The 56,195-nt window shown below is 70.8% G+C and carries 52 protein-coding genes (1 of these 52 running past the window's edge); 23 read left to right on the top strand and 29 right to left on the bottom strand.

Going from position 1 to position 56,195, the window contains the following annotated elements:
- Positions 1 to 276: the beginning of a serine hydrolase domain-containing protein gene (locus ACIBVN_RS37170; RefSeq protein WP_397144657.1), read on the bottom strand. It extends 861 nt beyond the left edge of the window; 276 of the gene's 1,137 nt are visible here — the first part of the coding sequence; it begins with the start codon at positions 274 to 276; its stop codon lies off the left edge, out of view.
- Between the two features lie 278 nt (positions 277 to 554).
- Positions 555 to 1,454: an N-acetylmuramic acid 6-phosphate etherase gene (murQ, locus tag ACIBVN_RS37165; RefSeq protein ID WP_397144655.1), complete on the bottom strand. Its 900-nt coding sequence runs from the start codon at positions 1,452 to 1,454 to the stop codon at positions 555 to 557.
- A 58-nt stretch (positions 1,455 to 1,512) separates the two neighbouring features.
- On the opposite strand from murQ, the gene ACIBVN_RS37160 reads away from it, so the two are divergent.
- On the top strand, positions 1,513 to 2,634 hold the full coding sequence (locus tag ACIBVN_RS37160) for an exo-beta-N-acetylmuramidase NamZ domain-containing protein (RefSeq protein ID WP_397144653.1): 1,122 nt from the start codon (positions 1,513 to 1,515) through the stop codon (positions 2,632 to 2,634).
- A gap of 35 nt (positions 2,635 to 2,669) precedes the next feature.
- On the opposite strand, the gene ACIBVN_RS37155 is transcribed toward ACIBVN_RS37160, so the two are convergent.
- The 8 genes from ACIBVN_RS37155 to ACIBVN_RS37120 all read right to left on the bottom strand — a co-directional run bounded on the left by ACIBVN_RS37155 (position 2,670) and on the right by ACIBVN_RS37120 (position 11,593).
- Positions 2,670 to 3,536 (bottom strand): GNAT family N-acetyltransferase, encoded by an 867-nt coding sequence (locus ACIBVN_RS37155; protein ID WP_397144651.1) that lies wholly within the window; start codon positions 3,534 to 3,536, stop codon positions 2,670 to 2,672.
- On the bottom strand, positions 3,536 to 4,543 hold the full coding sequence (locus ACIBVN_RS37150) for an ABC transporter ATP-binding protein (RefSeq protein WP_397144649.1): 1,008 nt from the start codon (positions 4,541 to 4,543) through the stop codon (positions 3,536 to 3,538). Before ACIBVN_RS37150 ends, ACIBVN_RS37155 begins: the two co-directional genes overlap by 1 nt.
- A complete protein-coding gene (locus tag ACIBVN_RS37145; protein ID WP_397144647.1) occupies positions 4,540 to 5,532 on the bottom strand; it encodes an ABC transporter ATP-binding protein in 993 nt (330 codons plus the stop codon). Before ACIBVN_RS37145 ends, ACIBVN_RS37150 begins: the two co-directional genes overlap by 4 nt.
- A gap of 3 nt (positions 5,533 to 5,535) precedes the next feature.
- On the bottom strand, positions 5,536 to 6,435 hold the full coding sequence (locus ACIBVN_RS37140; protein ID WP_349450298.1) for an ABC transporter permease: 900 nt from the start codon (positions 6,433 to 6,435) through the stop codon (positions 5,536 to 5,538).
- Positions 6,432 to 7,442 carry an ABC transporter permease gene (locus ACIBVN_RS37135; protein ID WP_397144645.1) on the bottom strand — a complete coding sequence of 337 codons (1,011 nt, stop codon included), beginning with the start codon at positions 7,440 to 7,442 and terminating at the stop codon, positions 6,432 to 6,434. Before ACIBVN_RS37135 ends, ACIBVN_RS37140 begins: the two co-directional genes overlap by 4 nt.
- A gap of 11 nt (positions 7,443 to 7,453) precedes the next feature.
- The gene (locus tag ACIBVN_RS37130) at positions 7,454 to 9,274 is read right to left on the bottom strand and encodes an ABC transporter substrate-binding protein (RefSeq protein WP_397144643.1); all 1,821 of its coding nucleotides are present in this window, start codon (positions 9,272 to 9,274) and stop codon (positions 7,454 to 7,456) included.
- Between the two features lie 163 nt (positions 9,275 to 9,437).
- The gene (locus tag ACIBVN_RS37125) at positions 9,438 to 10,403 is read right to left on the bottom strand and encodes a zinc-dependent alcohol dehydrogenase family protein (RefSeq protein WP_397144641.1); all 966 of its coding nucleotides are present in this window, start codon (positions 10,401 to 10,403) and stop codon (positions 9,438 to 9,440) included.
- Between the two features lie 2 nt (positions 10,404 to 10,405).
- Entirely contained in the window at positions 10,406 to 11,593 is a 1,188-nt protein-coding gene (locus tag ACIBVN_RS37120; RefSeq protein WP_397144639.1) for a M20 family metallopeptidase, read from the bottom strand.
- Between the two features lie 61 nt (positions 11,594 to 11,654).
- Here ACIBVN_RS37120 and ACIBVN_RS37115 point away from each other — a divergent pair, with 61 nt between their 5' ends.
- From ACIBVN_RS37115 to ACIBVN_RS37105, 3 genes are all read left to right on the top strand, one after another.
- Positions 11,655 to 12,434 (top strand): HAD-IIA family hydrolase, encoded by a 780-nt coding sequence (locus ACIBVN_RS37115; RefSeq protein WP_397144637.1) that lies wholly within the window; start codon positions 11,655 to 11,657, stop codon positions 12,432 to 12,434.
- A 43-nt stretch (positions 12,435 to 12,477) separates the two neighbouring features.
- A complete protein-coding gene (locus tag ACIBVN_RS37110) occupies positions 12,478 to 13,101 on the top strand; it encodes a hypothetical protein (RefSeq protein WP_397144635.1) in 624 nt (207 codons plus the stop codon).
- 144 nt (positions 13,102 to 13,245) lie between these two features.
- The gene (locus ACIBVN_RS37105) at positions 13,246 to 13,653 is read left to right on the top strand and encodes a hypothetical protein (protein ID WP_397144633.1); all 408 of its coding nucleotides are present in this window, start codon (positions 13,246 to 13,248) and stop codon (positions 13,651 to 13,653) included.
- 14 nt (positions 13,654 to 13,667) lie between these two features.
- On the opposite strand, the gene ACIBVN_RS37100 is transcribed toward ACIBVN_RS37105, so the two are convergent.
- From ACIBVN_RS37100 to ACIBVN_RS37065, 8 genes are all read right to left on the bottom strand, one after another.
- Positions 13,668 to 14,129 (bottom strand): S26 family signal peptidase, encoded by a 462-nt coding sequence (locus ACIBVN_RS37100; RefSeq protein WP_397144631.1) that lies wholly within the window; start codon positions 14,127 to 14,129, stop codon positions 13,668 to 13,670.
- Positions 14,126 to 15,967, bottom strand: a complete 1,842-nt coding sequence (locus ACIBVN_RS37095) for an ABC transporter ATP-binding protein (RefSeq protein ID WP_397144629.1) — start codon at positions 15,965 to 15,967, stop codon at positions 14,126 to 14,128. The genes ACIBVN_RS37100 and ACIBVN_RS37095 overlap by 4 nt, the downstream gene beginning before the upstream one ends.
- On the bottom strand, positions 15,964 to 16,512 hold the full coding sequence (locus ACIBVN_RS37090) for a TlpA family protein disulfide reductase (RefSeq protein WP_397144627.1): 549 nt from the start codon (positions 16,510 to 16,512) through the stop codon (positions 15,964 to 15,966). Before ACIBVN_RS37090 ends, ACIBVN_RS37095 begins: the two co-directional genes overlap by 4 nt.
- A gap of 61 nt (positions 16,513 to 16,573) precedes the next feature.
- Positions 16,574 to 16,759: a hypothetical protein gene (locus ACIBVN_RS37085; protein ID WP_397144625.1), complete on the bottom strand. Its 186-nt coding sequence runs from the start codon at positions 16,757 to 16,759 to the stop codon at positions 16,574 to 16,576.
- Between the two features lie 150 nt (positions 16,760 to 16,909).
- Positions 16,910 to 19,639: a BTAD domain-containing putative transcriptional regulator gene (locus tag ACIBVN_RS37080; RefSeq protein WP_397144623.1), complete on the bottom strand. Its 2,730-nt coding sequence runs from the start codon at positions 19,637 to 19,639 to the stop codon at positions 16,910 to 16,912.
- Positions 19,640 to 19,716: 77 nt separating this feature from the next.
- Entirely contained in the window at positions 19,717 to 20,250 is a 534-nt protein-coding gene (locus ACIBVN_RS37075; RefSeq protein ID WP_397144621.1) for an NADPH-dependent FMN reductase, read from the bottom strand.
- 119 nt (positions 20,251 to 20,369) lie between these two features.
- Positions 20,370 to 22,340, bottom strand: a complete 1,971-nt coding sequence (locus ACIBVN_RS37070) for an ABC1 kinase family protein (protein ID WP_397144619.1) — start codon at positions 22,338 to 22,340, stop codon at positions 20,370 to 20,372.
- A gap of 64 nt (positions 22,341 to 22,404) precedes the next feature.
- On the bottom strand, positions 22,405 to 23,334 hold the full coding sequence (locus ACIBVN_RS37065) for an acyl-ACP desaturase (protein ID WP_397144617.1): 930 nt from the start codon (positions 23,332 to 23,334) through the stop codon (positions 22,405 to 22,407).
- 77 nt (positions 23,335 to 23,411) lie between these two features.
- Here ACIBVN_RS37065 and ACIBVN_RS37060 point away from each other — a divergent pair, with 77 nt between their 5' ends.
- Positions 23,412 to 23,852 carry an NUDIX domain-containing protein gene (locus ACIBVN_RS37060; RefSeq protein ID WP_397144615.1) on the top strand — a complete coding sequence of 147 codons (441 nt, stop codon included), beginning with the start codon at positions 23,412 to 23,414 and terminating at the stop codon, positions 23,850 to 23,852.
- 101 nt (positions 23,853 to 23,953) lie between these two features.
- Here ACIBVN_RS37060 and arfB read toward each other — a convergent pair whose 3' ends face one another.
- Entirely contained in the window at positions 23,954 to 24,361 is a 408-nt protein-coding gene (gene arfB, locus ACIBVN_RS37055) for an alternative ribosome rescue aminoacyl-tRNA hydrolase ArfB (protein WP_397144613.1), read from the bottom strand.
- Positions 24,362 to 24,495: 134 nt separating this feature from the next.
- Between arfB and ACIBVN_RS37050 the strand changes: the two genes are divergently transcribed.
- The gene (locus tag ACIBVN_RS37050) at positions 24,496 to 25,272 is read left to right on the top strand and encodes a hypothetical protein (RefSeq protein ID WP_397144611.1); all 777 of its coding nucleotides are present in this window, start codon (positions 24,496 to 24,498) and stop codon (positions 25,270 to 25,272) included.
- A 17-nt stretch (positions 25,273 to 25,289) separates the two neighbouring features.
- Here the strand turns inward: ACIBVN_RS37050 and ACIBVN_RS37045 are convergent, their stop codons facing one another.
- Positions 25,290 to 25,565 (bottom strand): helix-turn-helix transcriptional regulator, encoded by a 276-nt coding sequence (locus tag ACIBVN_RS37045; protein ID WP_349450281.1) that lies wholly within the window; start codon positions 25,563 to 25,565, stop codon positions 25,290 to 25,292.
- A gap of 166 nt (positions 25,566 to 25,731) precedes the next feature.
- Here ACIBVN_RS37045 and ACIBVN_RS37040 point away from each other — a divergent pair, with 166 nt between their 5' ends.
- The 3 genes from ACIBVN_RS37040 (at position 25,732) to ACIBVN_RS37030 (ending at position 28,784) form a co-directional block, all read left to right on the top strand.
- On the top strand, positions 25,732 to 26,553 hold the full coding sequence (locus ACIBVN_RS37040; protein WP_397144609.1) for a hypothetical protein: 822 nt from the start codon (positions 25,732 to 25,734) through the stop codon (positions 26,551 to 26,553).
- A complete protein-coding gene (locus ACIBVN_RS37035) occupies positions 26,550 to 27,137 on the top strand; it encodes an HAD family hydrolase (RefSeq protein WP_397144607.1) in 588 nt (195 codons plus the stop codon). Before ACIBVN_RS37040 ends, ACIBVN_RS37035 begins: the two co-directional genes overlap by 4 nt.
- Before the next feature lie 102 nt (positions 27,138 to 27,239).
- Positions 27,240 to 28,784: an alkaline phosphatase D family protein gene (locus ACIBVN_RS37030; RefSeq protein ID WP_397144605.1), complete on the top strand. Its 1,545-nt coding sequence runs from the start codon at positions 27,240 to 27,242 to the stop codon at positions 28,782 to 28,784.
- Between the two features lie 65 nt (positions 28,785 to 28,849).
- On the opposite strand, the gene ACIBVN_RS37025 is transcribed toward ACIBVN_RS37030, so the two are convergent.
- On the bottom strand, positions 28,850 to 30,469 hold the full coding sequence (locus tag ACIBVN_RS37025) for an efflux RND transporter periplasmic adaptor subunit (RefSeq protein ID WP_397144603.1): 1,620 nt from the start codon (positions 30,467 to 30,469) through the stop codon (positions 28,850 to 28,852).
- A 176-nt stretch (positions 30,470 to 30,645) separates the two neighbouring features.
- Here ACIBVN_RS37025 and ACIBVN_RS37020 point away from each other — a divergent pair, with 176 nt between their 5' ends.
- The 6 genes from ACIBVN_RS37020 to ACIBVN_RS36995 are packed head-to-tail and all read left to right on the top strand — an operon-like array spanning position 30,646 to position 36,540.
- Positions 30,646 to 31,773 carry an efflux RND transporter periplasmic adaptor subunit gene (locus ACIBVN_RS37020; RefSeq protein WP_397144601.1) on the top strand — a complete coding sequence of 376 codons (1,128 nt, stop codon included), beginning with the start codon at positions 30,646 to 30,648 and terminating at the stop codon, positions 31,771 to 31,773.
- Entirely contained in the window at positions 31,770 to 32,558 is a 789-nt protein-coding gene (locus ACIBVN_RS37015) for an ABC transporter ATP-binding protein (RefSeq protein ID WP_397144599.1), read from the top strand. The genes ACIBVN_RS37020 and ACIBVN_RS37015 overlap by 4 nt, the downstream gene beginning before the upstream one ends.
- A complete protein-coding gene (locus ACIBVN_RS37010) occupies positions 32,555 to 33,799 on the top strand; it encodes an ABC transporter permease (protein WP_397144597.1) in 1,245 nt (414 codons plus the stop codon). Before ACIBVN_RS37015 ends, ACIBVN_RS37010 begins: the two co-directional genes overlap by 4 nt.
- A gap of 10 nt (positions 33,800 to 33,809) precedes the next feature.
- Entirely contained in the window at positions 33,810 to 34,349 is a 540-nt protein-coding gene (locus tag ACIBVN_RS37005) for a hypothetical protein (RefSeq protein ID WP_397144595.1), read from the top strand.
- The gene (locus ACIBVN_RS37000) at positions 34,346 to 35,038 is read left to right on the top strand and encodes a response regulator transcription factor (protein WP_397144593.1); all 693 of its coding nucleotides are present in this window, start codon (positions 34,346 to 34,348) and stop codon (positions 35,036 to 35,038) included. Before ACIBVN_RS37005 ends, ACIBVN_RS37000 begins: the two co-directional genes overlap by 4 nt.
- On the top strand, positions 35,035 to 36,540 hold the full coding sequence (locus ACIBVN_RS36995; RefSeq protein WP_397144591.1) for a sensor histidine kinase: 1,506 nt from the start codon (positions 35,035 to 35,037) through the stop codon (positions 36,538 to 36,540). Before ACIBVN_RS37000 ends, ACIBVN_RS36995 begins: the two co-directional genes overlap by 4 nt.
- A 47-nt stretch (positions 36,541 to 36,587) precedes the next feature.
- On the opposite strand, the gene ACIBVN_RS36990 is transcribed toward ACIBVN_RS36995, so the two are convergent.
- The gene (locus ACIBVN_RS36990) at positions 36,588 to 37,964 is read right to left on the bottom strand and encodes an FG-GAP and VCBS repeat-containing protein (protein ID WP_397144589.1); all 1,377 of its coding nucleotides are present in this window, start codon (positions 37,962 to 37,964) and stop codon (positions 36,588 to 36,590) included.
- Positions 37,965 to 38,084: 120 nt separating this feature from the next.
- Between ACIBVN_RS36990 and ACIBVN_RS36985 the strand changes: the two genes are divergently transcribed.
- The gene (locus tag ACIBVN_RS36985) at positions 38,085 to 39,314 is read left to right on the top strand and encodes a cytochrome P450 (RefSeq protein ID WP_397144587.1); all 1,230 of its coding nucleotides are present in this window, start codon (positions 38,085 to 38,087) and stop codon (positions 39,312 to 39,314) included.
- Between the two features lie 20 nt (positions 39,315 to 39,334).
- On the opposite strand, the gene ACIBVN_RS36980 is transcribed toward ACIBVN_RS36985, so the two are convergent.
- Entirely contained in the window at positions 39,335 to 39,832 is a 498-nt protein-coding gene (locus tag ACIBVN_RS36980; RefSeq protein WP_397144585.1) for an Lrp/AsnC family transcriptional regulator, read from the bottom strand.
- A 100-nt stretch (positions 39,833 to 39,932) separates the two neighbouring features.
- Between ACIBVN_RS36980 and ACIBVN_RS36975 the strand changes: the two genes are divergently transcribed.
- Positions 39,933 to 41,144 carry a trans-sulfuration enzyme family protein gene (locus ACIBVN_RS36975; protein ID WP_397144583.1) on the top strand — a complete coding sequence of 404 codons (1,212 nt, stop codon included), beginning with the start codon at positions 39,933 to 39,935 and terminating at the stop codon, positions 41,142 to 41,144.
- Between the two features lie 9 nt (positions 41,145 to 41,153).
- Here the strand turns inward: ACIBVN_RS36975 and ACIBVN_RS36970 are convergent, their stop codons facing one another.
- The 6 genes from ACIBVN_RS36970 to ACIBVN_RS36945 all read right to left on the bottom strand — a co-directional run bounded on the left by ACIBVN_RS36970 (position 41,154) and on the right by ACIBVN_RS36945 (position 47,836).
- A complete protein-coding gene (locus ACIBVN_RS36970; protein ID WP_397144581.1) occupies positions 41,154 to 42,563 on the bottom strand; it encodes an MFS transporter in 1,410 nt (469 codons plus the stop codon).
- Entirely contained in the window at positions 42,560 to 43,165 is a 606-nt protein-coding gene (locus tag ACIBVN_RS36965) for a TetR/AcrR family transcriptional regulator (protein WP_397144579.1), read from the bottom strand. The genes ACIBVN_RS36970 and ACIBVN_RS36965 overlap by 4 nt, the downstream gene beginning before the upstream one ends.
- A 67-nt stretch (positions 43,166 to 43,232) precedes the next feature.
- The gene (locus ACIBVN_RS36960) at positions 43,233 to 43,874 is read right to left on the bottom strand and encodes a heme oxygenase (biliverdin-producing) (protein ID WP_397144577.1); all 642 of its coding nucleotides are present in this window, start codon (positions 43,872 to 43,874) and stop codon (positions 43,233 to 43,235) included.
- A 174-nt stretch (positions 43,875 to 44,048) separates the two neighbouring features.
- Positions 44,049 to 45,410, bottom strand: coding sequence for a phenylacetate--CoA ligase family protein (locus ACIBVN_RS36955; protein ID WP_397144575.1), 1,362 nt, complete (start codon positions 45,408 to 45,410; stop codon positions 44,049 to 44,051).
- Positions 45,411 to 45,519: 109 nt separating this feature from the next.
- Positions 45,520 to 46,176, bottom strand: coding sequence for a response regulator (locus ACIBVN_RS36950; RefSeq protein WP_397144798.1), 657 nt, complete (start codon positions 46,174 to 46,176; stop codon positions 45,520 to 45,522).
- A gap of 133 nt (positions 46,177 to 46,309) precedes the next feature.
- Positions 46,310 to 47,836, bottom strand: coding sequence for a sensor histidine kinase (locus ACIBVN_RS36945; protein WP_397144573.1), 1,527 nt, complete (start codon positions 47,834 to 47,836; stop codon positions 46,310 to 46,312).
- 177 nt (positions 47,837 to 48,013) lie between these two features.
- On the opposite strand from ACIBVN_RS36945, the gene lon reads away from it, so the two are divergent.
- The 6 genes from lon (at position 48,014) to ACIBVN_RS36915 (ending at position 56,012) form a co-directional block, all read left to right on the top strand.
- Entirely contained in the window at positions 48,014 to 50,371 is a 2,358-nt protein-coding gene (lon, locus tag ACIBVN_RS36940; protein WP_397144571.1) for an endopeptidase La, read from the top strand.
- Positions 50,372 to 50,437: 66 nt separating this feature from the next.
- Positions 50,438 to 51,565: a Fic family protein gene (locus ACIBVN_RS36935; protein WP_397144570.1), complete on the top strand. Its 1,128-nt coding sequence runs from the start codon at positions 50,438 to 50,440 to the stop codon at positions 51,563 to 51,565.
- A 340-nt stretch (positions 51,566 to 51,905) separates the two neighbouring features.
- A complete protein-coding gene (locus ACIBVN_RS36930; RefSeq protein ID WP_397144568.1) occupies positions 51,906 to 52,862 on the top strand; it encodes a methionine ABC transporter ATP-binding protein in 957 nt (318 codons plus the stop codon).
- Positions 52,859 to 53,515 carry a methionine ABC transporter permease gene (locus ACIBVN_RS36925; protein WP_397144565.1) on the top strand — a complete coding sequence of 219 codons (657 nt, stop codon included), beginning with the start codon at positions 52,859 to 52,861 and terminating at the stop codon, positions 53,513 to 53,515. Before ACIBVN_RS36930 ends, ACIBVN_RS36925 begins: the two co-directional genes overlap by 4 nt.
- A gap of 9 nt (positions 53,516 to 53,524) precedes the next feature.
- Positions 53,525 to 54,346, top strand: coding sequence for a MetQ/NlpA family ABC transporter substrate-binding protein (locus ACIBVN_RS36920; RefSeq protein ID WP_397144563.1), 822 nt, complete (start codon positions 53,525 to 53,527; stop codon positions 54,344 to 54,346).
- A 130-nt stretch (positions 54,347 to 54,476) separates the two neighbouring features.
- Complete coding sequence (locus ACIBVN_RS36915; RefSeq protein ID WP_397144561.1) at positions 54,477 to 56,012, top strand: AMP-binding protein; 1,536 nt, start codon at positions 54,477 to 54,479, stop codon at positions 56,010 to 56,012.
- Positions 56,013 to 56,195 lie beyond the last annotated feature (183 nt).

Here is a 56,195-nt window from a genome sequence, read left to right as displayed (position 1 = left end):
GGCCACCGGCTCGTCCAGGCCGAGCCGGCCCTCCTCGGCCAGCGAGAGCAGCACGGTCGTGGTGAAGAGCTTGCTGATCGAGGCCAGGTCGAAGATCGAGTCCCGACCCGCGGGCGGGCGCTCCGGGGCCAGGCTCCCTTCGGCGTCGGCGTAGCGTACGAGCTCGCCGGTCGCGGCTGCGGCGGCCACGCGGCCGTCCACGGCGATCAGCGCGACCGCCGCCGAGCACACGCGCGGCACCCCGTCCGCCAGGATCTCCCCCAGCCGATCAGCCACCCCGTCCCCCTCATCCCCTCGTGCCGGCCCCGGTCGTCTCAGCCCTGGCCGTCGGAGCACCCCGTCGCCCTGAGCACCCCCTGCGCCCGGAGCCGCCGTCGTCTGACGCACTCGTCGTCCGAGGCGCCCGTCGTCCGGGGCGCCCGTCGTGCGGCGAGCGTCCGTGCGGGGCGCCCGTCGTCCAAGACGCCCCCCGTGGGCGTGAGGCGCGTCCTGTGGGCGGCCGTGGTGCGTGGTGGGCCGCCCGTCGCGCGCCGTCCCCGTCGCGCCGGGCCCGGTCAGCCGCTCAGCGCGTCGCTGAGGCGCTCCCCGTGTGACTCCAGCAGCGCGCGTGCCCCATCGGCGTCGAGCCCGTGCTGGATCATCAGCACGGCGATCTTCGCCTGCCCGCCGGCCGCGTCCAGCGCCGCCTCGGCCGTCGCGTGGTCGGCGCCGGTGATGTCGCTGACCATGCGCAGCGCGCGCCCGGCCAGCTTGTTGTTCATCGCCGACATCTCGATCATCTTGTTGCCGTACGTACGGCCGAGCTTGACCATCGAGATCGTGGAGATCATGTTCAGCACGAGCTTCTGAGCCGTGCCCGCCTTGAGTCTCGTCGAGCCGGTCACCACCTCGGGACCCACGACGACCTCGATCGCGTGCTCCGCGGCGGCCGACAGCGGCGCGCCGTCGTTGCACGACAGGCCGACGGTGAGCGCGCCGCGGGCGGACGCCTCAGCGAGCGCGCCGAGCACGAAAGGGGCCCGCCCGCTGGCGGACACGCCGACCACCGAGTCGAGCGGCCCCACCGCCAGGTCCTTCAACGCGGCGGCGCCGGCGTCGGCATCGTCCTCCGCACCCTCGACGGACCGGGTGAGCGCATCCGGCCCCCCGGCGATGACGCCCTGCACCAGCGACGGATCGGTGCCGAACGTGGGCGGGCACTCGCTGGCGTCGAGCACGGCCAGCCGGCCCGACGTGCCGGCGCCGACGTACAGCAGCCGGCCGCCGTCGGCCATCCGCGCGGAGATCGCGTCGATGGCCGCCGAGATCGCCGGGATGGCCACCGCGACGGCGGCGGGCACGGCGGCGTCGGCCTGGTTCATGAGCCTGGCGATCTGCTCGGTCGGCAGCCGGTCGATCTGGCTGTAGCGGGGATCGCTCTGCTCAGTGGACAGCTCGGGTAGCGGATCAGTCATGACGCTAATTTCCACCCTCTCCTTCACACTTGTAAATATCTTTCAGACAATGGCTTTCATGGCACATGTACGAACCGGAGCCGAACGGCTGGCCGCGGATCCCGCTCTCGCGGGCGGCACCCGCCTCGGCCTGATCACGAACCCCACCGGAGTCCTGCCCGATCTGACCCCGACCCCGGACGCGCTGCTGGCCGCAGGGGTGAACCTGACGGCGCTGTTCGGTCCCGAGCACGGCATGCGCGGCACCGCCCAGGCGGCCGGCAGCGAGGCCGACACCGTGGACGAGAAGACCGGGCTGCCGGTGTTCGACACGCACAAGCTCGAGGGCGAGGCGCTGGACCGGGTGGTCGCGGGGTCTGGCGTGGACACGCTGGTCTTCGACATCGCCGACGTGGGCACCCGGTTCTACACCTACGTCTGGACGATGTACGACCTGCTGGCCTCGGCCGCCCGGCTCGGGCTGCGGTTCGTGGTCCTGGACCGGCCCAACCCGCTCGGCGGGACCGTCCAGGAGGGGCCGCTGCTCGACCCGGCGTTCGCCAGTTTCGTGGGCCGCTTCCCGCTCCCGGTCCGGCACGGCAGGACGGCGGGGGAGCTGGCCACGCTGTTCGGGTTCGACGTGGACCTGCGCGTGGTCGAGATGGAGGGCTGGCGGCGCGACATGACGTTCGCCGAGACGGGGCTGCCCTGGGTGATGCCGTCGGTCAACATGCCCACCCTGGACACCGCGCTGGTCTACCCGGGCACCGGGCTGTTCGAGGGCACGAACTTCTCCGAGGGACGCGGCACGACCAGGCCCTTCGAGCTGGTCGGCGCCCCGTACGCGGATGCCCGGTTGGCCGCCGCGCTGGCCGAGCTGGGCCTGCCGGGCGTGCGGTTCAGGGAGACGTGGTTCACGCCCACCTTCCACAAACACGCGGGCGTCCCCGTGCGCGGCGTCCAGCTCCACGTGCACGACCGCGAGGCGTTCAGGCCGGTGCTGACGGGCCTGTCCATGCTGTACGTGGCCCGCACCCTCTATCCGGACGATCTGCGCTGGTGGGGCCCCGACCTGTTCATGGACCACCTGTGGGGCTCCGACACGCTCACCCGCTGCCTGGACGCGGGCGAGGACCCCCGCGGCCTCTGCCCGCCACCGGGAACCCCTGAAGGACCACTGCTCTACGGCCGACGCGTTTAGCGTCGTGCCGCAGGCAGTGGAGTCTGCGCCTACGATCACGCCAGTTCGCGCCGGTAGAGCCAGAAGACGCGTTCCGCTCGCGCGCCGACGGCGTGCGAGTAGAACCGCAACGGCCCTACCCACCCGATCTGGGCGCTGGCCTGCCCGGCGGCCCGCTGGTCCGCCAGGCACCTGCGCAGCAGCACGCGTCCCACGCCCAGCCCGCGGGCGTCCGGCGAGGTCCCCATCGGCCCGAACCAGCCGGGCCGGGCGCCCCAGGCGGCGAAGCCCAGGACGCGCCCGTCGCGCTCGGCGTAGTGCAGCCCGGCCGCGTGCGTGGCCTCCCAGGCCCAGCGCTCGTTCCACTGCTCCTCGACGAACGCGGCGACCCGCTCCCGGTCCGCACCGGCCGCGAGCACCCGCACCCCGGCCTTCTCCAGACGCCGCAGGTCGTCCTCGACGGACAGGTCGGTGCTCAGGTCGGCCGTCATGTTCCAGGCGACCTGGTAGCGCTCGTAGCCGAGGCTCTCGGCCAGGCAGGCGGCGGCGGTGTAGCGTACGTCGATGCCCGGCCAGGCATAGCACGGCGCGTTGCCGGCGAAGCGCGCCTGCCGCGCGCCCTGGCCCCGCAGCCACTCCTCGGCCGCCCGCACCAGCGCCCGCCCACGCCCCTGCCCCTGCACGGAGGGGTGCACGGCCAGCAGGTCGATGTGCCCGGCCGCCGGATCGCCGGCCGACAGGGACGCCATCACGACGCCGCCGTCGGTGGCCAGCGCCGTCCAGCGCCGCTCCGCGGGAGGACGCGAGAGATAGCCGACCAGGCCGGCGGCCTCCGCGGCGTCCAGCGTGAGCGCGGCGGTGGCGACCTCGGCCGCCTCCGTCAGATCCGCGGCCAGATCGGTGACCCGCACAACGTGGGACATCACACCTCGCTCATCGGGCGGGCGATCACGCTGCGGCGCTCGGGGTAGAAGCACGCGTGCTCCTGCGGCACCCCTTCCGTCAGCTGCAGCAGCGGCCGCTCGCTGCACCGCTCGCCCCTGAACGGGCAGCGGCGGGCGAACAGGCAGCCCTCGTCCGACTGGCTCTCGTCCAGCGACTCCAGCGGCGTCACCGGGTGCTCGCCGGGCTCCTCCAGGCCGTGCAGCACCGGGATCGCCGACAGCAGCGACTGCGTGTACGGGTGCACGGGGTCGGCGATGACCGTGTCCACGGGGCCGCGCTCGACGACCTGGCCGCGGTAGATGACGTACAGCTCGCCGTCGTCGCCGATGTAGCGGGCCGTGGCCACGTCGTGGGTGATGAACAGCACGCTCACGCCGAGCCGCTCGCGCAGGTCCTTCAGCAGCGCCAGGATGCCCAGCCGGAGCGACACGTCGATCATCGAGACGGCCTCGTCCGCGACGAGCATCTCCGGGTCGACGGTCAGCGCGCGGGCGATGACCACGCGCTGCCGCATGCCGCCGGACAGCTGGTGCGGGTAGCGCGACAGCACCGTGCCGGGGTCGAGACCCACCAGCGACAGCACCTCGGCCGCCCGCTCGTCGATCCACGACCCTGACCGCCCGGTCTGCCTGGCCCGCAGGCTCAGCGGGGCGTACAGCGTCTGGTGGATGGTCCTGGTCGGGTTCAGGGCGGAATACGGGTCCTGGTGGATCATCTGGATCTTGCGGAAGTGCGGCTGGCGCTGCTTGTGCTTGAGCGACGACATGGAGACGCCGTCGATGAGGATCTCGCCCTCGTCGTACGTCTCCAGCCCGGCGATGATCCGGCCCAGCGTGGTCTTGCCGCACCCGGACTCGCCGATGAACGAGGCCGCGCCCCCCTTGGGGATCGAGAAGTCGACCCCGCGCAGCGCGCGCACCTCACGGGCGCCCAGCATCTTGCCGCGCTGCTTGAACGTCTTGACGACGCCGGTCCCAGTGATCATGCGTGCTCCTTCACGTTCACGGTCACGGCGTGGCAGGCCACGACCCTGGACCCGTCGGCGACCGCGTCGGGGTCGACGGTGTCGCAGACGTCCATGCGCAGCGGGCAGCGCTCCCTGAACACGCAGCCCTCCTTCGGCACGGTCGCCAGCGTCGGCGGCCTGCCGGGCAGCGCCCGCGCCTCGTCGATGTCGCCGACGAGCCGCGGGATGGCCTTGATCAGGCCCCTGGTGTAGGGGTGCTTCGGCGAGCCGAGCACCTCCCTGGTGGGGCCCTGCTCGACCAGCCGCCCGCCGTACATGACGGCCAGCCGGTCGGCCACCTCGGCCACCACGCCGATGTCGTGGGTGATGACGAGGGTGGTGAGGCCGCGCTCCGCGTGCACCTCGCGGACGATCTTCAGGATGTTCGCCTGGGTGATCATGTCGAGCGCGGTCGTCGGCTCGTCCAGCACCACCAGGTGGGCGTTGAGCACCAGCGCCAGCATGATGCCGACCCGCTGGCGCATGCCGCCGGACAGCTCGTGCTGGTGCGAGTCGAGCACCCTGGCCCCGTCCAGCCCCATCCGGCCGAGCAGCTCCTTGGCCTCGCGCACCAGCGCGCGCAGGTCCTCGACGCCGTGCGAGCGGCCCAGGTCGAGCAGCTGCTTGCCGACTGTCTTGAGCGGGTTCAGGGAGTTCTGGGCGGCCTGGAAGACGTACCCGATGTGCTTGCCCCTGGCCTTGCGCAGCTGCTCGCCCCGCAGGCCCACCACGTCGCCGAGCCCGTCGATCTCGACGCTGCCCGCCGCGATCCTGCCCGGCGGCTGGACGGCGTTGAGCAGCGACAGGGCCATCGTGGACTTGCCGGACCCCGACTCGCCGACGATGCCGGTGATCGAGCCGGGCTCCAGGGTCAGGCTGATGTCCCTGACGGCGGGCAGCTCGCCCGCGGGGGTCTTGTAGACGACCGTGAGGCCGTCGATGCGCACTCCCGGCGCTTGCTTCGTCACCCTTTACTCCTCGCGCAGCCGGGGGTTGAAGATCTCGTCCATGGCGTCCACCACGAGCACGATGGCCAGCGTCAACAACAGGATCGCCAGCAGCGGCCCGATGAGGAAGCCCAGCGCGCTCGGCACGGTGAGCGCGCCCGAGCGGAACACGGCGGTGTTGAGCATCTGCCCCCAGTTGTTCGACTCGTACGGCAGCACTCCCAGGAAGAACAGGCCGACCTGGGCGTACACGCCGCCGGTGACCGCGATGAGCATGTTCATCGCGATGTACGGCGCCATGCTGGGCAGCAGCTCCTTGCCCACGATGTGCGTCGTGGAAAGGCCGAGCCCGCGCGCCGCCTCGATGAAGCCCCGCTCGCGCAGCGACAGCGTCTGCGAGCGCACCGCCCGCGCCACGCCGCCCCAGCTGAGCAGCCCCAGCACCAGGCCCATCTGGATCGCGCTGTTGAACTTCCACACGGTGGAGAGCACCAGCAGCAGCGGCAGCCCGGGGATGGTCAGCTTCATGTCGGTGAGCCGCATGAGCACGTTGTCCCAGCGGCCCCGCTTGAAGCCGGAGAACAGCCCGATGCCGGCGCCCACGACCACGGTGATGACCGCGGTCACCAGCGCGGCCAGCAGCACGTACCGCGACCCGGTGACCACCAGGGCGATCACGTCCCTGCCCTGGTCGTCGGTGCCGAGCCAGTGCTCCCAGCTCGGTGGCCTGGTGATCTGGCTCGGGTCGCGGGGCAGCTGGGCGGGGTAGAACATGGGCCCGAAGACGCCCATGAACACGAAACCGAGCATGAGCACGACGCCCACCATGCGGCTGGGCTTGCGCTTCATCACCCGCCACACGCCCGCCCAGAAGTTGCGGCGCATCGTGGCGCTCGTCGACGAGCTCTCCAGGAGCACGCTCATGACGACACCTCCTCCCCGCTGCGGACCCGCGGGTCGATCACGGAGTAGAACAGGTCGGCGAGGATGTTCGCCACGATGATGGACACCGTGATCAGCAGGAACGCCCCGCCCATCAGCGCGTAGTCACGCATGGTGATGCTGTCGAGGAGCAGCAGGCCCAGTCCCGGATAGTTGAAGATCCGCTCGATGAACACCGCGCCGCCGAGCAGCACGCCGAGTGAGAGCGCGAGGATCGTGAAGAGCGGCAGGATCGCGTTGCGCGCGATGTACCTGAAGATGATCGACCGCTTCATCCCGCGCAGCTCCGCCGCCAGGATGAAGTCGTCGCCGAGCACGGTCACCACGCTCGACTTCATCGCCAGGATCCACCCGCCGTAGGCCGCCAGCGCGTACGTCAGCACCGGCAGCACCGCGTGCTCGACCAGCGAGCCGATGTAGCCGGCGTTGAACCCGGGCTCGAACAGGATGTCCACGGGCCCGTCGGCCGGCAGGATCGGGATCAGCGTCGCGAAGATCGCGCTGAGCAGCAGGCCCAGCACGTACTGCGGCACGCCGTGCAGCAGCGACCCCGAGATGGCCAGGATGTCGCCGAGCTTGCCCGAGCGCTTGATGGCCGCGTAGACGCCCATGACGATGCCCACCAGGAAGCTCAGCAGCGTTCCCGCCAGCACCGGCAGGACGGTCCACTTGGCCGCCTCACCGAGCACCTGGGTGACCGGCGCGCCCGCGTGGGTGACCGACTGCCCCAGGTCGAAGCGGAGCAGGCCGGACATGTACTGGACGTACTGCTCCCAGAGCGAGCCCTTGGGCTGGAACCCGTACAGCACGCGCGTCGCCTGCTCGGCCGTCTGGGGATCCATGCCCTGCTGGATCAGCTTCTGCACGTTGGCGGCGACCGGGTCGCCGGGGATGCTCCTCACGATGAAGAAGCTGATCGTGGCTACGACGAGGATCATGACGATCCCGCGGGCCAGGTGGCCCGCGAGTCGTCGTGCGATGACTACCATAGGCTCTTTCTCTATTGCTTGGCCTTGATGAGGCCCAGCTGGATCCAGACCCCGGCGGGCAGGCGCAGCAGGTCGCTGTCCTGCTCGGGCCAGCCGGTGAACCGGCCGGTGTTGGTGAACTGCGTGTTCACGTAGTCCCAGAGCTGGATGGCGGGCAGGTCCTGGTTGGCCGTCTTGGCGAGCTGGAGCATGATCGGCTTGGCCTGCTCGGCGGTGGCCGCGTTCAGCTTGGCCGTGAGCTCACCCGGGTTGACCTTGCCGACGCCCTGGACGTCGAGCTCCTCCGCGCTGCCCATCCAGTTGCCGCCCTTGCCGGGCGCGCTGTGCGCGACCTTGCCGGCGACGTTGGTCCAGCCGTTGGAGGCACCGTAGAGGCGCTGGAAGATGTCGTACGGCGCCGGGCCGAGCGCCATCAGCCAGAAGCCGGCGTCGTACTTGCCGGCGGCGATCTCCTCGAGGTAGACGGGGAAGTCGGCGACGGTCACGACCTCGGCGTCCACGCCGTTCTCGATGAGCTGGCTCTTGATGTTCTCCTGCGCGGAGATCCAGTCGGAGAAGCCGGACGGCGCGTGCATCGTGACCTTCCACGGCGAGCCGTCGGCCAGCGCCCACTTGCCGCCCTTCTTCTGCAGGCCGGCCTGCTTGAATTCGGCCTCGGCCTTGGCCACGTCGTGCTTGTACGGCTCAAGGCTCGCCAGCTCGGAGCCGAGCCACTCCTGCGCGGGCTTCTGGTGGATGCCGGAGGTCGTCACAGCCGCGGTGCCGCCCTCGGGCGAGGCCACCTTGGTCACCTGGTCGCGGTCGATCAGGTAGGCCAGGCCGCGCCGCACGTGGACGTTGTCGTACGGCTTCTTCGACTGGTTGAACGCCAGGCCGACGGCCACCGGCGAGAAGCCCTTGATCAGCTGCGAGCCGGGGGCGTTCTTGATCCGGGTCATCACGTCCGTCGGAGCGGCGACGAAGCCGGAGTGGTCGAGCTTGCCGGCGGTCAGGTAGTTCCAGATCTGCTCGTTGCCGCTGTAGTTGAGGAACTTCACCTGCGCGGGCGCGACCTGCGCGGCGTTGTAGAAGTTCTTGTTCTTCACCAGCAGGGCCTCGCCGGGGTTCACCCGCTCGAGCGTGAAGGGACCGGCCGAGACGTCCTTGGGCGGCGCGAAGGCGAGCACCTTCTGGCCGATGGCGAGGATCTCCTCACGCGCCTTGTCCGCGTCGGCGCCGGTGCCCCTGGAGGTCTTGAGCTTGTCCCAGAAGTCGGCGGGCAGCAGGCTGCTCCAGACGTGCGCGGGCACGACCCAGCTGTCCATGACGCCCCGGGCGAACTTCGAGCTCGGGTTCTTCATGTCCTGGGTGACCTTGACGGTCTTGTCGTCGACGACCTGGATGTCGGCCGCCACGCCCGCCGCGCCCGGCGTGGTCGCGAACGCGGTGCTGCCGGTGGTGGAGGCCAGCCCGAGGGAGAGCTTCACGTCCTCGGCGGTCACCGGCTTGCCGTCGGACCACTTGCCGTTCGGCTGGATGTGGATGGTGACCGAGGAGTTGTCGGGAGCGATCTCCCAACTGGCGGCGATGCCGGGGTAGAACTGGTTCGGGTCGGTCAGGTGGTTCTTGACCCAGCCCAGCTTCATCGCGTTGTAGCCGATGAAGGAGTTGCCCTTCGGCGCCCAGGGGTTCGCCGGGCCGCTGGCGTCGATGCCGGGCCTGTTCACGTCGATCGTCGTGAAGAGCCCGCCGCCGCCGCCCGAGCCACTGGAATTGTTGGTGGAACCACCGCTGCACGCCGCTGTCGCGGTGGCAAGACCCAGCAACGCGACTACCGCTGCCAGTCGTTTCATTTGCCGCTCCGGGGAGATGTCGGGACCTGTCGAAGATCTGTAGGGATTGACCGGACACTACGATCGCGCCTGACCCGCGTCAATAATCTCCAGTGGTTGTGAGGCTAATGTAACTTTCCTTCATCAGTGTGCGGATTGGAGCTAAGCGCCGTCAAGTAATCGGTCAGCTGTTTACCAAGACGGCCGCCCCGTTGACCTGGTCATTCGCCAGATCGGTGAGTGCGCGGTCCGCCTCTTCGAACGGGTAGAGACTCGTCGTCACGCGTGGCGGATGCGCCAGCGCCAGCTCCAGATAGGCCCGCCCGTCGGCCCTGGTGTTGGCCGTCACGCTGCGTAGCGTGCGCTCCTGGAAGAGATGCCGCTCGTAGTCCAGAACGGGCACATCGGTCAGATGAATTCCCGCGATGGCCAAAGTGCCGCCCCGGTCGAGCGCTTCGAGCGCCGCTGGGACCAGGGTACCTACCGGCGCAAACAGGATGGCCGAGTCCAGCGGCTCGGGCGGTATGTCGCCCGCCGACGCGGCGCCCAGCTCGAGCGCGAGCGCCCTGGAGGCCGCCGATCTGGTCACCGCGTGCACGACCGCGCCCTGCGCGATGGCTGCCTGCGCCGTCAGGTGGGCCGAGGCCCCGAACCCGTAGATCCCCAGCCGCCCGCCCGGCGGCAGATCGCAGCGGAGCAGCGCCCGGTAGCCGATGATCCCGGCGCACAGCAGCGGCGCCAGCCGCTCGGCGGGCACGTCGCCGGGCAGGGGATAGACGTAGTCGCGGGGCGCGACGAGATATTCGGCGTAACCGCCGTCGGCGTCCCACCCCGTATAAGCGGAACGAGGGCAGAGGTTCTCCATCCCCCGCACGCAGTAGCGGCACGTGCCGCAGGTGGAGCGGAGCCAGGCCACGCCCACCCGCTCGTCCGTGCCCGCCACTCTGCCCACCGCCTGGTGACCGGGCGTGGTCCGCGGCCGCCGCGGCTGGAGATCGCCCTCCGCCAGATGCAGGTCCGTACGGCACACGCCGCACGCCTCGACCCGGACCAGCACCTCGCCGGGCCCAGGCTCGGGCAGGTCCCGCTCGACGAGCTCCAGCGGCCGGGTCGCCATCGGCCCCGGCTCGGCCACGACCCACGCCCGCATGGTCACGACAGCCTGGAGTGGGCGAGCGAGGCGTAGAGCGCGGCGCCGTCGGGCAGCACGGCGTCATCGAAGATCGCCTCGGGAGAGTGGTTGTAGGGCGCGGTGGCCGGATCCCGGTCGGGCGGGCACGCCCCCAGGAACACGAACGCGCCCGGCACCTCCTCCAGCACGTACGAGAAGTCCTCTGAGCCCATGACCGGCTGCGGCGACACGAAATACCGTCCAGGACCGAACAGCTCGTCCGCCGTCCTGCCCACGAACGCGGCCTCGCTGTCGTTGTTCACCGTCACCGGGTACCCCATCCCGAACGACGCCTCGACCTCCAGCCCGTGCGCCGCCGCGATGCCCTGCACGACCTCCACCAGCCGCCGCTTGACCTTCGCCCGGTTGTCCTTGCTGAACGTGCGCACCGTGGCCTCGAACCTGGCCTCGTCGGGGATCACGTTGTCCGCCGACCCGCCGTGGAAGCTGCCCACCGTCACCACCACGGGGTCGAACGGGTCGAACCCCCTGGTCACCATGGTCTGCAGCGCCGTCACCATCTCGCAGCCCGCCTGGATCGGGTCCAGCGACCGGTGCGGGCTGGAGCCGTGCCCGCCGCGCCCCTTGACCGTCACGAGGAACGTGTCCGCCGCCGCCATGATCGGCCCCGGCCGCGACGCGAACAGCCCAGGCGGCAACATCGCGGACACGACGTGCATCCCGTACGCCGCCACCGGCCGCGCGCCCGCCGCCTCGAGCACGCCCTCGCCGATCATGTGCTTGGCGCCCTCGTGCCCCTCCTCACCCGGCTGGAACATGAAGATGACGTCACCCGCCAGCTCCTCGCGCCGCGCGCTCAGCAGCCGCGCCGCCCCGGCCAGCATCGCGGTGTGCAGGTCGTGCCCGCACGCGTGCATCTGGCCGGGAAGCTGCGAGGTGTACGGCAGATCGTTCTTCTCGGCCACGGGCAGCGCGTCCATGTCCCCGCGCAGCAGCACGGCGGGCCCCGGCCGGCCGCCCCTCAGCACCGCCGTGACCGAGCTGAGCGAGGTGCCGGTCTTGATCTCCAGCGGCAAGCCCTCCAACGCGGCCAGGACCTTCTCCTGCGTGCGCGGCAGGTGCAGGCCGAGCTCCGGCGTGGTGTGCAACGAGTGACGGAGCTCGACGAGCTCGTCACGGATATCAAGGGCTTCATCGGTGAATGTCATGAAGAACATTGTTCATGGAGGGGCCAGGAAGTCGACAAGGCGCGCTCGCTACGATGAGCGTGTGACTGAGCGCAAGCGGATCGACTCGTGGTTGTCAGACATGGACGGCGTCCTCGTCCACGAGGGGCGGCCGGTCCCCGGTGCGGACGAATTCATCAAGCGGCTCAGCGAGTCCGGCAAGCGGTTCCGGGTCCTGACGAACAACTCGATCTACACTCCGCGCGACCTGTCGGTGCGCCTGGCCGGGGCGGGCCTCGAGGTGCCCCCCGACTCCATCTGGACCTCCGCGCAGGCCACCGCCCAGTTCCTCGACGACCAGCGCTCGGGCGGCTCGGCGTACGTGATCGGCGAGGCGGGCCTGACCACGGCGCTGCACCAGGTCGGCTACGTGCTCACCGACCTCGACCCCGACTACGTCGTGCTCGGCGAGACCCGCACCTACAGCTTCACCCAGATCACCAGGGCCATCCGCCTCATCGAGGGCGGCGCCCGCTTCATCGCCACCAACCCCGACCCCATCGGCCCCTCCACCGAGGGCTCGCTGCCGGCGTGCGGCGCCGTGGCCGCCCTCATCACCAAGGCCACCGGCGTGGCCCCCTACTTCGTCGGCAAGCCCAACCCCCGCATGATGCGCAGCGCCCTCAACGACATCGAGGGCCACAGCGAGACGACCGCCATGATCGGCGACCGCATGGACACCGACATCGTGTCGGGCATGGAGGCGGGCCTGTTCACGATCCTGGTCCTCACCGGCGTCACCCAGCGTGCGGAGATCGACCGCTTCCCCTACCGCCCCTCGCTGGTGGTCGACTCGGTGGCCGACCTCATCGACCTCATCTGAACCTGACCCGTTCTGACAGGTACGGGTGGCACGCTTGGCCGTCATGACCCGCGTTTACCTGGAGATCGGCCCGAAGAAAGTGTTCGCCTGCTCGCTCGACTGGCCCGGCTGGTGCCGCGTCGCCAAGGGCGAGGAGGCCGCTCTGGACCTGCTCATGGAGTACGTCCCCCGCTACGGCGTGGTGGCCGCGCGCGCCGGCCTGGAGTTCTCGCCGGGCGACCCGGTGGTGGTGGCACGGGTTCCCGGCAGTGAGATGACGGACTTCGGCGCGCCGTACGCGGTCCCCGACCTGGACCAGGAGCCCCTGTCGGCCGCGGCGGCGGAACGCGGCGTCGCCCTGCTGCGGGCGGCGTGGGCCCTCTTCGACGAGACCGCCGCCACCTCGCCGGAGGACCTGCGCAAGGGGCCCCGCGGTGGCGGGCGCGACCTGTCGCGCATCGTCGATCACGTGTTGAACGCCGAGCGCGCCTACGCCAGGAAAGTGGACGTCCGCCACAAGCCGTACAAGTCGCCCGCGGATCGGGACGCGATGCGGGCGGAGCTGGCCGACGTGCTGTCCCGGCCATGGGAGCCGCCTCAGAAGACCGGCTGGCCGCCGCGCTACGCGCTGCGCCGGATCGCCTGGCACGTCCTCGACCATCTCTGGGAGATCGAGGACCGCCGGTAGCGGCGGCCAAGGCAAAGAATCGACCCCGATTTCATCGACTTACGGCCAAGGCTGCTCACTGACTGCAACCATATGGTGACCGAAAGCGGGGGCGGGTCCAAGGGGATGGCCGCGTCCCGTCCAGCAAGCGCAAAGGTATGACGGGTGGACGTACAAGCGGAGATTCTCGACTTGAAGCTCCGTGTCGAAGGCCTCGAGACGTGCGGCCGGGTCACCGGCGCCGACGGCGAGCAGCACCTCCTACACGAGATCAACGAACGCGCCAAGCGCCTGGAAGCGGAGATCGCCGCCATCAAGACGGAGATGGCGATGGCCCGCACCGAGACGATCGAGCAGTTCGCGGCCGTCGACGTGGAGGTCGCGGCCATCCGGCGGGAGGTCAACGCCCGCTTCGCCGCCTCGCCCGGTGCGGACGACTTCATCCCGACGCAGATAGCCGACGAGTTCGCGACCGTGCGCTCGGAGATCGCGCAGGAGTTCGACTCGGTGCGGTCGGAGCTGCTCGACCTGGGCATCAAGGTCGATCGGCTGCTGAAGAAGGACTGCATGTGACGGTGCCCCGGCGGCTATCCCACCTTGCGCAGCACCACGCCGAACAGGCGATCCGCCGCCAGATATCCGGCATGGCGGGAGTCGTGCGAGCGGTCCGGATTGTCGCCCAGCACGACCAGCCGCCCGTCCGGCACCCGCGTACCCGGCGCCGTCCGCAAAGCGGGGACGGTGTCGCGCGGTATCGGGTCACCCGGCACGGCCGCGACGCGCTTGATGATCCAGCGCGAGCTCACGCTCGGGTGCGGTTCCCCTGAGCGCCCGCCTGGCGGGGTGTTGGCGAGCACGACGACCTGCCCGGCCTGCACTGATCCGGGCGGCGTCCGGCGGACGAGCACGCGCTCGCCGGGCCGGTACGCCGGCAGCATGCTCTCCCCTTCGACCGTCACCACCAGGTAGCGGCGGCGCAGCCAGACGAGCGTGAGAGCGAGACCGGCGACGGCGAGCGCGGCCACCGCGCCGGTCACCGCGCCGGTCACCGTGCCGCTCCCGTCGGTTCGGCGTCGTCCAGGTAGCCGGCCGCCTGCCGGGTGAACAGCTGGGCGTACGTGCCGTCCTCGGCCAGCAGCGCGGCATGCGTGCCCGCCTCGGCGACGACGCCGTCGGCCAGCACCACGATCCGGTCGGCGTCACGGACCGCGCCGAGGCGATGGGAGATGACCACGCTGGTGCGTCCGGACCGCAGCCTCGCGAGGTGGCTGTGCACCTCGTACTCGGCCTCCGGGTCCAGGCCGGCGCTGGGCTCGTCGAGGATCATCAGGTCCTGGTCGCGGCGCAGGAACGCCCTGGCGAGCGCCAGCCGCTGCCACTGCCCGCCGGACAGCAGCACACCGTCGTTCTGCTCCTCTTCCTGGTCGGCGGGGAAGCCGCGGCTCAGCATCGTGCGGTAGCCGTTCCGCAGGGTCGCGACGGCGTCGTGGACACCGGCGTCCCGTGCCGCCCGTTCGAGCCGCGCCTGGTCCTGGGCGGCGGAGAGATCACCCACCGCTATGTTGTCGGCCGCCGTCAGCTCGTACGACACGAAGTCCTGGAAGACGGCGCCGATCCGGGCACGCAGCGCCTCCGGCGGCACGTCGCGGATGTCCACGCCGTCCCACAGGATCGCTCCGCGCGTCGGGTCATAGAAGCGGCACAACAGCTTCACGAGCGTGCTCTTGCCGGTGCCGTTCCGCCCGACCAGCGCGACCGTGTCCCCATTCGGGATGAACAGGTTGACGCCGCGCAGGATCCACGGATGATCCTCGCTGTAGCGGAACCAGACGTCGCGCAGCTCGATGCCCCGGCGCAGGGGCGGCAGCGACCGGCCCGGGGACGGCGCCGGCAGGCCGGACCCGGCTGTCACGATCGTGACGTGGTGGTGGAACATCAACAACTGCTCGTACGCCATCACACCGGCCGACACCATGACGTTCAGCGCCGCCTGCACACCGGCGACCGCCGCCACGAACATCGACACGTCGCCCACGCCGAGCTGCCCGCGGCCCGCCGCGAGGATCGTCCAGACCAGTCCCACGCCGGCCACGATCGCCGACGCGCCCGACAGGCCCGCCTGCACGGCGAACTCCCGCCGGTCCATCCGGCGGCGAGCGGCGTTGGCGGTCCGCAGCTCGGCCAGCATGCGAAGACGCAGGAAGGCGCCGAGGTCGAAGAGCCGGATCTCCTTGGCGGCATCCGTGGTCGACATCAGGTGCGCGTAGAACAGCTCCCGGCGCTCGGCGGGCCCGATCCGCCACAGCATCGCGACCCGCTGCCGCGACATCCGCAGCTCGATGAGCAGAGCCGGTACGGCCGACAGCAGCACCACGACGGTGAACGCGGTGTTGATCAGCGCCAGGGAGCCGACGAACCCGGCGACGGTCACCGTGCCGCGCGCGGCGGAGAGCGCGGTGTCCACCAGCCTGCCCGGGTTGCCCGCGCTCTGCTCGGCCAGGCGCAGCCGGTCAAGGAAGGCGGGGCTCTCGAACTCGGCCAGTCCCGTGACGCGGCATACCGCCGCGAACAGCTCGTCCTTGGCGCGCAGCGCGGCGCGGCGGTCCACCTCGGCGCGCAGGTAATGTCCGGCGTGCGCCGCCGCCGTGGCGACCGCGGTGACGACGGCGATCGTCACCGCCAGGGTGAGCAGCGCGCCCGTCTGCCCGCTCGCCACCCCGTCCAGCACGGCCTTGGTCAGCCAGGCCACGGCGACCGGGGTGGCCGAGCCCACCAGCGTGACCGCCAGGTATCCGAGGACATGGACCGGCGCCGACCGCCACACCAGCGCGGCGGCGCGTACCACGCTCCGTGCCAGCTCCCGCCGCGTCGGCGCCGGCTCGCTCACGCGGGCGAACCGGCCGGCAGCCGGGAGATCTCGGGCGCCACCGCGAGCAGCTTGCCGCCCGTGGCCACCTGGAGGAAGGTCGGGAACGACTGCACGCCGAACGCGTTGCTCACCACGCTGTCCACGACCACCTGCGCCACGGGCGTCAAAGTGGTGACCATCTCCGCGGCGTCACCCGATCGGTTGTCGACCACCGCCAGCACCCGGGACCGGTCCTGGCCGGCGGCCCACGAGGCGAAGGCGGGCAGCTTCTCATGGCAGCCGCTGCAATCGGGCGACAGGAATGCGACCACCGTCCCGTCCGGCAGGAGATCCCGGGTGAGACGGGTCCCGTCCACGGTCGTCGCCTCGAAATCGCGGGCGACGTCGCCAGGGGACAGCTGCCCGCCTGCGCTGAGCGGGCCGCCCATCAGGTCGACGGCTTCGTACAGCGCGTCCAGCAGCTTGGTGTGCTCCCGGAGCCGCCGGACCACGCCGAGCGTCAACACCAGAAGCACGAGGCACAATGCGCCGACGAGGGCTACGACGGCGATCAGATAGGACATGGGGAACCTCCATGCGAGGGGCCCGGCCGGCCCTCCAGCCGGGCACCCGATGAATGAGCGGTTACGAGCAGTAGACGTATGACTTGCAACCGCCGCAGGAGACACGACCGTCGGGGTAGTAGCAGCAGTACTTCGCGGTGAACGCCGGGAAGTTGCAGCACTGGTAGCCGCAGTCGGCCGCCCTGGCCACGGTGTGCGGCGCGATCAGCTCGAGGAGCCGGTCGGCCATTCTGGTCACGACGCGCATAGAACTTTTCCTTTCGGTCGTTCCGGCGGGCCCGCGCCCGCCCAGGCGAGGCGGTACGCCGGCCTGTGCCGCCGTCCCGCCGCACGTCGCAGCCTGCGCCAGGGCGCTGGGCGATTTCTCAACGATTTCTCAACGGCCTGTCCCAGCAGGTCAGGCCGGATGATGAAACGCGGCGAGGCGGTCGCGGACCTTCGACGCCTTCCCGTCGTCGAAGGCGTCGAAGAACTCCGCCGCCTGCTTCCACGCGTCGAGCGCGGCCGCGACGTCACCCGCCCGCACGTGCGTCTCGCCCAGGCGGACCAGCGTCTCGGCGGCCGCGTGCCGGTCGTCGCAGTCGCGCAGCAGCTCCACCGCCCGCTCGAAGCAGGTCACCGCCGCCGCGAAGTCGCCCTTGAGGTGCAGCACGTGGGCGACGCTGTCCCAGGCGTGGCCCTCGCCCTGGGTGTACCCGTGGTCGGCCAGGAGCCGCTGGGCGCGCCGGCAGTCGGCCAGCGCCTCGTCGTACTCGCCGGTACCGGCTCGCAACCAGCCGGAGTTGTTCAGCGCCCGCGCCTCTCCGACGACGTCGCCTGCCTGCCGGAACAGCTCCAGCGCGTGCAGCGTCTGGCCCAGCGACTCGCCGGGCCGCACCCGGCTCAGCACGACGCTCAGGCCCAGGTGGATGTGGGCGAGCAGGACCGGTTCGCCGAGGTCCCGGTGCAGCTCCACCGCCTGCTCGAAGTGCTCGACGGCCTCGAGGTCGCGGTCGAGCCTGACGTGGGCGCGGGCGATGCTGTTGTGGCAGCGGGCCTGGGCCAGCCGGTCGCCGAGCCGCCCGGCCGCGTCCAACGCCACCGCATGCGTGCGCAGGATCTCCTCCCAGAGGCCGCGGCGCTGCATGAACTCCGCGAACGCCCACGGCAACTGCCACGCGTGCCGGTCGAACCCGGCCGCGGTCGCCTCCGCCAGCAACGCCGGCAGCGCCACCGACTCGTCCGCGTACCAGCGCAGGGCCTCCGCCTGCCCGGCGAACCGCTCCACCACGGCACCTCGCGCCGGCGGGTCCAGCGGCAGGCTGTCGCGGTGCGGGTAACACAAATCGTTGGCGGCGCACGCCGAGTGCAGGTAGTGGTCCAGCAGCCGGCGCGTCGCCGCCCGCCGTACCGCCCGGCTGTCGGCGGCGCGCCCCTGCTCCGCCGCGTACACGCGCAGCAGGTCATGCAGGTGCAGGCGGCCGGGCGCGCGGAGCTCGATCAGGTTCGCGCGGTCGAGGTGCGTGGCCGGCTCCCGCGTGCGGTCCACCGGCAGAGCGGCCAGGCTCGCCGCCGCCGGCAGCGACAGATGCGGCCCGGGATGTTGCCCGAGGCGCCGGAACAGCCTGGCCGCGGGCGCGGGCAGGTCCCGGTACGAGCGCCCGAACACGCCGCGCAGGTCGATCGCGGGGTCGCTGTGGGCGAACGGCTCCAGATCCGCGCCGGCCCGCTCGAGGTCCGCGGCGGCCTCGCCCAGCGGCAGATCGGCGCGCTGGGCCAGCTGCGCCGCGACGATCGCCAGCGCCAGCGGCAGCCGCCCGCACCGCCGGATGATCCGCGCGGTGGCCGTCGGCTCCGCCGCCAGCCGTGCCTCGCCCAGCCACGCCACCAAGAGGCGGTAGGCGTCGTCTCCCGGCAGGACGTCCAGATTCAGCAGGTACGCCCCCGCCGTGACCGCGAGGCCGGACAACTCGGAGCGGCTGGTGACCAGCGTCAGGCACCCCGGCGCGGTGGCCAGCAGCGGCCGCACCTGGGCGGCGCCGTGGGCGTCGTCGAGCACGACGAGGACCCGCCGGCAGGCCAGCATGCTGCGGTAGAGCCCGAGCTGGGCCTCGAAGCCCGAAGGCACCTGGGCTTCGGGCACGCCGAGCGCGCCGAGGAAGCGGGGCAGGACCACGGCCGCGTCGGCCGGGCCGACCGTGCCGAGATCGGCATACAGCTGCCCGTCGGGAAAGCGGTCGCGGTGCAGGTGAGCCCAGCGCAGCGCCAGCGACGACTTGCCCACCCCGGGCGGCCCGGAGATCGCGCAGACCGTCGCGGTAGCCGGACGTTCGCCGGGTGCGATCGCGGCCAGCTTCTCCAGTTCCGGCGCCCGCCCGACGAAGTGCCTCAGGCCGACCGGCAGCTGTGCCGGGACCAGGCGTGCCGGCTCGGTCGCCTGGCCGGGGCGCAGCAGCATGCGATGGACGCGCTGCAGCGCCGTACCCGGCTCGACACCCAGCTCCTCGGCGAGCGTCCGGCGTACCCGGGCGAAGTGCGTCAACGCCTCCGCGGTGCGCCCCCACGCGTGCAGCGCCTCGATCAGCGCGCCCGCCACCAGCTCGTCCAGCGGATACTCCTCGGCCAGCGGCGACAGCGCCGCCACCGCCGCCGCGGCGTCGCGGCCGGTCACCACCCGTGCCCAGCGCAGCACGGTCTCCTTGCGCGCGTCACGCAGGCGGTGGCGGGCCCGTTCGGCCCATTCGCCGGGCAGCCCGGTCAGCGGATCCCCGCGCCACAGCGCCAGGGCCTCGCTCAGCGGCGGCACCGGATCAGGCGCCGCCATCGCCTGGTCGGCGAGGCGGCGGAACCGCGGCACGTCCACCGCGGACTCGTCCACATCGAGCAGATAGCCCCCGAGCCGGTGGACGACGGCGCCGTCATCGGCTAGCACGTCGCGCCGGATGCGGGTGATGACGGTGTGCAGGGTGCGCCGGGCGCCGGGCGGAACCTGTTCGCCCCAGATCCGGAAGAGGAGCGACTCGACGGACACGACCCGGCCGACCTCCCACGCGAGCGCGGCGAGCGCGAGCGCGACCTGCGGCGGACGCACGGGCCGGCTCTGCCCCGAGCGCTCCACCTCCACCGGTCCGAGTAACCGAATCAGCACGACGCCCCACCTCCCTGCCCGTGGATCTTCGAGCGTAACGAGACGCGCCGAGTTCGGCAGGAAGATCGTGAACCGGATCAGAGCGACAGCGCGGGCTCCATGACCTCGGCGGGGCAGAGCCGGCCGATCACCGCGCGCATCTGGGCGCGCAGGGTGGGATCCGCGAGGTGGCCGTCCTCGTCGAAGTGGGGGCAGGCCGGGGAGATCACCAGCTCGTCGCCCATCACCACGGCGCCCGCCGCCTGGAGGTGCTTGTACAGCTCCGCCTGCGCCCACATCGCGCCGCACGCCCGGGCGCTCGCGCTGATCACCGCCACGTGCTTGCCCGACAGCCCGTTGCGCGCCGACATCCACTCCAGCGCGTACGTCAGCTCCACCGGCAGCAGGCTGTGCTCGGGAGCGGTCAGCAGCACCGCGTCGGACGCGGCCACCAACCGGATGAGCTGCCGCGCGGCAGCCGGCACCGGACCGCGCGTGTATGGCGGGATCTCGCCCAGCCCCGACCACACCGCGAAGTCGACGCCCACGGGCATCTCCCCGCCCGCCGCGTCCAGCATTCTGTTGATAAACGACCCCGCGTGGAGACTGGCGGCGATCCCGATAATTTTCACCCTCTGCTCCAAACAGGTTACGGATAGTACCCACAACCTGCCCGATGCCGGGGATGTCCAAGACCAGCTCCAGGTCAAGAGGCGCACACGCTTCGACGGCACCTGGAGCTGGAGGTGCCTTACCGGCCTGGCGAGTGGTCGTCCGATGGACGCGGGCGGCGGAAGATCACGGCGAGGACTCGCAGCACCAGAATGGCGGAGATCACCAGCAGGTTGTAGCCGATGAGCTGGAACAACGAGGTGTTCGACAACACCGGCGGGCCGCCTTCCGTCCCGAGGAGGATGACCCCCATCACCCCGGACGTGGCGCCGAGCACCGTCAGGAGCACCTGGTGGAGCAGGCCCGTCACGTAGCTGCGGTCGCGCTCGTCGGCGAGCAGCCGGACGTTCATGCTGAACCTGCCGTGCTCCGCGGCGCTCGCGATGCGCTCGACGCGGCGCGGCAGGCGGCGCAGCATCGGCAGCAGCGCGGCCAGCTCCTGGGTGACGGTCTCCTTGATCGTCTCGGGGCCGACCTGGTCGGCGAGGTAGCGGCCCGCGAACGCGCGTGCCTCGCCGATCAGGTCGAACCCGGGGGAGAGGCGTACGAGCGTGCCCTCCAGCGTGGCCAGCGCGCGGAAGACGGCGGCTACCTCGGGCGGGATCGACAGACCGTAAACCGAGACGATCCTGAACAGGTCGGTGAACAGCTGCACGCTGTCCATGCCGGGCGTCAGATGCCTGGCCATGAACTGGCCGAGCGCCCGCTCGAGGCCGGCCTCGTCGATGTCCTCCGGCCTGGGCACCACCTCCAGCAGCGCGTCCGTGACCCCGAGCGGATCCTGCCGGTTCATGGCGAGCAGGAAGCGCTGCAGCGCCGAGCGCACGGAGCCGTCGAGCCGGCCGACGGAGCCGAAGTCGAGCAGCCCCAGCGTGCCGTCCTCGAGCAGCATCAGGTTGCCGGGATGCGGGTCGGCGTGGAAGACGCCCTCGACGAGGATCTGCCTGAGCAGGCAGTCGAGCAGGTCTCGGGCCAGCCGCGGCCCTTGCTCGGGGGCGGCCGTGGTGATCGGCCTGCCCGACAGGCGGCGCATGACGAGCACGCGTTCGGTGCACATGGCGCTGATCGGGGCGGGGTAGGTGACGCCGCCGCTGGAGGCCGCGACGGCGGCCATGTTGGCCGCCTCGACGCGGAAGTCGAGCTCCTCGCGGATCGCCGTGGCGAACCCTTCGGCCAGGTCGCGCAGGCCGAGCGAGCGGCCCCAGCGGGTGCGCGACTCCAGCGTGGCCGCCAGCCGCCTGACGATGTCGAGGTCCTTCGCGACGACCGACCCGATCCCCGGCCGCAGCACCTTGACCACGACGCTCTCGCCGGTGTGCAGCCGGGCGGTGTGGACCTGCCCGATGGAGGCGGCGGCCAGCGGCTCCCTGCCGAACTCGGCGAACACCTCCGCCACCGGCCCGCCCAGCTCGGCCGTGAGCACCGGCTCGATCTGCTCCCAGGGCGCCGGGGCGACCTGGTCCTGCAGCCGGCCCAGCTCCTCGACGAACTCGGCGGGCAGCAGGTCACGCCGGGTGGACAGGACCTGGCCGAGCTTGACGAAGGTGACCCCACCGTCGTCGAGTGCCTCGCGCAGGGACCTGGCCAGCCGTACCTTGCCCGGGCGGTCCTCCAGCCGCTCGCCGCGGCCGCGCAGGTACGGGCCGAGGCCGTGCCTGATCGCGATCCTGGTGATCTGCGAGTAGCGCCTGGACCGGGAGAGGCGGCCGCGTACGGACCTGATCAGCTCCAGCGGCCCCGGCAGCGAACCGGGCGGCACCAGCGCCTCGGCCAGCACCAGGATCACCATCGGGATGAGCACCACGCACATGACGATGAGCAGCAGGAGCCCCAGAGCCGCCGCGGGGGGCGGCTGCCGCGCATCGACCGCGCCGAGCGAGCCCAGGATCGGCTCCAGCACCGGTCGCGCCAGCCCGAAGGCGGCCAGCGCGGCCAGGAACGTGCGCAGCCTGCCGAACCTGACGTTCAGCAGGCGCTGCGCCGCCGCGGCCAGCGCGATGATCGTCAAGAGTGTGAAGACGCCGACAAGCAGCTGGGTGGGGAGATCCATAGGTGAGGATCATTCCACGGCGGCGCGGTCCCCTCGCTCGCGTGGCCGCAGCCCTCTGGAAGGGTCAGCGTGCCGCCGCGGCGCGTGCCCGGCGCTCCTCCCGGCGCTCGACGAACCTGGCGGCCGTCGCCTCGGTCCTGGCCAGGAACGCGGCCAGCTCCTCGCGGGCCTTCTCGCCCTCGGTGCCCAGCCCGGTCTTGTCGAACACCGACCACTGCCGCAGCACCGGCATCAGCACGTCGTCCAGGTGGAGGCGCAGGTCGTAGATGCCCTCGTTGGCGATGATCATGGCCTTGCGGGCGAAGCCGTCGATGCCCGTGCCCGGCATCTGGAAGGTCGTGACGACGTCCGTCACCGCGCGCATGGTCTGGCCGGGGTCGAGCTCGAAGGCCGCCTTGAGCAGGTTGCGGTAGAAGAGCATGTGCAGGTTCTCGTCGGCGGCGATCCTGGCGAGCAGCCGCTCGCAGCCCTCGTCGCCGGAGGCCCTGCCGGTGTTGCGGTGCGCGATGCGGGTGGCCAGCTCCTGGAAGGAGACGTACGCGAGCTGCTGGAGCATGGTGTCGTACTCGGAGGTGAAGCCGTTCGCCATGTGGTGCATGCGGGCCCGCTCGAGCGCCACGGGGTCGACGGCGCGGGTGACCGTGAGATAGTCGCGGATGGCGGTGCCGTGACGGTCCTCCTCGGCCGTCCACCGGTGCACCCAGGTGCCCCAGGCGCCGTCGCGGCCGAACGTGCTGGCGATCTCGTGGTGGTAGCTGGGCAGGTTGTCCTCGGTCAGGAGATTGACGATGAGCGAGACGCGGGCCGCCTCGGGGATCTTCGAGTCGCCTTCCTGCCACGCCTCGCCCCCGTAGACGCCGTCGAAGTCGCGGCCCTCGCTCCACGGGATGTACTCGTGCGGGAACCACTCTTTGGCCATCTTCTCGTGGCGGTCGAGCTCCACAGCCACGACGGGCTCCAGCTCGTGCAGCAGCTCCGTCTGAGTCATCGCCATAAAAGATCTTCTCCTTCAGGTTACGGTACCGTAGGTTAGGCTACCGGAAGGACATACCGGTCAAATAGGGTGGCCGTATGCGACCCAGTGTCCGCGGTGTCCTACTCGACCATAATGAACGGCTGGTGCTCTTCCGGCGTACGGTGCCGGGACGTGACGTCTACTGGAGCATCCCCGGCGGGCACGTCGAGCCCGGGGACGACACGCTGGAGCACACTCTGCACAGGGAAATGCTCGAGGAACTGGGCGCGACGGTGTCGTCGGTGACGCCTCTGACCACCGTGTCGTACCCGTGGCAAGGCGAAATCAAGACGCAGCACGTTTACGGCTGCCGCCTGGTGTCCATGGATCCGGGGCTGCGGCACGGGCCCGAGTTCGAGGATCCGTCGAGCGGTCTGTACGAGGTGGAGCGGGTGCGGCTGGACCGGTCTGAGATCACTTCGCGCCATCTGGTCCCCGAGGCGGTGGCGGCCTACCTGTCCGAGCACATCGCCGCGCTTCCCCGCCTGATCACCTAGGGACTCTCGCCTCGATGATTCTCGAGCCCAAGTGTGGGTGGCACCCGCCTTCCTCCCGCAAGGAGAGGACTTGGAGCAGGGCCGGTGACAGAGGAATCGGGTCAGGGGTCGCGGCGCAGGCGCTTCACGTCGGAGCGGTGCTTCTTGGCGGCGATGCGGCGCTCGACGGCGCCGCGGCTGGGCTTGGTCGGGCGGCGGCGCCTCGGCGGCGGGGCGATGGCCTCGCGCAGGCGCTGCGCCAGCCGGTGCGCCGCGGCCTCCCTGTTGCGCAGCTGGGAGCGGTATTCGGAGGCGGCGATCGTGATCGTGGCGGCGCCCAGCCGGTCGAGCGCCCTGGCCTTCAGCGCGGGCGGCAGCGCGGTGGTCGCGGCCACGTCGAAGGTGAGCTCCACACGGCTGTCGGTGGTGTTGACGCCCTGGCCGCCGGGGCCCGACGAGCGTGAGAAACGCCAGACGAGCTCGGCGTCGGGAATGACGACCGAGTCGTTGACGATCAGCGGGCCGGGCATGACTGGGCTCCTGTTCTCCTTCTGTAAACGGATGTCACCGTATATGAGCGACATATACCGCCCGCAACGGCATTTTCAATCACTGCCGTCACTGCGAATATGGAGGGAACGTTCCGCAGGAGAGGCGAAATTCCATGCAGCCACCCTCGGCCGCGCAGATTGGCCTGACCGTGGTGCTGGCCATTGTTTCCGCTGTCGGATTCCTGCTCCTGCGGTGCCAGGGCAAGGGGCGTCCGTTCGGGCCGGCGGGGCGGTGGCTCGCGATCGCCGTCACCACGCTGACGGGGTGCATGTCCGCCGCGGTCGCGCTCCTGAGCGGCATGGTCCTGAGCGAGAACCTCGCCACGGTGCTGGGCGCCGTCGCGCCGAGCGGGCTCTGGCTGAGCCAGATGCGGGGCCAGGAGGACGAGCGGCGCTCGCTGGCGCGTCAGGCGGCGACGATCTGGCTGGTGTCGCTGCTGGCCAGGCTCGACCAGGCGATGGCCGAGGACCAGCGGATCTGGTGCGAGAAGCGGGTGGACGACTCGTGGAACGTCTACGAGCTCAGCCTGGCCGCCAACCGCTACCACGCCCGGATCGCCGAGCGGCTCTCACCGGAGGAGCGCAGGCGGGAGCGCATACACGCCAGGCTCGACGCGATCGAGCGGCGGCTGGACGTGGCGGCGCTGGTCGAGGACGGGGCTTCGCGCTTGAAGGTCGTCACGGCGCTGAACGGGTCGCGGCATACGCGGCTGGCCAGGTATGAGCGGTATCTGAACGACCTGACGCGGCTGCACGGCGTGCTCAGGCACGACGCGGAGGCCGACCTGCTGCGACTGCTGGCGTCGGCGTACCGCGCGGGGTACCGGTCGCTGCCCGCGTTCGTGCCGCACGGCATCGCCCAGCACGACGCCGAGGTGCGTACGAGATGACGCTGGCGCGGCGCCGGTCAGGCGGGGTCGTGGAGGAGGATCTCCGAGCCCTCGGCGTCGCCGAGCGTGAACTCCAGGCGGGCGCCGAGCGCGGCGACGACGGTTTCGAGCGTGCGGAGCGTCAGGTTCTCGTCGCCGGACAGGATCTGGCTCACCCGGCCCGCGGAGACGCCCATCGACGCGGCCAGGTCGGCGCGGGAGATCTTGTGCTCCCGCATGTACCAGGTGATCTCGTCCACGACATTCTGGGCGAGACCGCCCACCTCGTCGCGGGTGCTCCGGCGGAAGGCCATCACGGTCTCGCTCTCGACGCTCGTCTACAGGCTCATCTACCAATGTCCCCACTTTAGCTCTACCTAAATCTTTAGGCAAGCCTAAAGTGTCGGCCCCTGGGCGATGGCGGACTGCAAGCGGCGTGTGCCAGCATCGCGCGTAAAGATCAGGGGGTGGGGAGGCGCTGTGGCCGGGATCGTCGGCGTGCACGGGATCGGCAAGTACAACTACTACCTCGAGGCCGGGCGGTCCGCGGGCGGGGCGGCCGAGGCGATGCGGGTCAAGTGGGACCGCTATCTGCACGCGGCGCTCGGGGGCGAGACGCGGGCGTACTTCAGCGAGATCGCCTACTTCGCGCACCATCTGCACGGCGCCCGGCGCGGCGACGAGGCCGCCAGGTCCTCCGCGGGCATGGAACGTCCGGCCCAGCAGGTGCTCGTGGACTGGGCGAAGCACCTGGGCGTGGGCGAGCACGTCACGGGGGCGCTCAAGTCGTTCACCGGCTGGCTGCTGGACAGGCTGGACGGCAGGTCGGCGGCGTTCGCCAAGCTGTTCGCGCCGGAGGTGGCGGCGTACCTCACCGATGAGGCCAAGCGGGAGAAGTGCCGTCAGGTCGTCGCCGACGTGATCCGGAAGAACCGCCCCACGGTGGTGATCGCCCACTCGCTCGGCAGCGTCGTCACGTACGAGACCCTCTGGGCGCACCCCGACCTTCAGATCGACCTGCTGATCACCCTCGGCAGCCCGCTCGGCATGCGCAACGTCGTCTTCGAGCGCCTCCTGCCCGCCCCCATCAACGGCCGCGGCGAGCGCCCCAAGGGTGTCGGGCGCTGGGTGAACATCGCCGACAAGGACGACATCGCCGCCATCCCGCCCAACCTGGCCGTCAGCTTCACCGGCGTGGACGCCGAAGAGCTGGTCAACCTGGACTGGATCGACTTCCACACCGCCGAGAAGTATCTAGGCTGCCCGGCACTGGACCCGCATCTGCGACCATTCCTGGCATGACGTGGATTGTGTTCGACTACGGCGGTGTCCTGTCCCTTCCCCAGTCCGAGTCCGACGCCGAGGCCATGGCGCGGGCGGTGGACGCGGACCCCGAGGACTTCAAGCGGGGCTACTGGGAGCACCGGCTCGAGTTCGACCGGGCCAGCCTGAGCCCGCCGGCCTACTGGTCGGCGGTGCTGGGCCGGCCCGTGACCCAGACCGAGGTCGCCCGCCTGGTCGCCATGGACGTCGCGAGCTGGGCGTACCCCAACGAGGGCACGGTCGGCCTGCTCGGCGAGCTGATCGAGGCGGGACGGGACGTGGCGCTGCTGTCCAACGCGCCCGTCTGCATAGGCGACGGCCTGGACGAGCTGCCCTGGATCGCGGAGATCGGCCGGCGCTTCTACAGCGGCAGGATGGGCCTGGTCAAGCCCGATCGGGAGATCTACGACGAGGTCGTCCGGGCGCTGGACGCCGACCCGTCCGAGATCGTCTTCATCGACGACCGCAAGGAGAACATCGAGGGCGCCGAGCGCGTGGGCATGACGGGCGTGCACTTCACGGACGCCACCGCGCTCCGTGGCGCGCTCTCGGGAGCCTGGTGACATAGCGCTGTGAAACCCCGCGAACAGGACGACTGATGCTGTTCACCCGCGCTTGACTCGGCGGTCACGGCTGAGTCAGCGCGGGCGGACATACCTGTGGACGTGGACCGCAGAGCCTTCCTGACAGCGGCGACAGCCGGACTCCTCCTCCCTCAGCCGGCCACCCCGGCGGCGGCCAGGACCCTCAGATCCGACCCCTTCACGCTGGGCGTGGCCTCCGGCGACCCCTCGGCCGACGGCTTCGTCCTGTGGACCAGGCTGGCCGCCGACCCGCTGGGCGGCGACGGCCGCGGCGGCATGCCCGCCCGCGACATCGACGTGGACTGGCAGGTCTCGTCCGACGAGCGCTTCTCCAAGATCGTCAAGTCCGGCACGGCCACGGCCAGGGCGCGCGACGCCCACAGCGTCCATGTCGAGCTGGCGGGGCTGGAGCCGGGGCGCGACTACTTCTACCGGTTCAGGAGCGAGGGCCGGCTCTCGCCGGCGGGCCGCACCAGGACCACGCCCACAGGGGAGACGCCGCTCACGTTCGCGGTCGCGGCGTGCGCGCACTACGAGCACGGCTACTACACCGCCTACCGCCGCCTGGCCGAGCAGGAGCCGGACCTGGTGGTGTTCCTCGGCGACTACATGTACGAGTACGGCCCCAGCGGCTACACGGCGCTGGCCGGTCGCGTACGCAACCACACGCCGGGCAAGTGCGAGACGCTCGCCGACTACCGGCTGCGGCACGCCCAGTACAAGAGCGACCGCGACCTGCAGGCCGCGCACCGGGTGGCGCCCTGGCTGATGGCGTTCGACGACCACGAGATCGAGAACAACTGGGCCGGTTCGGTCTCCAGCACGGGGGCGCCCGGCTTCACCCGGCGCAGGGCGCAGGCGTTCAGGGCGTACTACGAGAACATGCCGCTGCGGCGCGCCAGCCTCCAGGGGGCGGTGCTCAGGGTGAACCGGCGCATTTCCTGGGGCACGCTCGCGCGCTTCCACCTGCTGGACACGCGCCAGTTCCGCGACGACCAGGCCTGCCTGGACGGGGTGCGGGCCGGGTGCGACGACCGGCTGGCGTCGAAGCGTACGCTGCTCGGCGCCGACCAGTGGCGCTGGCTGGAGAGCGGGCTGCGCGGCTCGGACACCCGCTGGAACCTGCTCGGGCAGCAGATCATGATGGCGCAGCGCGACTACAAGGTCGGGCCGGGACGCGAGGTGAACCTGGACTCGTGGGACGGGTACGCGGCCGAGCGCACGCGCCTGCTCGGGTCGCTGGCGGGGACCTCCAACCCGGTGGTGCTGACCGGGGACGCGCACATGCACCACCTGGCCGAGCTCAAGACCGACTTCGACGACCCGGACTCGCCGGTGGTGGCCAGGGAACTGGTGGCCTCGTCGATCGCGAGCGACGGTGACGGGTACCGGGACCGTACGTGGATCGCGGAGGCGCTCCAGGAGAACCCGCACATCTCCTTCATCGACCAGCGGCGCGGGTACCTGATGGCGCGGCTGACCCGTGACGAGCTATCCGTCGATTTCCGGACATTGGACTACATCTCGCGCCGCGGTGCCCGCGCCAAGACCTCCCACCGCCTCACCCTCCCCGCGATGACCGGCGCCGCGGCAGCCGGGCAGGCGGGCGCCCCGCGCGTTGGCTGAACGTTCGCTGGGAGCGGGCTGAGGATCCGCTCAACCGCGGGGCTTGGCTGAACCGCGGACGCGGCTCAGGCGCCGGGCCAGCTCGCGTCCGGGAACTCGCCGGACGTGGTGCCCGACATGACGACCTCCTCGCTCTCCCGCAACCCCGAGGTGACCTGCACGTACTGGTCGCCGCGCACCCCCGTCCGCACCACCTTCGCCGAGTCGCGGCCGCCGGAGCGCACCGTGACCACCTGCGTGCCGTCCGACCGGCTGCGTACCGCGGCGGCGGGCACGTAGATCGCGTCCTCGGCCTCGCCCGTGGTGACCGTCACCGAGGCGGTCTGCCCGAGCATGAGGCCGGTGGGCGGCTCGTCGAAGGCGAGGGTGACCGAGTAGCGGACGAGCTGGCCGTCCACCGTCGCGGTCGGCGCGATCGCCGTCACCGTGCCCTGGTGGCGCTCGCCGTTCCGGGTGGCCAGGGTGATCTGGGCCTTCTGGCCGAGCTTGAGCCGGTTCACGTCGGACTCGGTGACCATGGCCTGGACCTGCAGCTCGTTGAGGTTGCCGAGGCTGATGAAGGTGCCGGTGCCCGCCGTGTCGCCGGCCGCGCCCGCCACCGACAGGACCGTGCCCGCCGCCGGGGCCACGATGCGGGTGGCCCGTACGCCGTCGGCCGCCTGCTCGAGCGCGGCCTCGGCGCGGTCCACGTTCGCGGCGGCCTGCTCCTCGCTGATCCCGCCCTGGCCCGCCGTGCCCTGGCCTGCCATGTCCGTGCCCTGGCCTGCCATGCCCGTGCCCTGGCCTGCCGTGCCCGTGCCTTGGCCCGTTGTGCCCGTGCCCCGGCCGCAGGAGCTCTGGGAGGACGGCCGGGCGGCGCCGGTCGGCTTGGTGCCCGGCCTGCCGCTCGCCCTGCCGCTGGGCTGGGCCGACGGCCTGCCGCTGCCCGTGGGCTTGCCGCTCGGCGACGGTTTCGCGCCGGCGGACGGCTTGGCGGAGCCGGTGGGGGTGGGACGGCTCCCAGGCCGGCCGGTCGTGCCGTCGGAGACGCCGCCGGTCGGGGTCCCGCCATCGGGGCCGCCGCCGGTCGGGGTTCCGCCATCGGGGCCGCCGGTGGGGGTGGCGGTGACGGTCGTGGTGACGGTGGCCGTCACGGTGACCGTCACCGTGGGTTGCGGCTCGGGGCCTGGGTCGGTGGGCCCGGTGGTCGGCGTGGCGGTGGAGTGCGGGGTGGAGGTGGGCACGGGGTTCGGGTTCAGCGCGGACGGCGCCGCCGGCCCGAGCTCGCCGTTGGCCGCTGTGGTGCCGCTGCCGGAGGGCGTGCAGGCCGCGGGCGTCGAACCGGACGCGACCTGGGCCTCGTCCAGGGCCTCTTCGGCGGCCGCCAGGTCGGCCTTGGCCGCCGTGTACGCCTCCCGCGCCGCCCGGCCGTCGATCCTGGCCAGCACCTGGCCCTTCTTCACCTTGGTCCCGACCTTGACGTACACCTTGGTCAGCGTGCCCGAGGAGCCGAACGCCAGGTTCCTGCGCGAGCCGTCCACGGTGCTGCCCGCCGCGCTGACCGTGGCTGTGACCTGGCCGCGCTGCGCGGCGGCGAGCCGTACCTGGACGGTGGGCGGGGCGTCGTCGCGCAAGGCCAGCGCCAGGCCGCTGCCGGCCACGAGCACGGCAAGGGCGAGCCCGCCCAACGCGAAAGTCGGTCTCATGGCGGCCCATCCTGGCGGAGCAGGTTCGTGCCCGGCTGCGAGCAGCCTAAGAGTTACCTGTGTGCCGGATGGGGCTGCGGGGTTGTCAGCGAACGTTCAGCTTGCTCGCGGCTCCGGCGCAGCATTGTGTGCAAGGGTCACCGGCTGTGAAGGTGTCGACAAGGCGCAGAGCGCTGATGACCAACGGAGCGCTGGTGGTGCTCCTGCTGGGCGGTGGCGTGCTCGCCTACTCCCAGCTCGGCACGGGACAGGCGGCCGGAGAGACGGCCGTCAGGACCGTGACCGCGAGCCGCGGCTCCGTGGTGGCCTCGGTGTCCGCGTCGGGCGCGGTGACGAGCTCCAAGTCCAGAGCGCTCTCGTTCGGTACGACCGGCACGGTCGAGAAGATCTACGTCAAGGCCGGCGACAAGGTCAGCAAGGGCGACATCCTGGCCAGGCTCGACGACGACGCCGCCCAGGAGAGCCTGGCGGCGGCCAAGGCCACGTACGACGGCGCGGTGGACGAGGGGACCTCGACGGCCCAGCTCTACGCCTCCTACATCAAGGCCCGCAACGCCTACCGCGAGGCCCAGCGCACGGTCGCGGCCACGGTGCTGAAGGCCCCGTTCAAGGGCACGATCACGGCGGTGAACGGCTCGGTCGGCGGCAGCAGCTCCGGCACGGGCTCCGGCTCGGGTACGAGCTCGGGCACCGGCCAGAGCACGGGCCAGGCCTCGGGCTCGGGTTCCGCCGGCGGGCAGAGTTCCGGCGGGTTCATCGAGCTCGCCGACACCGGCAAGCTGCAGCTTGTGGGCACCTTCACGGAGTCCGACGTCGGCAAGCTCAAGCAGGGCCAGGAGGCCACGGTCACCTTCGACGCCCTGCCGGGGGTGAGCGCGACGGGCAAGGTCACCCAGATCGAGCCGGTCGCCTCCACCAGCAACAACGTCGTGCAGTACCCGGTCACCGTCACGTTCACGAAGGTCCCCAGCCAGGTGCGGCTGGGCCAGACGGCCACCGTCGAGGTCGTGGTCGGCCAGGCCGACGACGTCATCACCGTCCCCTCCACCGCGGTCTCCACCAGCGGCGGCCAGACCACGGTCACCCTGCTCGAGAACGGCCGGCAGACCAGGACCCCGGTCCAGGTCGGCGTGCAGGGCACGAGCCTGACGGAGATCAAGTCGGGCGTGTCCGAGGGCGACCAGATCGTGCCCCCGGTGACCACGACGAACACCACGGGCGGCAACCTGCGCTTCGGCGGCGGCGGGTTCCCCGGCGGCGGTGGCGGACCCAACGGGGGCGGCGTGCCGGGAGGCGGCCGATGAGCGCCCCGCCGGCCGGCGCGGTCCCGCCCGTCCTGCGGGTGCGCGACCTGGTCAAGGAGTACGGCGAGGGCGATGCCAGGGTGCGCGCCCTGCGCGGCGTCAGCCTGGACGTCGAGCGCGGCGACTACGTCGCCATCATGGGCGCCTCCGGCTCCGGCAAGTCCACGCTCATGAACATCCTGGGCTGCCTCGACGTCCCGACCTCCGGCACGTACGAGATCGACGGCGCCGACGTGGGGCAGCTGGACGAGCGCCAGCTCGCGATCCTGCGCAACCGCAGGGTCGGGTTCGTGTTCCAGTCGTTCAACCTGATCCCGCGCATGAGCGCGCTGGCCAACGTCGAGCTGCCGCTCGTCTACGGCGGCATCGGCCAGGGCGAGCGGCGCGCACGGGCCTTGGCGGCGCTGGAGCAGGTCGGGCTGACCGACCGCGTGCACCACGAGCCGAACCAGCTCTCCGGCGGCCAGCAGCAGCGCGTGGCCGTGGCCAGGGCGCTGGTCACGGCGCCCGCCCTGCTGCTTGCCGACGAGCCGACCGGCAACCTCGACACCGCCTCCACGGGCGACGTCCTGGACATCCTGGACCGGCTCAGCGCGTCCGGCCGCACGATCGTACTGATCACCCACGAGAACGACGTGTCCGCGCACGCCAAGCGGGTGATCAGGCTGGTGGACGGCGAGATCGTGGAGGACCGCCGCCAGGCCCCCGTGGACGGGCCGCCGCCGCGGCTGCCCGAGCAGGATCCGGAGCAGGACCTGGAGAACGACAGGGCGGCGGCCAGGTGAACCAGCTCGAGATCTTCCGCTTCGCGCTTCGCGGCCTGCTGGCCAACAAGATGCGCAGCTCGCTGACCACGCTCGGCATCCTCATCGGCGTCGCCGCGGTCATCATGCTGGTCGCCGTCGGCGAGGGCTCCTCGCAGAGCATCCAGCGCAACATCCAGCGCCTCGGCGCCAACACCCTGACGATCTCCCCGCAGTTCTCCGGAGGCGGCGGTGGCGGCATGCGGACAGCCGGCGGCGGGAACACCGGCCCGCGCACCCAGGCCAGGCAGCTCAGCCTGGCCGACGCCAAGGCGCTGACCGACAGGACCCTGGCGCCCTCGGTCAGGAGCGTCTCGCCGGTCGTGACCGCCGCCTCCTCGACCGCCGCGTACGGGGCCGCCAGCCACGCGATCTCCCAGTTCGTCGGCACCTACCCCAGCTACTTCGAGGCCGTGAACAAGCCCGTCGCCAAGGGCACGTACTTCTTCAACGACGACGTGCTGGCCGCCAGGAAGGTCGTGGTGCTCGGCCAGACCGTCGTGGAGGAGCTCTTCGGCACCGTCGATCCGATCGGCAAGCAGGTCAGCGTGTCCGGCGTGCCGTTCACGGTGGTCGGCGTGCTGAAGGAGGCCGGGTCCACCGGCATGCAGGACGCCGACGACGTGGCGATCGCGCCGCTGCCCGCCGTGCAGCAGAGCCTGAGCGGGTTCGGCTCGCTCAGCTCGATCGTCGTCCAGGCGTCCGGATCGGAGGCCACGACGGCGGCCCAGTCCGAGGTCACGGCTATCCTCAACCAACGGCACGGCATCACGAACAACAACCCCGACTACCGGATCCTCAACCAGGCCACCCTGCAGGAGACCGTCAGCCAGGCCACCGGCACCTTCACCGTGCTGCTGGGCGCCGTGGCCGCGATCTCGCTGCTGGTGGGCGGCATCGGCATCACCAACATCATGCTGGTGACCGTCACGGAGCGCACGCGCGAGATCGGCATCCGCAAGGCGATCGGCGCGCCCAGGAGCGCGATCCTGGGCCAGTTCCTGCTGGAGGCCACGTTGCTGAGCCTGGTCGGGGGGTTGTCCGGGGTGCTGGTGGCGTTCATCGGGACCAGGTTCACCGTCGCCGGCATCGAGCCGGTCCTCGTGCCGTCGTCGGTGGCGCTGGCGCTGGGCGTGTCGGTGGGGATCGGGCTGTTCTTCGGGAGTTATCCCGCCAACAGGGCGGCCAAGCTGAGGCCGATCCAGGCACTGCGCCACGAGTAAGGAGAATGACATGGCCCAGCTCGACTCCTCCCCCTACCCCGACGACCTGCGAGAGGAGCTCGCCGTCCAGCCCCGCAAGGGCCCGTCGAAGCTCACGCTGGCGCTGGCCGCCGGCGTCGTGCTGGTGGCGGGCATCCTCATCGGCATCCAGGCGCAGAGCCTGTTCGGCTCCCCGGACGTCTCCGCCGCCGGGGGGCAGCAGCGCCCCATGGGAGGCGGGTACGGCCAGCCGCAGGGCGGCTTCGGCCAGCAGCGCGGCGGCTCCGGGCAACCGCCGGGCTACGGCGGCGGCCAGCGGACGGGCGGGGGCGGCCCCGCGGGCGGCACCATGGGCACCGTGGACAAGGTCGAGGGTGGCAAGGTGTACGTCAAGACCATGGACGGCGCCACCGTCACGGTCACCGTGAACGACCAGACCACCGTACAGATCTCCAAGCCGGGCAAGGTGTCCGACCTGCAGACCGGCACCACGGTCGTGGTGCGCGGCCGGCAGGGCGGTGACGGTTCGGTGGCGGCCACCTCGATCACCCAGGGAGGAGGCCCTCGATGAGTGCGCCCGAGGCCAGGCTGCTGGTGGTCGACGACGAGCCCAACATCAGGGAGCTGTTCTCGGCCAGCCTGCGCATGGCCGGGTTCGAGGTGCTGACCGCGGCCGACGGCATGGAGGCGCTGCGGGTGGCCGAGGAGAGCTCGCCTGACCTGGTGATGCTCGACATCATGCTGCCCGACCTGGACGGCCTGGCGGTCGCGGGCAGGCTGCGGTCCCGCGGCCGCCGGGTTCCCGTCCTGTTCGTCACCGCCAAGGACACGTCCGAGGACCGGATCGCGGGGCTGGGCCTGGGCGAGGACTACGTGACCAAGCCGTTCAGCCTGGAGGAGGTCATCGCCAGGATCCGGGCGGTGCTGCGCAGGACCCGGCGCGGCGCGCCGCCGCCCAACCGGCTGCGGGTGGCCGACCTGGAGCTGGACGAGGAGAGCCACGAAGTGTGGCGCGACGGCATCCCGATCAAGTTGTCGCCGACGGAGTTCAGGCTGCTGCGGTACTTCATGCTCAACGTGGGCCGGGTGCTGTCGAAGACGCAGATCCTCGACCACGTGTGGAACGGCGACTGGCGCACCGACGTCGGCCTGGTCGAGTCGTACGTCTCCTACCTGCGGCGGAAGGTGGACACGGGGGAGCGCAAGTACCTGCACACGTTGCGCGGGGTCGGTTACATCCTGCGCCCCCCACGCATATGACCAAGGTCTTCGCGCGGCTGCGGAAACACGTGGCCAGGACCCCGCTCTGGCTCCGTCTCGTCTCGGCCACGCTCCTTCTGGTCACCCTCGCCATCACCCTGACCGGCCTGTTCGCCATACGGCTGCTGCGCGGCTACCTCGTCGAGCGGGTGGACCAGCAGCTGCTGGCGGCCAGCCGCCCGCTGCGCGACCCGCCCCCGATGGCCGAGCAGCCCCGTCCCGGCGCGCGCCCGCAGCGCTTCTTCGGCCTGTTCTACGCGGTGCTCCTGGACCCTTCCGGCGCCCCGATCAGGACGCTCAGCGAGTCGACCGAGGAGCACACGCCCGCCCTGCCCAAGCTCACTCTCCGCAAGGTCGTCGCGCTCGACGGCCGGCCCTTCACCGTCGAGTCGCGCGCCACCGGGGGCCCGAGCTGGCGCGTCGTCGCCGTGCCGGGCCGCGGCGGCGAGAGCCGGGTGATCGCCGTCAACCTGAGCGAAGTGGACGCCACGGTCTCCCAGCTCCTCCTGATCGTCGCGATAGGCGGCGGCGGCACGCTGGTGGTGCTCGGGTTCGCCTGTTATTGGCTGGTACGCCGCAGCCTGCGCCCGCTCCGCGAGATCGCGCGTACGGCCAACGACATCGCGGGCGGCGACCTGTCACGCCGCGTGCCCCTCTGGGCCGGCACCACCGAGGTCGGCAAGCTGGGCCGTTCGCTCAACAGCATGCTCGCCCAGATCGAGGTGGCGGTGCGCGAGCGGGAGGCGGCGGCCGAGTCGGCTCGCCAGTCCGCCACGGCCGCCCGGCGGTCCGAGGAGTTGATGCGCAGGTTCATGGCCGACGCCTCGCACGAGCTGCGCACGCCGCTGACCTCGATCAGGGGGTTCGCGGAGCTGTACCGGCTGGGGGAGGAGAAGGACCTGGCCGAGGCCGTACGCCTGCTGAGCCGCATCGAGGGGCAGGCGGCGCGCATGGGGCTGCTCGTGGAGGACATGCTGCTGCTGGCCCGGCTCGACCAGCGGCGGGAGCTGGCCCGGCGGCCGGTGGACCTGCTCAGCCTCGCGGCCACCGCCGTGATCGACGCCCAGACGCTCGCGCCGGACCGGAAGATCGAGCTGGTGCGGCTGTTCGGGGGCGAGGGGGAGGTGATCGTGACGGGGGACGAGTCGCGGCTCGGGCAGGTGATCAACAACCTCGTCACCAACGCCCTCACCCACACCCCGCCCGGCACGCCCTTCCAGGTGCGGGTCGGCGTGCGGGTCGGTGGGGACGGCGACCAGGCCGTTGTGGAGGTGGCCGACGAAGGGCCCGGGTTCCCGCCGGAGGTGGCCGAGCGGGTGTTCGAGCGGTTCTACCGAGCGGATCCGGCGCGGAGCGCGGGCGGGTCGGGGCTGGGGCTGTCGATCGCGGCCACGCTCGTGGAGGCGCACGGCGGCATCGTGGTGGCGGAGGGCTCGCCGGGCAAGGGGGCGCTGTTCAGGGTGATCCTGCCCGTCGACGGCGCCGCACCCCGCCCTTCCTAGGAGGGCCTCAGCTCAACGGCGCCGCACCCGCTCTTCCTGGGCGGACCTCAGCCGAAGGTGTAGCCGTACAGGCCGCTGCCCTGGCTGAGCCGGCGCACCTTGCCCAGCTTCAGCCCCCGCTTCCGCGAGCCGGGCGCGTACATGACGAGCCCCTGGTCGGGCGCCGCCACCACCAGCCCGTAGAGCGGCCGCCGCTTGCCCAGCGTGTGGTAGCGCTCGCTCAGGGGCAGCGCGGCCAGCGCGGCGCCGAAGTCGCGTCCCTTCCCCTTGACCAGCAGGTTCCCGACCCGGGTCAGCCCGCCGGACGCGCGCCCGGCCAGCACCTGGACCGCCTTCTCCCCGGGCACGCCGATCGCCAGCTCGTCGTTGCCGTCCCCGTTGAAGTCCCCGGCCGCCAGCGACGCCCCGAACCGGTCGTAGTACCGGGGCAGGCCCTCCAGCGTGTTCTGCGACCACGCCTCGCTCTTGTGGGTGGTCAGCCCGCTCCGCGCCCCGTACAGGACGTCCACGGTGCCGTCGCCGTAGTCCATGGCCCGCTGGTTCGCGCTGAGGCCCTCGCCGGGGACCCCGATGGCCAGGTCGGCGCGCCCGTCGCCGTTGAAGTCGCCCGTGGCCAGCGAGGCCCCGAACGCGTCCCACTTCTCGGACGCCCCCTTGATGCCGGGGCTGCTCTGGGTGAGCTGCCGGGCCCGCTTCGCCCGTACGTCGAGCACGGTCACCGAGCCCTGCCCGTCCAGCGTGACGCTGTCGGCGGGCGCGCCGACGACCAGCTCGTCCTTGCCGTCCCCGTCGAAGTCCCCGGTCGCCAGCGCCGCCCCCCACTGGTCGGTCACGCTCGCCGCCTGCCGCACCCACCGCGTCTTCTGCGTGATCTGGTACGGCTTGCGCCCCTTCATCCAGTAGACGGTCACCGCTCCGCCCGACCGATGGCTGGGCGCGCCCACCACCAGCTCGTCCTTGCCGTCCCCGTCGAGGTCCCCGGCGGCCAGCGACGCCCCGAACCGGTCGCTGGACGGCTTGGCCAGCGCCAGCTCCTTGCCGGCGACCAGCCCCTCGGCCGACCCGTTGAAGATCTGGACGACCCCGTTCCCGTCCCCGCCGGGCACCCGGGCGCCCGCGAACTCCTCCGACACCCCCACGGCCAGGTCGGCGCACCTGTCCCCGTTGAAGTCCCCCACGGCCAGGGCCGAGCCGAACGAGTCACCCGGCTCCGCCCCGTCCTGCGTGAGCTTCGCCTTCTTCCCGGACCCGTACATCACGGTCACCGACCCGGCCCGGGAGTCGTCATAGGGAGCGGCCACGGCGAGGTCGGGCCGCCCGTCGCCGTCGAAGTCGAGAGGGTGGCCACCGCACGACCGAGCCGCGGTGGGAGCCGTACCGGAAGTGAGCGGAAGAACCAGACACGCGGCGAGCAGCAGCTTCATACCGGAAGTAATGTCCACACCGGTCGAACCGTGCCTGAACGGCGCGGGAACGGCCCTGGAGAGGCGGATGCACATCCGTTGCCGATCCCCAGCGGCATGGGAACGTGCCACGATGGTCGCGTGGACATCGACCTCGCGGACTTGGATTTCTGGCGCAGGCCGCTCAAAGAGCGGAATGAGGCGTTCGCCCGGCTCCGCCAGTTGGAGCATCCGGTGTTCTTCCCGGAGAAGAGGGTGCCGTTCCTCCGGTCGGGCAAGGGCTTCTACGCCTTCGTACGGCACGCGGACGTGGTCGAGGCCAGCCGCAACGCCAAGATCTTCTCCAGCGAGCCGGCCGTGACCAACCCCGAGCCGCCCGGCTGGGTGAAGCAGGTGTTCGGGGAGTCGATGGTCAACATGGACGACCCGCGCCACGCCCGCCTGCGCAGGATCGTCACCCGCTCGTTCAGCCCGAAGATGCTGGCGGGGCTGCAGGGCGACATCGAGGCCGCCTGCGCCCGCATCGTGGACGACGTCGTCAACGACGGCCCTCGCGACTTCGTGGCCCAGGTGGCCGCCCGGCTGCCCATCCACGTCATCTGCGACATGCTGGACGTCCCTCAGGAGCTCCGGGAAAAGGTCCACCAGCACGCCGACATCTCCACCGCCTACACCGGCGTCCGCCCCAGCCTGGCCCGCAGCGTCCAGATGGCCGGACAGAACATGCTGGCCCTGCTCGCCCTGCAGCGCATGGTCATCAAGCTCGGCCACGAGCGCGCCGCCAACCCCAAGGGCGACCTGGTTTCCCTGCTGGTCAACGCCAACCCGGACGGGGAGAAGCTGACCGACAAGGAGCTCGGCTCGTTCTTCGCGCTGCTGCTGGTCGCGGGCAACGAGACGGCCCGCAACACGATGGCCCACGGCCTCAAGCTCCTCACCGACAACCCGGCGCAGCGCGAGCTGCTGATGAGCGACTTCGGCTCGCACATCAACGGCGCGATCGAGGAGATGGTCCGCTACGTGTCGCCGATCATGCAGTTCAGGCGCACGGTCACCGAGGACTGCTCGCTGCGCGGGCTGGCGCTGAAGAAGGGCGACAAGGTCGTCCTCTTCTACGGCTCGGCCAACCGGGACGAGTCGGTCTTCCCGGACGCCGACACGTTCGACATCACCCGCGACACCAAACCCCACGTCGGCTTCGGCGGCCCGGGCCCGCACTTCTGCCTCGGCGCCAACCTGGCCAGGCAGGAGCTGCGTACGATGTTCCGCGAGCTGCTGACCCGGCTGCCCGGCATCCGCGCGGTCGGCCAGCCCGACCTGCTGCTGTCGAACTTCGACAACAGCGTCCGCAGGCAGGGCTTCGCCTTCTAGCGTTGCGGGATCGCGAGGGCTTACTTCTGCAGCACGCCGCAGCCTTCGCGTGCCTCGAACACCAGCTGGGTTTCCGTCTGCCGCACCATCGGGTGGATGGTCACATGCTCCAGGATGAGGTCGCGGAGCTCTTCCGGCCTGGTCACGGCCACGTGCAGGAGAAAGTCGTCGGTGCCGCCGACGTGCAGAACCATCAAGGTCCCTGGCACATTGACCAGACTGTCGTACAGGTTGCGGACGTGCTCGCGGCTGTGGCTCCCCAGACGGACCTTGATGACGGCTTGCACGGGGTGGCCGAAGGCGCCCGGATCGAGCTGGGCACGGATGCTTGCGATGACACCCGACTCCCTCAGCGCGCGCACCCGGTACGCGCAAGTCGACTCGGCGACGCCCACCCGGGCCGCGAGCGCGGCGTTGGTCATCCGGCCGTCCTCCACGAGCGCGGCGAGGATGGCCCGATCGGTGCCGTCGAGAGCCCCTGGGATCGGTTGTGTTTTCTTCGGCTGCCGGCCCGCCACAGACCCTCCTTTTTGGGGAAACTTCACTGATCTTTGCGGAGATCCGAAGTTTTCACAACAAGTCTTGCGGGTAATTGTGGATCCACCCAGAGTGTGTGGCATGACTTCGCCGCGTCTGCAACTTGACTCCATTGCCGTCCACGCCGGTCGGGAGGACCTGGCAGAGCTCGGTGTCCACGCTCCTCCCATCGACCTGTCGTCGACCAACCCGCTACCGAACATCGAGGCCGGAGGCCTGTCCTACGAGTCCATGGCTGCCGGCGGGACCCCGAACCCCGAGGGCGGGGCCGTCTACGCCCGGCTCTGGAACCCGACCGTGGCGCGATTCGAGTCAGCGCTGGCACAGATGGAGCACGCCGAGGCCGCCGTGGCGTTCTCCTCGGGCATGGCGGCGATGACCGCGGCGATCCTGGCGACCATGAAGGAGACCGGCCGCCATCACATCCTGGCCGTCCGTCCCCTCTACGGCGGGACCGATCATTTGCTGGCATCGGGCATCCTCGGGGCCGAGGTGACCTTCTGCTCGGCGCCGGACGTGGCCGCCGCCATCAGGCCCGACACAGCGATGATCGTGCTCGAGACGCCCGCCAATCCGACCCTCGAGCTGGTTGACATCCGTGCGGTCGTCGAGGCCGCCCGCGGCGTTCCCGTTCTCGTGGACAACACTTTCGCGACCCCGGTCCTGCAGAATCCCGTCGACCTCGGCGCCGCGATGGTCCTCCACAGCGCGACCAAGTACCTGGGCGGGCACGGCGACGTCATCGCCGGTGTCATCGCCTGCGGCCAGGAGCAGGCAGCCGCGCTGCGGCGGGTCCGCGCCGTCACCGGCGGCCTGCTCCACCCGTTGGGCGCCTACCTCCTGCACCGGGGACTCGCCACGCTTCCGGTCCGGGTACGCGCCCAGCAGGCGAACGCCCAGCGCATCGCCGCGTGGCTGAAGACCCACCCGAGCGTCGCCCGCGTCCACTACCCCGGGATCGCGGCAGACCCGGAGGGGCTGCTCGGCCGGCAGATGAAGGGCACCGGGGCGATGATCTCCATCGATCTCCGCGGCGGCTTCGAACAAGCAGTACGCGTCACCTCGGCCGTCCGCCTGTTCACCCACGCGGTGTCCCTGGGCGGTGTCGACTCGCTGATCCAGCACCCCGCGGCGCTGACGCACCGGCCCGTCGCCCCCGAGGCCCGGCCCGCCGTCAGCCTGGTCAGGCTCTCCATCGGGCTTGAGGACCACGAGGACCTGATGGCCGACCTCGATCAGGCCCTCGCCACACACCGCCCGATTCCCGTGTCCGCGGGCGTTTACTCCGGATAGGCCACGAGCCTAGTCCTCGGTCGCCAGGACGTTCGTCCTGATGGTGAAGAACGTGATCAGTGCCGAGACCACCATCATCCCGGCGCTGATCAGCATCGCCGCCCGGAACCCGGCGTTGAACACCGCCGGGTTCTCGAACGCGTCGCCCACCAGCCCGACCAGCGGCGGCACCGCGGCGACGGCCAGGAGGCTGCCGGTGCGGGCCACGGCGTTGTTGATGCCGCTGGCCGTGCCCGCGTACCGCTCGTCGGCCGTGGCCAGCACGGTCGAGGTGAGCGGCGCGACCGCCGCCGACAACCCCAACCCGAAGACGGTCACCGCGGGCAGGACCTGCAACAGGTACGAGGCGCCCGGCCCGATCGTGCTCATCGCGATGAACCCGCAGCCCGCGAGCAGGATCCCGGCCGTCATCGGCCAGCGCGGGCCGAGCCGCTTGGCGACCTCGCCGGCCCGGCCCGACAGCAACATCATCAGGATCGTCGTCGGCAGCATGGCCAGCCCCGCCGCGATGGGCCCGAAGCCGGACACCACCTGGAGCTGCACCACGAGCAGGAAGAACACCACGCCCATGGCCGCGTACATGATCAGCGTCACCACGTTCACGGCCGTGAACACGTGGTTCCGGAAGATCCCCACCGGCACCAGCGCGTCCGGCGACCTGCGGATCTCGGTCACCACGAACGCCGCCCCCAGCAGCACTCCGGCGATGAGCGGCACGGGCGCGCCCTTCTGGATCAGCCCGTACGTGATCCCGGCCAGCGACAGCGCCGCCAGCACCGACCCGAGCACGTCGAAGCGCCCCACCGCCTCCTCGTCCTTGCTCTCGGGCACGTGCCGCAGGGTGACGAGCACGATGAGCGCCGCGAACGGCAGATTGATCAGGAACGCCCAGCGCCATCCGGCCGTCTGCACGAGCCAGCCGCCCAGCAGCGGCCCGATCGCGGCGGCCACTCCGCCGAGCCCCGACCATATCCCCACGGCCCGGGGCCGGTCGTGCCGCACGAACGACGCCTGGATGATCGCCAGGGACCCGGGCGTGAGCAGCGCCCCGCCGATCCCCTGCAGGGCCCGGGCGCCGATCAGGAACTCGATGTTCGGCGACAGGCCGCACAGCGCGGAGGCGACGGCGAACCACACGGTGCCGATGACGAAGATCCTTCGCCGCCCGTAGCGGTCGCCCAGGGACCCGCCCAGCAGGATGAGGCCGGCGAGGGTGAGGGTGTACGCGTTGATCGTCCACTGCAGGCCGTCCATGCCCGCGTCGAGCTCTTTGCCGAGGTACGGGAGCGCGACGTTGACCACGGTGCTGTCGAGGAGCGCCAGGCCCGAGCCGAGCACGGTCGCGCCCAGGATCCAGCGGCCGCGGGCGGACTTGAGCTCGACGTGGGCGTCCCCGGACACCGTTCCCTGGCCGCTCACGCGGCGCTTTCGGTGGTGAGGGCCCGCAGCACGAACTCGGACACCAGCTCCGCGGCCCGCTCGACCGTCACGTCCCCGCTGATCAGCGGAACCCGCTCGGCGCCGATGACGGCGAGGATCATCCGGGCCGTGGCCGCCAGGTCCAGCACGCGGAAGTCGCCGGACTCGACACCGCTGTCCAGGATCTCCACCAGGACGCGCTGCATGGGCGCGACGTGCTCGGCCAGCTGCTGGTAGGCGTCCGGGCCGAGGGCGGCGCTGAGATCGGCGGCCCCCGGGTGCGGATGGGCGAGCAGGCCGGCCAGTTGCAGCCGTACGAACGCCCGCAACCGATCGGCCGGAGAGGCGCCTTCGGGCAGGTCCCGTTCGTAGCTGTCGATGAAGTATTGAGTCACCCGCTCGGTGAACGCCAGCAGCAGCGCCGCCTTGTCAGGGAAGTAGTTGTACAGGACGGTCCTGGTGATGCCTGCCTCGCCGGCCACGTCCGTCAGTGAGATCGCGTCGATGCCGTGCACCCTGGACAGGCGGGAGAAGGCCTGCAGGATGCGGTCGCGCGTCTGTGCGCGATGCTCGCCGATGGTGGCGGCCGAGATTCGGGGCATAGGGCCATGGTAGGCCCCTTCCAGTTTCTTCCACCCGATACCGGTCGGCCCCGGCCCGCTGAGCCGATCAGGCGGCCTGGCGGGTCAGGCTCAGCTCGGTGAGGACCTCGGTGTTGAGCTGGTAGGCCAGGCGGACCTCGCCGATGACGCGTTGCCGCTCGCGCTCGTCGAGCTCCAGCTCGTCCAGTCGCGCGCGGTACTCGTTCTTGAACCTCGGCAGGCTGCCCAGCTCGTCGAAGATGTAGAAGTCGACGCCCCCGCCCTTGCCGTAGCCGTAGATCTTCTGCAGCTCCATCCGGATGAACTGCCCGCCCGACAGGTCGCCCAGATAACGCGTGTAGTGGTGCGCGATGTAGCCGCCCGGCCAGTCGGCCACCTGGTGGATCCGCGCGACCAGCGTGCGGGTGGCCTTGGACGGCGCGATCCGGTCCTGCCAGTCCTGCCCGTAGATCGTCGCCAGGTCCCGCTCGAGCGCCGGCTCCCGATAGAGCTCGGGGAACACGAACCGGCCGGCCACCGGGTGGTCGGCGAGCTGCCGGGAGACGCCGTCGAGGGCGGTGTACGCGAAGTAGTGCTGGGCCACCATCTCGCCGTATTCGCACTCGCTCAACCGGCCGCCCATGAGCTCTGAGAGATAGCTCTCGGACTCGGCGGACTCGTGGTCGGCCCAGGTGGCGTTCCTCAGGGTTTCGGAGAACGGCGTGGTCACTGACTACCTCAACTCGCATGTACGTTTCATGACGAAGTGTCACAAACGTCGGCATCGACGTCAAGCTGATGGCGACACTATGTCATGAAAACGCGCCTTTCCTCTTTCGTACCCGGGAAACGCTACGGCAAGAAGTCACCTCATCGGGATGGCCATCGCCATGGTCCTGGCCGCCTATCTGGTGTAGCGGTGCTTGGCGCCCGGCGGGAAATACTCCGGATCGCCGGATTCCCGCAGGCGGATGAACGGCATCTGCTGCGCGGCGGGCACGTAGTTGGCGAACTCGCTGTTCAGCCTCAGCAGCTGCGCCAGGATCGACTCGCCCACGACCTGGGCTGTCTCGTCCGACGGCTTCTCGCCGGGCATGAGCTCCACCGTGATCGTCAGATGCCGGTCGTGGCCGGCGTCCTCCGCCACCTCCATGACGAACTTCCCCGTCACCGACCCGCTGACCTCGGGCTGCTCCAGGCCGACGGCGACGTTCTCCGGGTAGACGTTCGCGCCGTAGTAGGACACCGTGAAGTGGGCGCGGCCGAAGACGTACACGAACGGCCGCTCCGGTCCCTTGGCCTCGGGCTCGAAGCCGCGCTGCCGGACGAAGCCGAGCATGTCGTCGTACGGCACCACGCCGCCCTCGTCGGCGATGTGGTAGCGGATGAGCGGGATGCCGTTGTCGCCCGAGAAGAGCAGCGTGCCCTGATGCTCCTCGAAGAACCGGACCTCCGGGTCGTACTGCACGAGCGTCGGCAGCCGGGACTCGCCGAACAACTCCCTGGCCGTGCCAGGCCGGGTGGACAGGAAGCGCCGGATCTCGACCGACAGCGGCGTCTCGTTGCCCAGGACGCCCGCGTCGGCGGTGCCGTACAGGGAGGCGATGCCCCTGACCGGGTCCGCGATCCCGGCCCGCTCGGCGACCAGGCTCCGCCATTCCTCGCTGAACACCTCTCCTGCCGTGACGAGCTTGATGTTCCAGTCGGCCCAGGGGAGGTCCTCGGTGTCGATGACGTTCTTCAGGAATGGCGGGTAGCCCAGCAGCACGACCTGGTCGAAGTGGGGCGCCAGCTCGGGGAGGACCCGAAGGATCTCCCTCCGGTCGGTGCCCGGCGCGACGACGGTGATCGGGTAGCCGCGTTCTGCCAGGTGCCGGCAGCAGTTGACGGTGAACAGCCCGCCGACCCAGGTGCCGAGGGCGAAGCAGACGACGGCGAGGGTGCGCCGCTCGCGGGCGGCGAAGGAGTCCCTGAAGACCTCCTCGAAACGGGCCGCGATCACCCGCTCGTCGTCCGCCGAACGCGGCCAGAAGGACGGGACGCCGGTCGAGCCGGACGACACGGCGATGATGTCCCCGATCACGCCGTTCCTGCACAGGTCGGGCAGGGGGTGGCGGCGGGTGTAGTTGTCCTTGGACGTCATCGGCACGCGCAGGAGGTCCTGCGGCGTCGTGACGTCCTGCGGGTCGATGCGGTGCTCCGCCAGAAAAGCCTGGTAGGCGGGAACGGTCTGCGCCACCTGATGAAAGAGCTCAACCGGGTCCATCAGCCGACTGTACGGCGGGGGCCCCAGAAGGGGAACGGAGGCGCTCGGTGGGGGCGGCTCAGCCCGGTCCCGGGGGCGCTCGCCGGGGCGGATCGGCATGGTCCGGGGGTCACTCGCCGGGGCGGACCAGGCCGGTCTCGTAGGCGAAGACGATCGCCTGGGCGCGGTCACGCAGCCCGAGCTTCATCAGCACCCGCCCCACATGCGTCTTGACCGTCTGTTCCACCACGGACAGCTTCTCCGCGATCTCCTGGTTGGACAGCGCCTGGGCGACCAGCGTCAGCACCTCCGTCTCCCGCTCGGTCAGCGTGGCAAGCCGCCGGCCCGCCACCGGCCGGGCCCCGCCCAGCTTGGCGAACTCGTGAATGAGCCGCTTGGTGATCGCCGGAGCGATGAGCGCCTCTCCGGCCGCGACCACCCGCACCGCCTCCACCAGCTGCGCGGCGGAGGCGTCCTTGAGCAGGAACCCGCTGGCCCCCGCCCGCAGCGCCTCGTACACGTAGTCGTCGAGGTCGAACGTCGTCAGGATGAGCACCTTCGGCCCGATCTTGCGGGACAGGAGCTCCCTGGTCGCCTCCAGGCCGTTCATGACCGGCATGCGCACGTCCATGAGCACCACGTCCGGGCTCAGCGCCGCCGCCCGCTCCACCGCCTCCCGCCCGTCGGCCGCCTCGCCCACGACCTCGATGTCCGGTTGCCCGCTCAGGAACACGGTGAACCCCGTCCGCACCATCCCCTGGTCATCGGCGATCAGAACCCGGATCAAGCCCTCCCCCTCTCCACGGTCGGCGAACGGCGTCGCCCGCACGTCGTCATCGGCCACCAGACCGCCCTCACCTGCGATCTACGAGCGCGTCTCTTTGAGGAGTCTCCTCCGGTTAAGGGGCGGCAGGCGCGCCTCATGGGCTGGCTTCCTCCTCATCGTCCGCGTCGTCCCTGATGGGCAGCGTCGCGCGTACCTCGAAGCCTCCGTCCTCGGTAGGGGCGGCGGCGAGCGTGCCACCGAGCAGCGCCGCTCGTTCGCGCATGCCCACCAGGCCCTGGCCGGCCCCCGGGGCCGAGCCGGGAGCGGCGCCCGGGCCGTTGGCGACCCACAGCCGCAGCTCGCCCCGTTTCCGCGCGACGCCCAGCGCCACCGTCGCGCCGGGCGCGTGCCGCATCACGTTGCTGAGCGACTCCTGCACGATCCGGTACGCCGACAACCCCAGGGCAGGCGGCAGCCGGTCGATCGGGCCTGAGCGTTCGACGAGCACGGTCAGCCCGGCGGCGCTGGCGTTGGAGACCAGCTCGCCGAGCCGGTCGAGCCCGGGCTGGGGCGCGGTGTCGGCGCGTCCGTCCTGGTCGCGCAGCACGCCGAGCACCTGGCGCAACTCGGCGATCGCCTCCAGCGACAGCCCGCGGATCTCCGCGAACCCCGCCTCCAGCTGTGCCCGATCGCCCCTGGCCTTGAGCGGCACCGCCTCCGCCTGGATCGCGATCACTGACATGTGGTGCGCGACCACGTCGTGCAACTCCCTGGCGATGCGGGCGCGCTCCTCCAGCACCGCCTGAGCGCTCTCTGCCTGCCGGGTGCGCAGCTCCTCCACCTGTAGCTTGGCCGTGGCGCTGCGCCGCACGCGCACGTTGTAGCCGAACAACGTCACGACCGAGAGCACGACCGCCACCAGCGGCATCGAGTTGGGGTGCACGATCCAGGCGGTCAGCACCGACAAGGTCCAGACCGCCAGGGTGATCCGCCGATCGCAGCGGACCCCGACCGAGTAGAGGACCAGCAGGTAGCTCGGCACCAGCGAGAACATGTAGGGCGGCTCGCTGCGGGCGAGGGTGCCGGTCACCCAGATGGTGATGGGCGTCAGCACGGCCGAGACCCGCCAGGCGGCCAGCGGCCACCGGTCGCGCAGCGCCACCGGCAGGGAGGTCCCGATCGCGCTCAGATAGAGGAACACGGAGGAGACCGGCCCGGGAAGGATCGGGTTGAGCACGTGGCTCCGCGCTGCCTGGGCGTTCCAATCCATGACGGCCGAGATCGTCAGGCCGTACAGGATGAAGGCCCCGACGAGGTCGGCCACCTGGACGAGATCGACGGTCCTGAACGGGAGCAGCAGCCCGAGCCGGCGCGGCGTCCGGAACGTCAGACGCCGCGAGCGCGGCGGAGGGTCGGCGTCGCCCTCGAACAACGCCATCGCAAACGGCCGCAGCGCGACCTCGACCACCCGCCCGAGCCCGCTGCCGCCCGGCCCGGACGGACGCCCGTTCCCACCGGACGCGCGCTCCTGCCGGGCGGGGTCGTCGTCCTGCCCTGATATGCGCTCGTGCTGGATGGGATCCACTGCCCTGGGCGTGCGCTCGTGCTGGATGGGGTCGTCGTCCTGCCCGGACGTGCGCCCGCGCCGGAGCCGGTCGCGGACGCGCTGGACGGAGATCACGTGGTCAAGGTTACGGACGCGGCCTCCGGATGGCGTCACACCACGGTCTGATCCAGAGCGTCACCCTCAGGTACGGCTTACAAAATTACGATCGCCGTGAGCGAACATCATCAAGAGAGGGAACAATGTCGGGCTCCAATGAATTGAGTCGGTATAACTCAACCCTTTGGAGTTCGCATGAGTGAGAGTCTGACCCTCCCGGTCCTGCCGCTGGACGACGAGGTCGTCCTGCCGGGCATGGTCGTTCCCCTGGACCTGTCCGACTCCGAGGTGCGCGCTGCCATTGACGCGGCCCGTGCATCCGGTGGCAACAAGCCGCGGGTCCTCCTCGTTCCCCGGATCGACGGCCGCTACGGCGCGATCGGCGTGCAGGCCGTTGTGGAGCAGGTCGGGAGGCTGCCCGGCGGAGAGCCCGCCGCCGTGGTGCGGGGCGTCAACCGCGTTCGCGTGGGCACCGGCACGACCGGTCCCGGCGCCGCGCTGTGGGTGGAGGCCGACACGATCGACACCGTCGCCGCCGGCGAGCGCGCCCACGAGCTGGCCAAGGAGTACAAGGCCCTGGCCACCACGATCTTGCAGAAGCGCGGCGCCTGGCAGGTGGTCGACCAGGTCAACCAGATCGACGACCCCTCGGTGCTGGCCGACAGCTCCGGCTACACCCCCTGGCTGACCACGGCGCAGAAGGTCGAGCTGCTCGAGGCCGCCGACCCCGCCGACCGGCTGGCCAAGCTGATCGAGTGGTCCCGCGAGCACCTTGCCGAGCTCGACGTCGCCGAGACGATCCGCAAGGACGTCCAGGAGGGCATGGAGAAGCAGCAGCGCGAGTTCCTGCTGCGCCAGCAGCTCGCCGCCGTGCGCAAGGAGCTCAAGGAGCTCAACGGCGACACCGAGACAGAGGAAGAGGACTACCGCGCCCGCGTCGAGGCCGCCGACCTGCCGGAGAAGGTGCGCGAGGCCGCGCTCAAGGAGGTCGACAAGCTGGAGCGGACTCCCGACCAGTCTCCCGAGACCGGCTGGATCCGCACCTGGCTGGACACGGTGCTCGACATCCCCTGGAACGCCCGTACCGAGGACAACTACGACATCACTGGCGCGCGGGCCGTGCTCGACGCCGACCACACGGGCCTGTCCGACGTGAAGGACCGCATCATCGAGCACCTGGCCGTGCGCAAGCGCCGCCAGGACAAGGGCCTCGGCGTGGTGGGCGGCCGCCGCAGCGGCGCCGTGCTCGCCCTCGCCGGTCCTCCCGGGGTCGGCAAGACCTCTCTGGGTGAGTCGGTGGCCCGCGCGATGGGCCGCAAGTTCGTACGGGTCGCGCTCGGCGGCGTACGCGACGAGGCCGAGATCCGCGGCCACCGGCGCACCTACGTCGGCGCGCTGCCCGGCCGCATCGTCCGCGCCATCCGCGAGGCCGGCTCGATGAACCCGGTCGTCCTGCTCGACGAGGTCGACAAGGTCGGCGCCGACTACCGCGGCGACCCGACGGCCGCCCTGCTGGAGGTGCTCGACCCGGCCCAGAACCACACGTTCCGCGACCACTACCTCGAGGTCGAGCTGGACCTGTCCGACGTGCTGTTCCTGGCCACGGCCAACGTCCTGGAGGCCATCCCCGGGCCGCTGCTGGACCGGATGGAGGTCGTCTCGCTCGACGGCTACACCGAGGACGAGAAGGTCGCGATCGCCCGCGACCACCTGCTGCCCAGGCAGCGGGAGCTGGCCGGGCTGACCGCCGAGGAGGTCACGGTCGAGGACGACGCGCTGCGCAGGCTGGCCGCCGAGTACACCCGCGAGGCGGGCGTCCGGTCGCTGGAGCGCGCGGTCGCGAGGGTCCTGCGCAAGGTGGCCGCCAAGGACGAGCTGCCCGTCACCGTGGGCGAGGGCGACCTCGTGGGCTACCTCGGACGGCCGCGGTTCGTGCCGGAGTCGTCCCTGCCCGAGGCCACCCAGCGCACCTCTGTGCCGGGCGTGGCCACGGGCCTGGCGGTCACCGGCGCCGGCGGCGACGTCCTGTACGTCGAGGCGTCCCTGGCCGACCCGGAGACCGGCGAGACCGGCCTCACGCTGACCGGCCAGCTGGGCGACGTGATGAAGGAGTCGGCCAGGATCGCGCTGTCCTACCTCCGCTCGCACGGGGCGGAGCTGGAGCTGCCGGTCACCGCACTGAAGGACCGCTCGGTGCACGTCCACTTCCCGGCGGGCGCCGTGCCCAAGGACGGCCCCTCGGCCGGTGTGACGCTGACGACCGCACTGGCGTCCCTCCTGTCCGGCCGCCTGGTACGCGGCGACGTGGCCATGACGGGTGAGATCTCGCTGACCGGGCGGGTCCTGCCGATCGGCGGCGTCAAGCAGAAGCTCCTGGCGGCGCACCGGGCGGGCATCACCACCGTCCTCATCCCGGCCCGCAACGAGCCGGACCTGGACGACGTGCCCGAGGAGGTCCGCAACGAGCTGACCATCCACGCGGTGAGCGACGTGCGCGAGGTCCTCGACATCGCGCTCGCCCCGGCGCAGGTGGCCTCTACGGTCGCGGCTTAATCTGGGCATAATGGGCGAATCATTCAGTCGTTTGACTGGATGATTCGCCCATGCTGTTATCAGGGCATGCTGTACGAGACCCCGGCGCTCGAGCCCGCGGACAAAGCCGTCCTCGAGGAGATCGAGGAGATGCGGCGCGACCTGAAGTACCGGCTCGCCGAGACGCACCGGTGGGACGGGCAGCTGCGCAGGCAGTTGCAGGCGCGGGCGATCCAGGGCTCGAACGCGATCGAGGGCTATCAGGCCGGCGTCGAGGACATCCAGTCGATCATGGCGGGGGAAGAGCCGCTGGAAACGTCGGCGCCGGTGGCGCGGGAGATCGCGGGATACCAGCAGGCGCTGACCTACATCCAGCTGCTTTCTCGCGCACCGGCATTCCGGTTCGACGTGGGACTGCTCAACTCGCTCAACTTCATGATGATCGGCCACCATCGCGACAAAACCCCTGGTGTGGTGCGGCCGGGCGGCATCTATGTGCGCAACTCCGCGACCGGAGAGGTCGTCTACGAGGGCCCGGATGCCGACCGGGTGCCTGGCCTGATGGACGAGCTCATCGAGTGGCTGAACAGTGGAGATCTCGACGCGCCGAGCTATGTGCGCGGCGCGATGGCGCATTTCAACCTTGTCGCGATCCATCCGTGGCGTGACGGAAACGGCAGGATGTCGCGCGCCCTGCAGACACTGGTCCTCGGCAGGGATCAGATTCTCACGCCCGAGTTCTCATCCATCGAGGAGTGGCTCGGCGTGGGCGAGAACACGATCGACTACTACCGCGCGCTCCGCGAGATCCAGCAGGGTTCGTGGGCGCCGCATGGTGGGACGCTCAGCTGGGTGCGGTTCTGCCTGAGGGCGCATCACATGCAGGCGCAGCGGGTCCGCCAGCGGCTTGCCGAGGCCGGAGAGATCTGGATGCTGCTGGAGGAACAGGTCGACGCCGACGGGCTCAACAGCCGTACCGTCTCCGCGCTCTACGAGGTGTTCGTGAACAAGCGGCTTCGCAGGAGCCGTTACCAGGCCGACGAAGGCCTCAGCCAGGGGCAGGCCGCGCGTGACCTGCGCGATCTCGCCGCCAAGGGGTGGCTGCGGCCGTATGGCGAGACCAAGGGCCGCTTCTACGCCCCGGGGCCGCGCATGGAGCGGATCAAGGCCGACTTCGCCGACCGTGTCACCCCTCTGCGCGACCCGTACCGCTAGCCCGGTTTCCCCGCGCGCCTCCGAGACGCGTCCCGCCGCACGGCCGCGGAGAAGTGAGGCAGTTCACACCGCACATCGGGAATCGTGCGAAGTGAAACGCTTGTTAGGTCAGGCGTGAAAGAGAACGCCATGTGTTGTATGCGCCGAATGCTGAGCCGCTGAAGCGTCCCCCCATCCGTTCTCTTCGAAAGCCCTCCTGATGATCGCACCAGGCTTCGTGCTGCGCAGGCTGAGTCACCTGCCGTTCCCTCCCGGAACCCACTGACACCATCCCCTTTCTGCCGGTGATGTACGTTTCCGCGGCCCGCCACCGGGCCGCCCTCAGTCGTGGGGATATTCCGTGATCCAGGCTTCAGGCCTGCGCAAACAGTACGGGGACACCGTCGCCCTGGACGGTGTCGACCTGCACGTGCGCGAAGGCGAGATCTACGGCGTGCTCGGCCAGAGCGGCGCCGGCAAGAGCACGCTCCTGCGCTGCGTCAACCTGCTCGAACGCCCCACCGCGGGCACCGTCACCGTCGCCGGGCAGGACCTGACCGCGCTGCGCAGCGCCGAGCTCAACCGCGCCCGCCAGCGCATCGGCATGATCCACCAGCACTTCGCGCTGCTGAGCTCGCGCACGGTCGCGGGCAACGTCGCCTTCCCCCTGGAGATCATGGGCGTGCCGCGGGCCGAGCGCGACCGGCGGGTCGCCGAGCTGCTGGAACTGGTCGGGCTGGAAGGCCGCGGCAAGGACCGCCCCAACCAGCTCTCCGGGGGCCAGAAGCAGCGGGTCGGCATCGCCAGGGCACTCGCGGGCAACCCCGCCGTGCTGCTGTCGGACGAGGCCACCTCCGCGCTCGACCCGGCCACCACGCAGTCGATCCTCGCGCTGCTCAAGCGGCTCAACACCGAGCTGGGCCTGACGATCCTGCTCATCACCCACGAGATGAACGTCGTCAAGAGCGTCTGCGACTCCGTCGCCATCATGGCGCACGGCCGCATCGAGGAGTCCGGCGCCATCGCGGACCTCATCAGGACGCCGGGATCCCGCTTGACCAGGGAGATCTTCCCGCTGCCCGAGCCCGCACCGTCCGGCTCGGTGACGCTGACGTTCACCGGCGACCCGCGGCAGCCGGTGGTGTCGGAGGTCGTCAGGAAGTTCGACGTGGACCTGAACATCCTGGGCGGCTCGATCGAGGACCTCGCCGGCGGCTCCGTGGGCCGCCTGCGCGTCGCGCTCGACGGCGCCGACTCGGCCGCGGCGCTGGCCTACCTGCGTGACGCGGGCCTGATCGTGGAGGTGGAAGGCGCATGACGTGGGATGAGATCCTCCCGCTGCTCTGGCCCGCGACGGCCGAGACGGCGCAGATGGTCGCCTGGTCGACGCTGTTCACCGCGCTGCTCGGGCTGCTGCTCGGCGTGGCGCTGGTGGTCTTCGACCGGGACGGGCTGCGGCCGCTCCCGGCGTTCAAGTCGGGGCTCGGGTTCGTGGTCAACATCGGCCGGTCCCTGCCGTTCATCGTGCTGATGATCGCGATCATCCCCTTCACCAGGCTCGTCGTCGGGACGTCGGTCGGGACGGGCGCGTTCGTGGTGCCGCTCACGGTCGGCGCGGTGCCGTTCTACGCCCGGCTCGTCGAGACGGCGCTCAGGGAGGTCGGCGCGGACGTGGTGCAGGCGGCCCAGGCCATGGGCGCGAGCCGGACCACCATCGTGCGCAAGGTCCTGCTGCCCGAGGCGCTGCCCGGGCTGGTCGCGGGGCTGACCGTGACCGTCGTCGCGCTCATCGGCTACTCCGCCATGGCCGGCACGCTCGGCGGCGGCGGGCTGGGCGACCTGGCCGTCCGGTACGGCTACCAGCGGTTCGAGACGCTGCTGATGATCGTGACCGTCGTCCTGCTCATCGTGATCGTGCAACTTCTGCAGAGCCTGGGCGACCGGATCGCTCGGCGCCTATCCCATAAGTAAGGAAAGATCATGAAATTTCGTTATATAGCGGGTGCTGTTGCGCTGGTCTTGTCGCTCGCCGCATGCGGCACGTCACAATCGGCGACGAAGACGGCCGAGTCTGCCGACGCCGTGCTGAAGGTGGGCGCGAGCCCGGTGCCGCACGCGGAGATCCTCAACTTCGTCAAGCAGAACCTGGCCCCGGCCGCCGGGCTGAAGCTCGAGGTCGTGGAGTTCACCGACTACGTGCAGCCGAACGTGCAGCTCGACGAGGGCCAGCTGAGCGCGAACTTCTTCCAGCACAAGCCGTACCTGGACGATTTCAACGCCTCCAAGGGCACCAAGCTGAGCTTCGTCACGCCGGTCCACCTGGAGCCGCTCGGCCTCTACTCCAAGAAGATCACCTCCGTGTCCGCGCTGGCCGGTGGCGCCACCGTGGCCGTCCCCAACGACGCCACCAACCTGGGTCGCGCGCTCAAGCTGCTCGCCGACAACGGCGTGGTCAAGCTCAAGGACGGCGTCGGCACCGCCGCCACTGAGCGCGACGTGGTGGACAACCCGAAGAAGCTGCAGTTCAAGCCGATCGAGGCGGCTCAGCTCCCGCGCTCGCTCGAGGACGTGGACGCCGCCGTGATCAACGGCAACTACGCCATCGAGGCCGGGCTAAAGCCCGCTTCGCAGGCGCTGGTGCTGGAGAAGACCGAGGGCAACCCGTACGTCAACGGCCTGGTCGTCCAGGCAGGCCACGAGAAGGACGCCAACATCGTCACCCTCGGCAAGCTCCTGCAGGACCAGAAGGTCAAGGACTTCATCAAGCAGAAGTACGAGGGCTCGGTCATTCCCGCGCAGTGACATAGATGTGAGCGCGAAGCCGCGACCCCGCCGCCGAGGTCGCGGCTTCGCGCGTTCACGGGGCGCCTGTCGTCACGGCCCCGCACGGGTGCCGGTGGCGCGGCGGCGGTCGGCCGAATAGTGTTCGATCATGTATCCGGGAGCCATCGCAGCAGTCACCCCAGACAAGCCCGCTGTGATCATGGCGGGCTCCGGACGGATCATCACCTACCGCGAGCTTGACGAGGAGTCGAACCGGCTGGCCCACCTGTTCCGCGCGGCCGGGTTGCGCCCGGGCGACCACATCGCCTTCATGCTCCCCAACCACCCCCTCTACCTGACGGTCGCCTGGGCCGCGCTGCGCTCGGGCCTGTACTACACGCCGATCAGCTCCCGGCTGCAGACCGACGAGCTGGCCTACATAGTGAACAACTGCGGCGCCCGGGCGTTCGTCTCCAGCGCCGACCTGGCCGCCGTCGCGGGCTCGATCACCGCCGCCACGCCCGGCGTCGAGGTGCGGCTCATGCTGGACGGCGTGGCCGAGGGCTTCGAGCCGTACGAGGAGGCGGTCGCCAAGCACCCGGCCACCCCGATCGACGACGAGTGCATGGGCGTGGACATGCTCTACTCGTCGGGCACCACGGGGCGGCCGAAGGGCGTCAAGATCCCCTCCGCGCACGGCCCGCTCACCGAGCCGGGCACGTTGCTCCACCTCATCCAGGCGCTGTTCGCGCCGTCGGCGGACAGCGTCTACCTCTCGCCAGCGCCGCTCTACCACGCCGCGCCGCTGCGCTACAGCCTGACGTTCCAGCGGCTCGGCGCCACGGTGGTGGTGATGGAGCGCTTCGACCCCGAGCAGTTCCTGGCGCTGGTGGAGCGGTACGGGGTGACGCACTCGCAACTCGTGCCGACGATGTTCATCAAGATGCTCAAGCTGCCGGAAGAAATCCGGACAAAGTACGATCTCTCCTCGCTGCGGTGTGCCGTCCACGCCGCCGCCCCCTGCCCGGTCCCCGTCAAGGAGCAGATGATCGACTGGTGGGGCCCGATCATCCACGAGTACTACGCGGGCACCGAGGGCAACGGCTTCCTCTACGTCAACTCCCAGGACTGGCTCCAGCACAAGGGCACGGTCGGCCGTTCGCTGCTCGGCGTCGTGCACGTCTGCGACGAGGACGGCAACGACGTGCCGCGGGGCGTGGACGGCACGGTCTACTTCGAGAACGGCGGCCGGTTCGAGTACCACGGAGACCCGGACAAGACCCGCGCCGCGCAGGACCCCCAGGGCAGGGGCTGGACCACGCTCGGCGACATCGGCCGTCTGGACGACGACGGCTTCCTCTACCTCACCGACCGCCGCTCGTACATGATCATCTCTGGCGGCGTGAACATCTACCCGCAGGAGGCCGAGAACGTGCTGTCGGTGCACCCGAAGGTGGCCGACGTCGCGGTGTTCGGGGTGCCGGACGAGGAGATGGGCGAGCAGGTCAAGGCCGTGGTCGAGCCGGTCTCCATGGCGGAGGCCGGCCCTGAGCTGGAGGCGGAGCTGATCGCGTACTGCCGCGAGCGTCTGGCGCACTACAAGTGCCCCAAGTCGGTGGACTTCCGCGAGGCGCTGCCGCGCCATCCCACGGGCAAGCTTTACAAGCGCCTGCTCAGAGACGAGTACTGGCCGGTTCGCGGGTAAAATCTTCGGAATTTCGCACGTCTCTCGTTCCGAGCCCCCACCTGGATCGATAAAGCCGGGGTCAGCCTTCTCAGAAAGCTCCAATGACCGGCTTAACCAGCTCTTAGCGACGCGCCATCGGTGTGCAAGGGACAGTCTAAGCAGGGGAGCGCGAACCTGTGTACTGAACACTTAAGCCGTCCA

This window comes from Nonomuraea sp. NPDC049400 (assembly GCF_044466425.1).
Classification (GTDB): Bacteria; Actinomycetota; Actinomycetes; order Streptosporangiales; family Streptosporangiaceae; genus Nonomuraea.
Note: the sequence above shows the minus strand (reverse complement) of the source record. Positions and strands in the feature narration are given on the sequence as shown.

Excerpts from the sequence above, each read along its gene's own strand:
- ACIBVN_RS36990 (WP_397144589.1), bottom strand. The coding sequence starts at position 37,964 with ATGAAGCTGCTGCTCGCCGCGTGTCTGGTTCTTCCGCTCACTTCCGGT.
- ACIBVN_RS37140 (WP_349450298.1), bottom strand. The coding sequence starts at position 6,435 with ATGAGCGTGCTCCTGGAGAGCTCGTCGACGAGCGCCACGATGCGCCGC.
- ACIBVN_RS37025 (WP_397144603.1), bottom strand. The coding sequence starts at position 30,469 with ATGAGACCGACTTTCGCGTTGGGCGGGCTCGCCCTTGCCGTGCTCGTG.
- ACIBVN_RS37150 (WP_397144649.1), bottom strand. The coding sequence starts at position 4,543 with ATGATCACTGGGACCGGCGTCGTCAAGACGTTCAAGCAGCGCGGCAAG.
- ACIBVN_RS37000 (WP_397144593.1), top strand. The coding sequence starts at position 34,346 with ATGAGTGCGCCCGAGGCCAGGCTGCTGGTGGTCGACGACGAGCCCAAC.
- ACIBVN_RS37120 (WP_397144639.1), bottom strand. The coding sequence starts at position 11,593 with ATGACATTCACCGATGAAGCCCTTGATATCCGTGACGAGCTCGTCGAG.
- ACIBVN_RS37015 (WP_397144599.1), top strand. The coding sequence starts at position 31,770 with ATGAGCGCCCCGCCGGCCGGCGCGGTCCCGCCCGTCCTGCGGGTGCGC.
- ACIBVN_RS37135 (WP_397144645.1), bottom strand. The coding sequence starts at position 7,442 with ATGGTAGTCATCGCACGACGACTCGCGGGCCACCTGGCCCGCGGGATC.
- ACIBVN_RS37130 (WP_397144643.1), bottom strand. The coding sequence starts at position 9,274 with ATGAAACGACTGGCAGCGGTAGTCGCGTTGCTGGGTCTTGCCACCGCG.
- lon (WP_397144571.1), top strand. The coding sequence starts at position 48,014 with ATGAGTGAGAGTCTGACCCTCCCGGTCCTGCCGCTGGACGACGAGGTC.
- ACIBVN_RS36975 (WP_397144583.1), top strand. The coding sequence starts at position 39,933 with ATGACTTCGCCGCGTCTGCAACTTGACTCCATTGCCGTCCACGCCGGT.
- ACIBVN_RS36995 (WP_397144591.1), top strand. The coding sequence starts at position 35,035 with ATGACCAAGGTCTTCGCGCGGCTGCGGAAACACGTGGCCAGGACCCCG.
- ACIBVN_RS37125 (WP_397144641.1), bottom strand. The coding sequence starts at position 10,403 with ATGCGGGCGTGGGTCGTGGCCGAGCCGGGGCCGATGGCGACCCGGCCG.
- ACIBVN_RS37045 (WP_349450281.1), bottom strand. The coding sequence starts at position 25,565 with ATGGCCTTCCGCCGGAGCACCCGCGACGAGGTGGGCGGTCTCGCCCAG.
- ACIBVN_RS37060 (WP_397144615.1), top strand. The coding sequence starts at position 23,412 with ATGCGACCCAGTGTCCGCGGTGTCCTACTCGACCATAATGAACGGCTG.
- ACIBVN_RS37050 (WP_397144611.1), top strand. The coding sequence starts at position 24,496 with ATGCAGCCACCCTCGGCCGCGCAGATTGGCCTGACCGTGGTGCTGGCC.
- ACIBVN_RS37035 (WP_397144607.1), top strand. The coding sequence starts at position 26,550 with ATGACGTGGATTGTGTTCGACTACGGCGGTGTCCTGTCCCTTCCCCAG.
- ACIBVN_RS36965 (WP_397144579.1), bottom strand. The coding sequence starts at position 43,165 with ATGCCCCGAATCTCGGCCGCCACCATCGGCGAGCATCGCGCACAGACG.
- arfB (WP_397144613.1), bottom strand. The coding sequence starts at position 24,361 with ATGCCCGGCCCGCTGATCGTCAACGACTCGGTCGTCATTCCCGACGCC.
- ACIBVN_RS36915 (WP_397144561.1), top strand. The coding sequence starts at position 54,477 with ATGTATCCGGGAGCCATCGCAGCAGTCACCCCAGACAAGCCCGCTGTG.
- ACIBVN_RS36925 (WP_397144565.1), top strand. The coding sequence starts at position 52,859 with ATGACGTGGGATGAGATCCTCCCGCTGCTCTGGCCCGCGACGGCCGAG.
- ACIBVN_RS37110 (WP_397144635.1), top strand. The coding sequence starts at position 12,478 with ATGACCCGCGTTTACCTGGAGATCGGCCCGAAGAAAGTGTTCGCCTGC.
- ACIBVN_RS37090 (WP_397144627.1), bottom strand. The coding sequence starts at position 16,512 with ATGTCCTATCTGATCGCCGTCGTAGCCCTCGTCGGCGCATTGTGCCTC.
- murQ (WP_397144655.1), bottom strand. The coding sequence starts at position 1,454 with ATGACTGATCCGCTACCCGAGCTGTCCACTGAGCAGAGCGATCCCCGC.
- ACIBVN_RS36920 (WP_397144563.1), top strand. The coding sequence starts at position 53,525 with ATGAAATTTCGTTATATAGCGGGTGCTGTTGCGCTGGTCTTGTCGCTC.
- ACIBVN_RS37085 (WP_397144625.1), bottom strand. The coding sequence starts at position 16,759 with ATGCGCGTCGTGACCAGAATGGCCGACCGGCTCCTCGAGCTGATCGCG.
- ACIBVN_RS37155 (WP_397144651.1), bottom strand. The coding sequence starts at position 3,536 with ATGTCCCACGTTGTGCGGGTCACCGATCTGGCCGCGGATCTGACGGAG.
- ACIBVN_RS37160 (WP_397144653.1), top strand. The coding sequence starts at position 1,513 with ATGGCACATGTACGAACCGGAGCCGAACGGCTGGCCGCGGATCCCGCT.
- ACIBVN_RS37020 (WP_397144601.1), top strand. The coding sequence starts at position 30,646 with ATGACCAACGGAGCGCTGGTGGTGCTCCTGCTGGGCGGTGGCGTGCTC.
- ACIBVN_RS37065 (WP_397144617.1), bottom strand. The coding sequence starts at position 23,334 with ATGGCGATGACTCAGACGGAGCTGCTGCACGAGCTGGAGCCCGTCGTG.
- ACIBVN_RS36955 (WP_397144575.1), bottom strand. The coding sequence starts at position 45,410 with ATGGACCCGGTTGAGCTCTTTCATCAGGTGGCGCAGACCGTTCCCGCC.
- ACIBVN_RS37005 (WP_397144595.1), top strand. The coding sequence starts at position 33,810 with ATGGCCCAGCTCGACTCCTCCCCCTACCCCGACGACCTGCGAGAGGAG.
- ACIBVN_RS36935 (WP_397144570.1), top strand. The coding sequence starts at position 50,438 with ATGCTGTACGAGACCCCGGCGCTCGAGCCCGCGGACAAAGCCGTCCTC.
- ACIBVN_RS37070 (WP_397144619.1), bottom strand. The coding sequence starts at position 22,340 with ATGGATCTCCCCACCCAGCTGCTTGTCGGCGTCTTCACACTCTTGACG.